Raw genomic sequence first — 57,105 nt, 5'->3', positions numbered from 1 at the left:
CCGATGTCGACGAATGCGCCGAAATCGACGACATTGCGCACCGTACCCTGCAGCTCCATTCCTTCTTTTAAATCCTCCAGTTGGAGCACATCGGTTTTGAGAAGAGGTTTAGGCACTTCATCCCTTGGATCGCGCTCAGGCCTTGTCAGCTGGGCGCAAATGTCTTTCAGCGTGATCTCGCCGATTGCCAATTGTTCCGCGGCTTCGCGAATATCCAGTTCATTTATTTTGCCCTGGAGCTCGGCCGAACCGATTTGCTCTGTTGACAAGCCCAGCTTTTTCAAAAGCTCTCTCGTTTCTTTGTAGCTTTCCGGGTGGATGCCTGTGCGGTCAAGCGGTTCATCGCCGTCAGGCACCCTCAAAAAGCCGATGCACTGCTCATATGTTTTCGCTCCGAGCCGCGGAATATCTTTCAGCTCTTTGCGGGTCGAGAATTTTCCGACTTCCTCCCGTTTTTTGACGATGTTGGATGCCACTGATTTCGATAAACCGGCAACATACTGCAACAGCGCGGCCGATGCTGTGTTGACATTGACGCCGACCTGGTTGACGACGGTTTCCACGACAAAGCGGAGGGAGTCGTTTAATTTTTTCTGGCTGACATCGTGCTGATATTGACCGACGCCGACTGATTTAGGGTCGATTTTGACAAGCTCGGCAAGCGGATCTTGAAGCCGGCGGGCGATCGACACGGCGCTCCGCTCTTCCACCTGCAGGTCGGGGAACTCTTCCCTGGCCAGCTCTGAAGCGGAGTAGACGCTTGCTCCCGCTTCATTGACGATCAGGTAATAAACCTTTCTGTCGATGCCTTTCAAAAGGTCGGCGATAAATTGTTCGGTCTCTCTTGACGCCGTCCCGTTACCAATCGCGATCACTTCAATTTGAAATTCTTCGATGATATGTTTCACTTTATCCATCGCTGCGTTTTTCTTGTTGACAGGCGGGTGCGGGTAGATCACATCGATTTTCAGCACCTTCCCTGTCTCATCGACGACCGCAAGCTTGCAGCCGGTGCGGAAGGCCGGGTCAACGCCGAGGACGAGCTTCCCTTTCATCGGCGGCTGCAGCAAGAGCTTGCGCAGGTTTTCGGCAAAGATGTGAATCGCTTGGTCCTCCGCTTTTTCGGTCAGCTCTTTTCTGATCTCCCTTTCGATGGACGGCTGGATCAGGCGTTTATAGCCGTCTTCAATCGCGTCCTTCAGCAAGTCTTTCGCCGTTGTTTGTTTATGCTTAAGGATTTGTTTTTCTAAATAATCGAGGATGCGGTCGAGTGGCGGCTCGACGGACACTTTTAAAATGTCCTCTTTTTCGCCGCGGTTGACGGCGAGCACGCGATGAGGCACGATTTTTTGGATCGGCTCTTCATATTCATAATACATTTCATAGATTTTCTTTTCGTCCGCTTCAGCGTCTTTGGCCGCAGACTTTAATGTTCCTCGTTTGAAAGTTTCCCGGCGAATCCATCTTCTGAATTCAGGTTCGTCGGAAATCCGTTCGGCAAGAATGTTTTTCGCGCCTTCCAGCGCTTCCTCGGCGCTGAAGACTTCTTTTTCTTCATTTATGTATTTTTGTGCTTCAGCCAGTATGTTTTTGTTCTGCGGCAGGGCGCTGATGAAATCAGCCAAAGGCTCAAGCCCCTTGCTTTTGGCGATGGTCGCTTTTGTTTTTCTTTTCTGTTTATAGGGTCTGTATAAGTCTTCTACTTCCTGAAGCTTGTCCGCCTTTTCGATCTTGAGCTTGAGCACGTCTGTCAGCTTGTCCTGCTCGGCAATCAGACGGATGACTTCTTCCTTCCGCTGATTTAAGTGCTGAATGTATCCCCAGCGTTCGGAGATCGTTTGAATTTGCACTTCATCCATAGAACCCGTCTGTTCCTTGCGGTATCTCGCGATAAAAGGCACGGTGTTTCCATCTTCCAATAATTGAATGACATTGCCGACGTGCTTCGGCGCCAGCTCCGTCTCTTTTGCGATTTGTTTGACGATTAACGCTAAAGTATCCATTGTATCCTCCATAAGAATGTTGTCCTATTAGTGTACCAAAAGATATTGAAAAACACCTATATCAAAAGGACAGCTCCTCTAAAAAAGCTGTCCGATGATGTAGGTCAGATCGTCTTTTCCCATCAGCGTATAAGTTTCAAGCTGATCTGAAATATCTCCGGGAGAGTGGTGCAGTTTCAAATAAGATCGAAGGCCTGGTACGACCAAGCCGTCTGAATGGATGATAAATCTCGATCCTTTTTCATACGTATAGGTGAATGTTTTATAGGTTTGCGGTTTTCCCGACATATATCCGGTCACGGGGAGAGGGTAAATATATTGATCTGAAGGAGCATATAGGATAAAGCGAATATTGCCGATTGAGCTGTAAGCGATGGTCCTCGTTTTAAAATCGGCTTTTAAAATCGAGACGGTCGCACCCCGCTTTTGCTTCAGCGCTTGATTGCACCTCTCCATCAAGCTTGCGACATCTTCATCACCATGCTCTTTGACAACCTCGCTGATCGCCGAAGAGGATTCATGAGCCATTTCACCGCTTCCCAGTCCGTCGGCCAGGGCACAGATCATTCCCTGGTCGGTCGCATTGAAATAAAAGCTGTCTCCGCAGATCGATTTCCCGTCTTTAGGCAGCTGGTAGACAAGTGCGCGAATGTGGTCATTCGATTCGGTCCAGATCATGGCTTTAACTCCATCAAGGGATCTTCTGACAAAGCTTCCCTCAGACGTTTGACGGCTTTCCTCTGCAGCCTCGATACGTGCATTTGCGATATGCCCAGCATTTCCCCTGTTTCTTTTTGGCTTTTGTTTTCGATGTAAGTCAGCTCGATGATTTTTTTCTCACGATCGGACAGGACATGCCATACACTTTCCAGCATCAGCTTTTGGTTGACTCTTTCATAGCCTTCTTCCTGTGAGCCGACGATATCCAGAATCGTCACCGTACTGCCGTCGGCATCGGCTTCAATGCTGTGGTCAACGGAAAGCGCCTGATAGCTTTTCCCCATTTCCATCGTTTCCAGCACTTCTTCTTCCGTCACCCCGAGATATTCGGCGATTTCCTCGACTCTGGGCGACCTCTGGGTCTCCGCCGTCAGCCGGTCAACCGCCATTTTGATCCGGGGTCCGAGTTCCTTGATTCTTCTCGGCACATGGACACTCCAGGTTTTATCCCGGAGAAACCGCTTGATTTCTCCGACGATGGTCGGTATGGCAAAGGCTTCAAACGATTTTCCCACATCAGGATCGTACCGTTTGATCGCCCCCAGCAAACCGAGCATTCCCACCTGGCTCAGATCTTCGTGAAAACTTTGGCCTTTGGAATACTTTTTGGCCAGCGCCTCGACGAGATGTTGATATGTCTGGACAAGGATCGCTTGAGCCTCTTCATCATGGCTTTCCTGATATTTTTTAATCAGCCGGGCGACTTCATCTTTAGTTGGTTTCGTATTTTTGGACGGTTGTGCCATCATCAACTCGCTCCCTGTTTAAGAACTTTGTCATCGACACGGTGACACCAGAGTTAATTTGCACATTCACTTCATCCATGAGCGTTTCCATTAAATATAAGCCGAGCCCTCCTTCTGACAGCTGATCTGCTGTATGCTCAGGAGAGTATGGCCCAAGCGCTTCCTGTTTATCGCAAATATCGAAGCTGTCCCCTTGATCTGCGACAACAATCTCAAGGCGATCTTCAAAAACGCCGAACCTGACGGAGACCTCCCCTTGTTTATCCGCTTGATAAGCGTGCTGCACAGCGTTCGTGCAAGCTTCGCTCACAGCGATTTTCAAATCTTCGATATCGTCATAGGAATATCCCATTTTGCTCGCAATCCCCGACAGGGTCAAACGAACAATTCCCACGTACTCCGGTTTGGCAGGTGATTTCATTTCAATGTAATCAACTGCAGTCTTCATTATAATCCACCCTCTGACTTTCCAGAAATATCAATGATGTCCTTTAAGCCTGTAATATCAAACAAACGAATTAAGCGTTCAGATAGATTTTCAAGCACCAAAGAACCCCCAGTCCTGTTTACCGCTTTATATACGCCTACAAAAACGCCCAGTCCCGTGCTGTCCATATATGACACGTCTTTCAGGCAAACTTTCAGATCCCTTCCTTCCTCTGCGAGCGGCATCAGCTTATCACGCAGTGCAGGTGCAGAGTGGACATCGATTTCTCCCGCTACTTTGATTTCTATTGCATAATCAGTTTTGTTCGTATCGACTGCCAAATTCACAATATCACCTCTGATTCTCTTTAATCGCTACAGTATGATTACCCGGCAACATGAAACATTAAACCTTTCTTCTGAAAACGATGAGAGTGAAATCATCATGGAGCTGAAATTCCTGGAGCTTGAGCAGATGTTCGTAAATCTTCTCAACCATTTGCTGCGCCGGCTCCTTCATATGTACGCTGATCAGGTCTTGAAGATCGCCGCGCTCCAAAAATCCGGACTCTGTTCTGGATTCAGTCACTCCGTCTGAAAAAAGAATAATCATATCGCCGATATCTAGTTTTTGCTCACATTGTTCATAATCATAATCTGAAGAAATGCCGAGAACGAGACCTTTCGCTTTTAAATCATAGAATTTGTTTTCTCCTGAAGAATAATAAAAGCCAGGTTCATGACCGGCGGATGCATACGTGAATAGGTGTTTTTGAAGATGATAGTTTCCGTAAAACATCGTAATAAACATGCTCGGATCGACATTTTGTTCGACCACCCTGTTCAAGCTTTTCAGCACCTGTGAAGGATCAGTGCCCGAATCCGGCAGAGAATCCATCGCATACTTGATCATCGACATGCACAATGCGGCAGGTATGCCTTTCCCGATCACATCTGCAATGGCGATATTCATCGATTCCTGATCGCGGACGAAATGATAATAATCACCGCTCATTTGCTTCGCCGGAACGCTCAGCGCCCCGATTTCGAGGGCTTCGACTTTCGGAATTGTTGTCTCAAGCAGCGTCTGCTGCACATTTGCGGCAATTTCCATTTCCGATTTAATTTCCTGCTGAATGCCTCTTAATGTTTGATGTTCTTGATAGGCCAACCCGTATCCAATCATCACTTCAATTAAAAAGTCGAGCGAATGGAACACATGGTCTGGAAGATCCGGATACAATTCAGACAGAACTTTTCGGTGTATGCTGATAATTTCTTCCGGCGGCACTTGATGTTCGATCGTTTTTCTGCTGAATTTCTGCCCCTGATAAAGGGACGTTTCTGTCAGTTCAGATATATAACGGCTAAGCAGCTGTCGATAGCGCTGCTCAATCACTTCCCTGAAATCCATTTCTCCCCTCCTACCGCAGCCACTTTACGGCTTGTATGTCTGTTCCATTTTCTGCGTCTGAATTCAATTCGAATTGATCCATTAAACGCTTTACCCCCGGGAGTCCGGCTCCAAGACCGCCTGAAGTCGAGAAACCGTCTTCCATCACCTTCCTGATGTCGGCGATTCCCGGCCCTTCATCCACCGCAGTGATTTTCAATCCCTTTTTACCCCTTTCTTGAACCTGTTCGATACAAATTTGACCTTTGCCGGCATATAAATAGATGTTCCGGGCCAGCTCAGAAATGGCCGTCGTAATCCTGGCCTGGTCGACTGTGCCGAATCCCAGTTCTTTCGCGACATTTCGCCCGAGCTGTCTGGCAGCCACGATATCCCACTCTGTCAAAATCTTCACACAGGATTGGTCTTTCATGTCTATTCCCCCAATTCCCGCTGCAATGTCTCGAGCCCTTTTTCGAGATCGAGCGCCGTTTCGATCTCGTCCAGCGAAATGCCGAGTTCAATCAATGTCACGGCAACAGCCGGCTGTATGCCGGTCAGAACGACTTTGGCCCCCATGAGTTTTGACATTGCGATCACATCGCCAAGCACTTTGGCGATGAATGAATCGATGATATCCACTGATGTCAGGTCGATCACCACTCCGTTCGATCCTGTTTCATAAATTTTATTGAGCAAATCCTCCTGAAAGTTCAGAGCGGTTTGGTCATCGAGCTCCACTTGAATGGATACCAGCAAACAATTGTACAGTTTCAATATGGGAATTTTAGGCACTCTCAACGTCTATTCCTCCAGTGAAACAATTTTTCTGTCCGTCATTTCCAATGCCGTTTGAATTCCTTTTTGCAGGGTGTTTTTTGTAATGACCTGGGTGAGGTCAATTCCCAGATTGACAATCGTCTGCGCGATTTCCGGGCGAATTCCGACGAGCAGGCATTTAGCCCCGACCAGTCTGACAGCTTCAGAAGCTTGAATGATGTGGTGCGCCACCATCGTATCGACAACCGGCACTCCCGTAATGTCGATTAAAACCACTTCTGAACGATGCTTGACGACACCGCTCAAAAGATTTTCCATGATTTTTTTGGCGCGCTCCGTATCGATCGTGCCGACGAGAGGCATCACCGTAATGTTGTCAAACACCGGAATGAGCGGAGCGGACAGCTCTTGTAAAGCAACCTTTTGCAGAGCAACGGTTTTTTCCCAGGAAATGGCGTATTGATTCAAAATTTCACTGTTGATCGGTTCGATAAATTGATCGATCTGCCAGATCAGATCGTAGCACTGCTTGTCTTCAGGAACATCCTTGTTCATTTCATAGTAAAGGTGCTTCCAAAACGCCCCCACCCCTGATGAGAGAAGCTTGAGCGGAACACTCATCTGCACAGCCTTTGAAGAAAACTGATAAATCGTGTCGATCACTTTGTCATCATCTGTGTCTGAATGGTTCAGCAAAATATCAATGTATTCATTGCTGATCGTCTGATACATGTGTTCAGTCAGTTTTGCGTTTGATATTTTTTTGTTCAAGTTTTTCAGAATATCGGCCAGATTTTGCGCAAGCTCATCTTGATGTTCTGAAATAAACGATAATACCGCTTGATTCGACATGTTCATCCCCCCAACTACATGCGATAACAATTTTTGGACTAACAGTATTATTATATCGTTTGTTATTTTTGAACACAAAAAAAGTTGCTCTTAAGTATGAGCAACTCTGTGTTCTTATTAAAAATCGATAAGGGCCAAACTGATTTGTAAGGCTTCGTTGACTTTTTCCATCATTTCATCATCGAGATGAGTGATTTTGTCCGTTAATCTTTGCTTATCAATCGTCCGAATCTGTTCGAGCAATATAACGGAATCTCTTTCAAAACCATAGCGTTTCGCATCAATTTCGACGTGGGTAGGTAATTTTGCTTTCTGTATTTGGGCTGTTATGGCTGCAACAATAGCAGTTGGGCTGAAGCGATTGCCGATGTTGTTTTGTATCACTAAAACCGGGCGCACCCCGCCTTGTTCTGAGCCAACAACAGGAGATAGATCAGCAAAATAAACATCGCCGCGTTTAACAATCAAATGATTATCCTCCGCTTACTAAGCGCTCTACTGTGTTTTCAGCCTCATACTCTGCAAATTGTGCCTCGGAAGAGATGTTCAAATTGATTTTTGCCATCTCCATATAACCGCGTCTCATCGATTCCCGAATTTGTCGATTTTTGCGCTCGCGTAAATACATTTTTGTGGCTTGGTAAATCAGTTCATTTCTGCTCCCGTTATCTTGCATGACGACACCATCAAGTTCCGATACTAAAGCTTCTGGCAAGCGAATCATAATTTCAGTTGTTGCGCTGGATTCAGACAAAAACATACACCTCCACCAAACTTACGGATACAATTCCATTCCAATCATAATCATATCACTATTCTCTCCGCAAGCAAAGCTGTTTTTCCGCTTATGATTTATTTTCAAATATGATTAGGCAAGATCGGATTCCTTATTTCCATTATACTCCCATTTTCCAAAAACATACGGGGGACCCGCGAACTTATCATGCACGTAATTTCATAATTAATCGTCTCCAGCCTTTTAGCGATTTCATCGACTGGAATCCATTCGTCGTCTTGTCTGCCGATCAATGTCACTTTTGTGCCGACCGGATATTCTTCGGGAAGGGAAATCATAAACTGATCCATACAGATTCTGCCGGCGATCTTCTGCCTTTTCCCGTCAATCAGCACTTCTGTGCCGGCCAGACGGCGCAGCCATCCATCGGCATAGCCGACCGCTACGGTTCCGATCCATTCGTCGTGCGTGGCCGTATACGTCGCTCCATAGCTGACGCTTTCACCTTTTTTGATTTTTTTCACATGGGTGAGTTCAGTGTGGAGCGAGAACACTTCCCGCAACCGGAACGGAAGCTCGTCCTTTATTTCCGTTGACGGCGACAAGCCGTACATGCTGATGCCGAAACGGACGGCATTAAAAAGCTGTTTTTTGAAACGCAGACCGGCGGCGCTGTTTGATGAATGCACCATAATGCGATCGAGCGGGAGCGGTCTGATCAGCTCTTCGAAACGGTTCAGCTGCATGTTGAAATAATCGGTATCCAATTCATCAGCTGTCGCAAAATGGGTGAAAACCCCTGTGCAATCAAGCTTTTGACTCGATTCGGTGATCTCCATCATCTCTTTTATATCCTCTTCCGTTTTGCAGCCGAGCCGCCCCATCCCCGTGTCGATTTTTAGATGGAATTCAAGAGGAGCCCCGGTGTCATCGAGGCAGCCGAGCACTTCCTTCAGCCATTGCACCGAATAGCCCGTTAAGATAATCCGCTTGTCTGCAGCAATACCGGCATACTCCGGCGGCACCGCGCCGAGGACAAGTATCGGTTCGTCAATCCCTCCCGCTCTCAATGAGAGCGCTTCATCCAATAAAGCCACGGCAAGAATAGACGCCCCTTCGCTAAGAGCCGCCTTCGCCACCTGTACATCTCCATGACCATAGGCATTCGCTTTTACAACGGCCATCAGATGAACATCTTCGCCGATATGCCGCTTCATATTGCGGACATTTTCTTTTAATGCCGTTAAGTCGATCTCCGCCCAGGTCTTTCTATAAAACGGTTTTAAGCTCATCCATTGACACTTCCTGTTCTGTTTCAAATCATCTTCCCCCATCATACTAAAAAAGCCGTTGAAAGGGAAATTTTGTCCTCTGTATTCTCCCAATAAATTGCTGGTTCCATATACATTTTGCGGAAGCAGTCTTTAAAACATACATTGATTGAAAATAAAAACAGCCTGTTCTTCCGTCTATCGAAGAACAAGCTGTTTGGGCTGCAGTTACTTGGACGATTGACCCTGCATGCTTTTGGCAACCATCAGAAGCTCATCCTGGGAGAGGTCCTCTGATGAGATGAAATAATCGACTCCGTCATATGTCCAAGAAACTGATTTGTCTGTTAAAACACCGACTGTAAATCCGAGGTTGACCGGTTCACCGTTCATGGTAACCGCTGTCGAAGTTTTGGCGACGCGGGCTTTTTCCTGGATTAAAGTGAACGATTTTTCTCCGCCGTATGTGATGATGACTCTTTTGCCGTCATCTGTCGTGATTTCCTTTTCTTCAAGTTTTTTTGCGCCCTGCGGTACATCAAGCGGCGTTTTGACGGCGAATGTGTCCGACGGCTCAGCGCTTGTCGCCACATCTATTTGAGAAAGCGTCATATTTTTCTTTTCATCGAAAGAGTCTTTATCAAAAGGTTTATTAAATTCAAAGCTTGTGAATTCAACCTTTACCATTGTTTTTCGGTCTGTATCCATCACCTTCACCGATTGAGGGGCCATGTTTTTCTTATTGAATACGATTTCTTGTGTGGGGAGCATCTGATTATGCTGATAGTTTGTCTTCGTTTCAAAAGTATACTTTGAGTCCTTTGCTGAAAAGGAAGCTTCTCCATCGTTTTTGATGTCTTTTACGAGTGATTCAAACAAATAGACCTGGCTGCTGTTGTTTGGCCAATCGCTATGAAAACGGAAGCTTTTGTTCAAGGATGGCGTCAAGACAAACACGCCGTTTTCATTTCGCAAAATCACCTGGCTTTGGTCTTTTTTCGGGTTTTCCAAGTAGACCCGGTAAAAAGAAGGTTTTTTATGCCAGATCTCCACATTATACTCTTGCGGTTCATTGCCCGTTTCGATCGTCATTTTTGCTTTTGCCTTATAGGACGTGTATTCTTTTGCCTTCTTATCGAGCCCCGTCACAACATCTTCTTGCGATTTTTGGCCGCAGGCAGAAAGCATAAAGACGACAAGCAGCCCCGTTAAAAGCAAAACAAAGCTTTTTCTCACCTTTTTCAACCCCTTTTTAATCATTGATGTAAAAAGGAAGAAACCGCTTGTTCGACTTTAACGGTACGCCTTTAAAACAGGGGCCGGCCAGGATCGGCATGCGTACCATAAAAGCCTGCAACGACTTGTCTCCCTTATTGCACTACCCAATATATGAGGGTGGGTGAGACAATATGCAGACTAGCATGACAACCTTTTGAATTCGTTTCATCGGCATACTTTTCCGGCGCCCGCTCATAAACGTGTTACTATAGATGTACGAGATCATTGTAAAGGGGCTTGGGCATGTTTATCAGAACAGAAAATTTTCAGACGTTTATCAGGCTTTTTCCGGTGACGACCGCTATATTGGCCCTGCAGCTTGCCATCTGGATTCTTTTTATCATCCCTCTTCCCGGTGTGCAAATGTGGTCCGATGCCTTGATCGGATTTAACTGGGGCATTGCCAACGGCGAATGGTGGCGGCTGACAACGCCGATTTTCATTCACGGGGGTTTTGCGCACCTGCTCTTCAACTCGATGTCGCTGTTTTTATTTGCACCCGGACTTGAGCGGATGCTGGGCAAGCTAAGATTCATCATCATTTATCTAGCAGCCGGTGTGGCCGGCAATATCGGCACCTTTTTCATCGAGCCTCTTGAGTATATGCATGTCGGGGCTTCCGGAGCCATCTTCGGCTTGTTCGGCGTTTATTTATACATCGCGCTGTTTAAAAAAGAGCTGATGGGCAGAGAAAATTCGCAAATCATTGTGACCATTCTTGCCGTTTCTGTTTTGATGACGTTTATCAATCAAAACATTAACATCATGGCTCACATTTTTGGCCTGATCGGCGGATTTGCGCTTTCACCGCTGCTCGTCAAAAAAAAGAGTGGCGGCTATTGACCGGTCACTCTTTTTTCATAGGAATACCAAGCAAAAATCTCTTCCGAATCTTTCTGATCCACATCAGCTACAGAAAACTTCTCCATTAAAATGGATGATTTTGTTGATGTATGAATGGAAACAAGCTTTCTTCTGCGCTGAAAAAACGAACGGCTGACCTCAAAAACCTGCATGCGCCGGCGCTTGACGACGGCTGTCGTCCTGCTGATGAAGCGGGAGGACACGATCAGCCTGTCACCGCTGATTTTCCATCCGGCATCACGGTAAGCCAAGTAGCCGATGATCCAAAAAAGAGGGATCAACAGGATGGATAAATACCCCCATGGCGACAGAAATATGCTGAGGGGAATCACCGCGAGAACAGGCCAGGACGCGCGCAGCAAATACCTTCTCATCGACCGCTTCGGCAAACGGTTCAATTCTTCTTCAGGAGCATAATCCGGAAGAAAATCACAAAGATGTTTTTTGATCTGTTTTTTCTTGATGATCGGAAACAAGACGGTTGATTTGTCCTCTTCCATCGCGCTTCCGCCGGCGCTGACGATTGTGACGGTTGCATAGCCGAACGGCTGCCTGATCAGGCTTTCTTTTATTTTAATCGCCTGAATACGCTGCAGCGGAATGGTCGTTTGATGCTTTTCGATCAGCCCCCGGGAAATGATAATGTCTTTGTTTTTTCTCACGATCGTGAAATTCGCATATTTTAAAAGCATCCCGATGACGCTGAGCAGCCAGGCGATGACCAGTCCGATGAAGACGACCAGTCCGATGACGGCGGCCCCGGCGCTGTTCAAAAAAGAAAAACGCTCATACAGCCAGTCCAAATTGAAAACATCGTCGATTTGAGTAATAAAGGCGAAAACCCCTGAAATGATCACGCCGATGCCGCTTGAAGTCGAGGCGGCGACGAGAAGCTCCTGCCCGCTCATTTTATATGTCAGCTCAGGTGCCTGCGGTGCTTCTTCCACTTTCTCGACAGCCTCTTTTTGCAGTCCTGCTTCACCTGTTGCAATACCTGTTATTTCCCGCTTCCTGTCAAACAGAACCTGCTGGATATTGTCAGCTTCTTCCTGTGTGATGGCGACAAGGGACACTTCCGCTTCTTTGCCGTCACCGGCCGTTTCGACCTGAAGCTTGACAAGCTTAAACATTTGCTGGATGAGACCCGCGCTCGTGTTGATCGTTTGAATGCGCTCAATCGGAATGTACCTTTTCTTTCTGGTGATCAGACCTTCCTCGATCCGCAGTTCATCCTCCTCAATCCGATAGGTGAATTTCCGCCATTTGATTATGCTGCTTGCAATCAAAAAAAGGAAAATCAGCACACCCGCAGCGATCGCTATCATTTTGACAAGATGGTTTTGATTTAAGAAAAAGGCCACACCAAAAGGAATGATATAATTCTTAACGGTTTCAACAAGCCCGGTAAAAAAATTGAGAATCATGGCTGCCGGGTGCATACGCTTCGGTTCAGACATCATCTTCTGTCACCCTTGCCAAACGGGAGATGAAATCCCTGAGCTGATCGGCTTCTTCCATATCGAGAGCCGGGATTGAATGGGTTGTCGCCGCTGTTGAAATTTGCACTGAAGCGAGATTGTATTTTCTCAGCAGCGGCCCTTGTGATGTATCAACATGCTGAACCCTGACCATCGGCACGATCACGCGCGTCACGACGAAAATCCCGTGCTGAATATCAATTTCATTCTCATGGACTTCATAGCGCCATATTTTGTGGCGGAGATTCGGGATAATCCATATGGTGAAAATGGAAAGGATCAGCCATACGGCGCCTGCCAAAATCCCGATCCATAAAGGCCACTGAAAAACCACGCAAAGCACGGTCAAACCGGCGGCTGTCAGAAATAAAATGAATGATGTGATGATTGCGGAAATTCTCCATACTTTTACGCCATCACGGCTGATTTGATTTTTCGGTTCATTTCTCAACATTTGACTCCCCCAATCTTTATTCTTATGTACGTTTTTCAAGCGGAAAATGTTTCACTCATTTGCACCTTTTAAAAAAGGCGAATCCGTTAAAAGGATCCGCCTTCTGATTAAGAATGATATGATTTTTTCTGGCGTCTGTCATTAGAAGAACGCTTTTTATCATAGGATGAACGGCTGTTCTTTCCTTTTCCTCTGTATCCGCCGCCGTCTCTGCGCTTAGATGAACGGTGGTGGTTGTTTTTGTTCCGCTTCGTTCTGAGCGGCGCCTCCTCTGTTAAGCGAATAGGCGTATTATCCGGCTCTTTTGTCATCATTTTGATGGCAGCCGCCACGACCGTGACAGAATCATGGTCTTCAAGCAGCTCCGCAGCCGCGGACATATAGAAGTTCAGATTGTTTTCGTCAATAATCGTGCGGATGCGGTCAACAGTCACCTGCTGTTGTCCTTCAATCGCCTCGTCAAGAGTCGGCGCTTTCATCCGGTCCATTTTGCGTTTTGTCGTTTGTTCGATGGCGCGCAGCATATCCTTTTCACGCGGTGTGATGAAGGTCATCGCCATACCCGTTTTACCCGCGCGTCCCGTTCTTCCGATGCGGTGTACATAGCTTTCCGGATCTTGAGGGACATCGAAGTTGTAGACGTGTGTGACACCGGAAATGTCCAAACCGCGGGCGGCGACGTCTGTTGCAACAAGCACTTCAATTGCGCCTTGCTTGAATTTGCGGAGGGCGACCATCCGCTTTGCCTGTGTTAAATCTCCGTGAATTCCTTCAGCCGTATAGCCGCGCAGGTTCAACGCCTCCGTCAGTTCATCAACACGGCGTTTCGTGCGGCCGAATACGATCGCAAGCTCAGGCGACTGAATGTCGAGCAGACGCGTCAGTGTATCAAACTTTTTCCGTTCATGCACTTCAAGGTAGAATTGCTGAATGTTTGATACCGTCATTTCCTTTGCTTTTACTTTAATGTGCTCAGGTTCGTTCATAAAACGCTCGGCAATCCGCTTAATCGGCGCCGGCATTGTTGCGGAAAACAGCAGTGTCTGATGGTCTTCAGGCACATTGGAAAGAATCGATTCGATATCCTCGATGAATCCCATGTTCAGCATTTCATCCGCCTCGTCAAGCACAACGGTGTTGACCGTTTGCAGGCGCATCGTGCGGCGGTTGATATGGTCGATCAGACGGCCCGGAGTTCCGACGATGATGTGAGGATTTTTCTTAAGTGCGCGAATTTGCCGGCCGATATCCTGTCCTCCGTAAATTGGCAGCACTCGTGCACGCTTATCTTTTCCGATTTTGTATAGCTCTTCAGAAACTTGAATGGCTAATTCACGAGTAGGTGCGATAACAATGGCTTGAATGTTAGGAGACTCGGGGTCGATTTTCTCAACAAGGGGGATGCCAAATGCAGCCGTTTTTCCTGTTCCTGTTTGCGCTTGTCCGATGACATCTTTATTTGCAAGGCCAAGCGGAATCGTTTGCGCTTGAATCGGTGTTGCTTCTTCAAATCCCATACGCTCAATCGCTTTAGTGAGATCAGAACTTAATTGGAAATCTTGAAACGTTATAGTCAATGTATTCAAACTCCTTCTGCTTACTGTTTCAGTAATGTCGTGTTTCATCAATAAAAACTGCCCTTTATATAAAGGACAGGTTCATACTTATACAAAGCCCGAATTACTTTACATGTTATATTACCATTCCGTTATATGTTTTTCAACAAGACGAGACGACGGGATGTGCTCTCATGCGGCATTTTTTTCCGGGCCGGCCAAGAGGGCCTGCCGCCTGTCCTAACCCAGCAAAACAGAGCCCCGGCTTAAGAATTTAAGAAATCGCCTTTGGAGCATCTTTTACACATTGTAACACAGGCTTTATATGGTTAGATATTTATTTTTCCCGACCCTACTCTCCACGGGTTATAGTTTTTCCAAAATCTTAAGGAATTATTTATTTTTTTAAATCCATCAGAGCCCATGCTTGAGAAATGTTTCCACGGTTTGAAACAGGGATGCGGGGTTTTCTTCAAGGCAGACATGATGCTTGGAATCCGGCAAAAGGCAAAGTTCTTTTTCCTCGGAAGGAATCGTCTCATACAAATAATAGGCGCTTGATAAAGGGACGATGGCATCGCATTCCCCCTGGACGATGAGCACAGGGATGCGCAGGTTTTTCAAAGCCGGTTTTGTCGCTTTGACCAGCTTGCGAAACTGGAGAGCCGAGGAAACCGGTGTGCTTGTCAGCTTTTCTTTGTACCTTTTGTACAGCAGATTATCCTCAAGCTTGCCTTGGAATGAATCCTTGATCACATTCTTCAGATCCTGAATCAGCTGTCCGGGGCTGATATATTGGGCAGCCGCGCTCAAAAGCACGAGGCGGCTGACAGGGTACTTTCCCGCCAAATAGGCGGCTATCATTCCGCCCATCGAAAAGCCGATTAAACATACGGTTTCACATGTTTTAAGAAGACGGACGAGCTCAACTTCAGCGCAGGCTATCCATTCCTGGTAACTGACGCCTTTTAAAGCCGGCATATCTCCATGTCCCGGCAGAGTGATCAGTTCAACATGCCAGCCGGTCGCTTTTTTTAAGTGGGCAGCCAGCGGTTCAACCTCGTACGGAGCTCCGGTAAAACCATGAATGCATAAACATCCGATCATGACTTTTCACCCGTTTCTTTTTCCTGTTTATCATATCTTCAAACGACTTTCTGACTCCCTTACAAGTCTTTTATCGTTTCCTCAAGCCGCATCCCTCTTGACGCTTTGACAAGAATTAAGTCTCCGGCGTTCGCTTTTGCTTTCAGCGCTTCCTTGAGACTGTCTTTATCCTCTTTTCCAAAATGGAAGACGCGGTGCTCAGGAAAATGCTTCATTGCTCCTTTGGCAATATATGCCCCGAGGTCTCCGTATGCAAATACAAAGTCGACCGCTTCCGGGTGAATCGCTTTCCCGATTTCTTCGTGAAAAACTTTTTCCCCTTCGCCAAGCTCAAGCATATCGCCAAGAACGAGCATTTTTTTGCCGTAGCCCTTCATTTGCTCCACCAGCTCAATCGCTGCTTTCATCGATGTCGGGCTTGCATTGTAGGCATCATTAATGACGGCAACGCCGGCCTTCGTTTTCACGAGCTCAAGCCGCATCCCCGTGACCTTCAGCTTTGTCAGCCCTTCGGCAATGTGCGGGCGGCTGACTTTCAACAAGTCCCCTGCCGCAATGGCCGCCAGCGCGTTTTTGACATTGTGCTTGCCGAGAACAGGTATAAAAAAGCGGGTTTCAATGCCTCTGACGCGGAAAGCAGTTCCTTCTTCCGACTGGTTGACATCCTCCAGCTGATAATCCAAAGCCGCACCCTCGCCAAACGTCTTTGTATGGTACGGAGTCTGATTAAGCTGATTGGACAGAAGCGGCTCATCACCGATATAAATCAATGTGCCTTCATTTGAAAGACCGTTGACGATCTCAAGCTTTGCTTCGGCGATCGCTTCCCTTGATCCGAGTTCAAGGAGATGCGATTCACCGATGTTGGTGATGACGGCAATATCCGGTCGCGCCAGGCGGGTCAGAAAATCGATTTCTCCTTTGGCGCTCATCCCCATCTCGAGAACGGCGATTTCCGTATCTTCCGGCATCGCCAGTATCGTAAGCGGCAAACCGATATGATTGTTATAATTTCCTTCTGTTTTATGCACTTTATACTCCGTTCCCAAAACGGCATGAATCATATCCTTCGTTGTCGTTTTCCCGTTTGAGCCGGTTACGCCGACCACTTTGACATCAAGCTGATGGCGATACGCTTTGGCGAGGTTTTGCAGTGCTTCGAGCGTATCATCGACGATGATGACCGCTTTTCCTTCCGGCGGATTCGGTTCGCTTCGGTTCCACAAAACCGCGGCAACACCCTCGCGAAAGGCCTGTTCTACAAAAGCGTGGCCGTTGAATCGCTCACCTGTCAGCGGAATAAACAACTGGTCTGTCGCCAGCTTTCTTGAATCTGTTGAGACGCCTTTGACGAGCCTTCCGCCGAAATTTTCATCGAGCAGGCGGCCTCCCGCCATTTCAGCCATTTCTTTTACCGTTCTTTTTATCATCTTCTTCCCTCTCTTTCTCCAGCAAGGAAAAGAGACACTATCAGAACAGATAGTGTCTAAAGATTTCAGGAAGCGAAACCGCGGTCCGCACCTTTCTAACCCCATGCCGGATTTTGGTCTTGGAGCTGCCGGATTGCCGGCTGCACCCGTTTAAAAAGTATGTTTAATCTGCTGTTTTTCTTCATGGCGCTCGATCGCCAAAGCGACGAGCTTTTCGATCAATTCAGCATAGTCGACTCCTGCTTGCTTCCATAAGAGCGGAAACATGCTGAACGGTGTAAATCCGGGCATCGTATTGACCTCATTGATCAGCACCTTCCCTTCATTTGTCAAGAAGAAGTCGGCTCTGACAAGGCCTGAACCATCAATCGCCTGAAAAGCTTTAACCGCCATGGCGCTGATTGTTTCATATTCATCTTCTGTTAAAGAAGCCGGGATGATCAAATCGGTGTCACCGTCTTCATATTTTGCTTTGTAGTCGTAAAAGTCTTTCTTCGGAGCGATTTCGCCCGCGACTGAACAAGCCGGATCATCATTTCCGAGAACGCCGATTTCAATTTCGCGGCCGATCACACCTTCCTCAACAACGATTTTCCGGTCATATTGAAAAGCAAGCTCAAAAGCTTTATCAAGCTCGTCACGGTTCCGGCATTTGCTGATGCCGACGCTTGACCCGAGGTTTGCCGGTTTGACAAAGCACGGATAGCCCAGCTTCTCTTCAACCTGATCATAGCTCTCTTCCTTCGCTTCATTCCAGCTTTTTTTCACAAAGGAAGCGTATTTCGCCTGATCAAGCCCCGCTTGTGCAAACAGGTGCTTCATGACCACTTTATCCATACCAGCAGAAGAAGCCAAAACCCCATTTCCGACGTAAGGAACATTCAGCAGTTCCAGCATGCCTTGAATGGTGCCGTCTTCTCCATTCGGTCCGTGCAAAAGCGGAAACACAACATCGACAGATTCTTCTTTGGCATCAGACTGCCCCGGAAACATGTCGCGGTTTAAAAGGGCAGGCGAGAACGTCCGGCCCGTCTGCTCGAACTGCAGCATTTTAACGTTTGACACAGGCTCTGTCAGCTGCGGCCCCCTGACCCATTCGCCTTGTTCAGTTATATAAATCGGATGTATATCAAATTTTTCAGTATCCAACGCTTTCGTGACGGCTAGTGCGGTTTGCAGGGAAACGTTATGCTCCGCTGATTTCCCGCCGTATACCAATCCTAATCTTGTCTTCAATTCGTACTCCCCCCACTGGATTCATCTTTACTATCTTATCACTTTCCGGGGAAAATGATCTAATAATTTTAGACATACATGAGCAGCCTAAGAAAAAAGCTTTTATATGTAAATCCTTTTCATTTTATATTACAATGGCATTGAAAAGGAGAGGTTGCAATTGAAAAAAATCACAACTGAAGCACAATTTAATGAACTGATCCAATCCGATAAAGAAATCATCGTGAAGTTTTTCGCCGACTGGTGTCCTGACTGCACCCGCATGAACATGTTCATCGGCGACATCCTTGACGCTTATCAGGACAATGACTGGTATGAACTGAACAAAGATGATCTTCCGGAGCTTGCCGACAAATATCAAGTCATGGGCATTCCGAGCCTTTTAATCTTCAAAAACGGAGAAAAAACAGGCCACCTTCACAGCGCAAACGCCAAGACGCCTGAAGAAGTGAACGAATTTTTATCAGAACACATAAGCTAATTCGTATGATATCCGCATTTTATGTCTTGTGGACATGGGAAAGCCCATGTCCTTTCCCTTTAAAAAAGACGGAAGAGATGCCAAAATTGTTTCAACAGATTCGGCCCGACTCCCAATTCGACATCTAGTATTTCCCGGGAAACGCACTTTGTCGAAATGTCGCAAAAAATTCTTGATTCGCTTTTTATATTCGGGTAGAATGATTTTTGTTCCTATTTTGCAATTATTTTTTCTAGTTGTGAAGCCCATGTCGGCTTCTTTTTTTTGCCTTCTAATTGGATAATCATTCATATTTTGCAACCTTCTTCAATATTCTTTAACGGATGTCCCTTTACAGAAGGCGATCTTGTTTTGTATAATGTTAATTGATAATGATTATCAATATCGATTAAGAATATGAGGTGAATATGTATGGCCCCTCAATTAGCAGAAGCAGTGGAATCAAGAAAAAAACAGTTAATACAGCGGTTAATCCAGCTTGGTATATACAAAAAAGAAGAACGCCATCTTTATGAATTGACTTTAAGCGAGCTTGAAAGCGAATACCGATCATTAAAGAAAGGCGGATAATCATGACAAAGCGAAAAATAAAACCTTATCATCAGCTTGTCGAAGAATACAAGAAGGAAATCATCCACAGTCCTAAACAAATGGATATGATTTATGAAAAAATCGACCGCAGACATGAAAACAGCATCCTTTCTGTTTCCAAAGACAAGCAAGCATAAAAGAGCCGGACTTTTTAAGTCCGGCTTTTTTAAAGCAAACCCTTATTCACTAAATGCGAGTCCGGCAAGCCTGCTGATTGTCGCATCATCCATCGGCGGGTTGTGAAGGCCGGCCCGAACGTCGCGGTAGTATCTTTGAAGCGGGTTTGTTCTTGCAAGGCTTTTCGCTCCGACAACCCGCATCGCCTTGTCTACGACAGCAATCGCCGTGTTTGTCGCCGCGTGTTTGACAGCTCCAAGTTCCCCCGTCAATAAGCCTCGGCGTTTAGGGTCATCGTAAAGTTCTGCGACATGATACAAAAAATGGCGCGCCTTCATCAGTTCCAGATCCATTTCACCGATATGCCGCTGAACTGCGGGCACTTCTTTAATCGGTCCTTTTAGACTGTTTGGCGTATAATCCTCCGCAAATTGGACGGCATAGTCTCTCGCTGCTTGCGCGATGCCAAGGTAGACGGCCGGTATGTGCAAAAGCCAGCCGTTGAGTTTATCCGTTCTTTTGTTCGTCTGCAGTTCCACAAGCATGGAATCGTCCAAAAAGACATCAGTCAGGACGAGATCATGGCTCCCGGTTCCTCTCATCGCGATCATATCCCATGTTTCTTCGATCGTTACGCCTTCTGTGTCCTTATGAATCAAAAAGACGCCGACCGTTTGTTTTTCTTCAATCCAGGCGGTGACAAGAAAATAATCAAGAACAGGAGACATTGTCGTAAAGGTTTTCCTGCCGCTGACAACCCAGCCGCTTTCTTTTCTGACCGCATTCGTTCCCGGACGGCCGCCTCTTGTCGGACTGCCTGTCTGCGCTTCGCTGGCCGCTCTGTTGACAAGCGCACCCTTCAGCGCTTCTTCAGAAACCATTGTGAACACTTCACGACCCCAGCTGTTTCCTTCCGCCAGCTCACCCATGACGCTCAAGTGCCAGCCGATGCTGAGAGCCGTCGGTCCGTCCCCTTTTGCCAGCCTTTCCTGAAACAGCAGCATATCATAAAGCGAAATGCCTTCTCCTCCGTAGTCTTTGCCGACAGTCAAAGCCGTATAGCCTGAATCACGGAGCTTTTGAATATGTTCTGTCGGAAACAGAGCATGTTCATCATAATAGGCCGACGTTTTCGCAAATTCATCGGCAAGCTTTCCGATTTTACTAAGCCATTCCTGCTGTTTTTCATTTTTTACAAATACTGAGCCCACACGGCACCCTCCTGACATAATTCCGATAAGTTTAATAAGTATTATAGATTGATAAAACTGGATGTGCAACCAATAACCATTATCATACAAAAAAAGCACGCACTCAAATGAGTGTGTACTTTTTCCTTTAAACGGTCTGGCCGTCCCGTCCGTCTTCCTTCATGCTGAGATAAATCAACATGTATGTTAAATAACCCATCGTCATCACCAGGCCGCCGAAGAAGAAGTTGGAAAAAAGCGGTTCTTCATAAGCGGCGATGCCGGCCAGTGCGATCCAGCTAGCATACAGATAGGCCATGAACAGCAAAACGCGTTTTTTTAATTTATACAACATCAACAAACCTGCAAGCGAAAACAACCCAAGTGCAAGTCTAAAATAGACAAGATGACTGAAATGAAATGCAAAAGATACGAATGAAAATGACAACAATAAGATAATCGGCAGCACCGTTATCAATTTTCTCATAGATGTCTCATCCCCCATTCCCTTATCGTTCAAATTATAAAGGAAAATAGGAAATTTAGTCGGTAAATGCAACATCTTTCACAAAAATGTCATTCCTTTCGTCACACTTTTGACAAATAACTTTTACACCTTCATGTCCCGCCTGCAAAAACTCCACCATGCCGCACCGAGAAAAAATGCGAAGTGAACGAGGATGATGCCGATCGAAAAAAAGGGTGTCATCCCGCTGAAAAGCGGTTTGGCGTGTTCCGCGTATTGGGTAAAATCAGTGTTGGCAAACAGCAAAAATTTCCCCAGCGGATTTTCCAAATAGGACATGATCGTCACGAGCGCTTTCGCTCCGTACAGAACGACGATCGAAACCATGATGCTGAGCGCGCTGCTTCTAAACAATGCCGAACAGAAAAACGCGAACGAGACCATTAATAATACTTCCAGCCACTCTGATCCGATCAGCTGGAGCGTATTCAAAAACAGTGTTCCAGCTTTTTCATCAAGCTTCACACCAAAAAAGATCAGGCCGAACAGCAAGGAAAATCCGTAGTAGATGATATAAAGCCAAATGCTTGCCATCACGCTCGTCAAAAATTTGGAAATCAATATTTTCTCCCTGCTGACAGGGCGGATCAGCAAAAATTTGATCGTTTTTTTATCGTATTCAAAAGAGATGATCGAAGCGGCCACGGCAATTGAGAGTACCTGCAGCAGAATATTGAGGTTTGGGGCAAATGAGAAATAGCCGATGAAATGGTCATCGGTTCCCGCGCCCATCAGTATCCTTTTGGTCACCAGTGCAAGCAGGAACTGCAGCGCCACAGTCAGCGCCAGCGCAACGAATGTCACCTTTCTCTTCAGCAGTTTGACATGCTCATTTTGAATCAGTTTAAACATCGGTATTCCCCTCTTCCATTCCATTCGTCAGCGCCATATATTCATCCTCAAGGGAGTGCTTAAACGGAGCGATCGAATAGACGTCGATCCCGTTTTCGACAAGCTTTTGATTCACAGCCGGTATTTGCGCTTTCGCGACTTTGACGGCCAGCCGTCCTTTTTCGGAACGCGCTTCAAACCCATGTTCTGTCAGCCATTGCAGCGCTTTTTGCTGAGGCTCAACTTCGAAAAGCGCTTTTTCCTGCTTTTCGTCGGTATTCCTCAAGCCGACTTCCGATTTGATCTTTCCTTTTTGCAGGATGACAACCCGGGCGCAGAGATCTTCAACTTCTTTGAGCAGGTGAGTGGCAAACAGGATAGCCGTTCCCTCCGCCTGTGCAAGCTCCCGCAAATGTTCGCGAAAATCCTTCATTCCCGCCGGATCCAATCCGTTTGTCGGTTCATCCAAAATCAACAGCTTCGGCCTGTGGAGAATCGCCTGGGCAATTCCGAGGCGCTGCTTCATTCCGAGCGAGTAGGTTCTCACTTTATCATCAATCGCAGCTTCAAGCCCGACCCTGGCGGCGACTTCCGCCAACCTTTCCCGAGTGATGCCGGCATGCATGTTGGCATAATGTTTCAGATTTTCATAGCCTGATAGGTACGGATAAAATTCGGGGTTTTCCACGATCGCCCCGACGGCTTGAATCGCTTTTTCAAATTGGCGGTCAATCGGAAAACCGTTGATGATAATTGAGCCGCTCTTTTTTTTGATCAAACCGGTGATCAATTTGATGAGCGTCGTTTTTCCCGAGCCGTTCGGACCGAGCAAACCGATGATTTCCCCGGCATACGCTTTTAAGTGGATATCATGCAGTATCTTTCGGCCGTCCATATTTTTGCTGACGCTTTCTATATGTAAAACAGGATGCTTTGTCATGGCTTCCTCCTCTTTTTCCCCCAAAAAATAAACAGTGCCTAAAAACAGGCACTGTTTGATTATAGCATGTTTGATTTACATGGACACTTCTGTATGAGGCGCCTCGATTTTGCCGTGTTTTTTCTCCGTCTCGGTGACAATGACAGCGCAGGCCGCATCCCCTGTTGTATTGACAGCAGTCCGAATCATGTCCAACAATCTGTCAATTCCCAATATTAGGGCAATTCCTTCAACAGGAAGACCAACCGTTTGCAGAACCATCGCCAGAAGGATCAATCCGACGCCGGGAACCCCCGCCGTACCAATGCTTGCAAGCACCGCTGTCAGAACAACTGTCAACAGCTGGGTCAAAGTCAGATCCACACCGTACACTTGAGCGATAAAGACTGTCGCCACCCCTTGCATGATCGCCGTTCCATCCATGTTGATCGTAGCGCCGAGCGGCTGAACAAAGCTCGAGATCGGCTCAGGAACCTTCAGCTTTCTTTGGGCGACGTCCATGGAAACAGGCAGTGTCGCGTTACTGCTTGACGTACTGAATGCCACAATCATGACTTCTGAAAAATCTTTAAAGAATGTAATCGGATTTCGTTTTGCGATTAAAGCAACCGTTGATCCGTATGTGACGATCGCATGAATGAACAGGGCAAGCACAACGACAATCATATAAAGCCCCATCGCTTTGATCGCATCCCAACCTTGGCTTCCGATTGCACCCGCGATCAAGCCGAACGTTCCGTAAGGCGCGAACTTCATGACAAAGTTGACAAGGAACATCATCAAGTCATTCCCCTGTTCGACCACTTTCAGAAGGGCGTCCGCTTTTTTTCCAAGCATCGTAATCCCGAGCCCGACTAAAATGGAGAATGCGATAATTTGCAGCATATTCCCTTCAGCCATTGCCTGAACAGGGTTTGTCGGAATGATATTCAAGAGCGTTTCAGCAACGCTCGGCGCTTTCTCTGCCGAATATTCCGCACCGCTTGTGTCGTAAGTTCCAATTTTACCAGGCTGAATGACCAATGCCAAAATAAGTCCGATGATGATGGCGACCGCAGTCGTCGTCAAAAAGTACCCAATCGTCTTCGCTCCGATTCTCCCCAGTTTTTTCGGATCTCCGAGTCCTGCTACCCCTAAAGTGAGAGAGAAGAAAACAATCGGAACGACAAGCATTTTAATCAGATTTAAAAAGATCGTGCCAAGCGGCCCGAATAAAAATGTATTAAGCTTGCTGAACAAATCCGGTGACGTGACATTCAACAAAATGCCGACCGCCGCACCGAGCAACAAACCGATGATAATCTTTGTAGCTAACTTCATATTGATGCCTCCCCTTTCTAAAAAAAGCCCATGAGAGATCTCCCACGGGCTTTTACCATTTCAATTGGTTCCACATGACTCTCTTCACGTTGATGAGGTTAGCTGACGGGTTCGGACGAAGAGATGTCCGTCTTTCAGTTCCTTTGAACTAAAAAATTCACCCCAAATGATCGGGTCCCCCACTCCTACAAAAGGATTAAACGTGTGGCTTTATATCGTTATATAACAGTTATACCTGAAAATTCGAAATATGTAAACCACCTTTTCGAATTTACAAATATATGCTATTTCGCGGTTCGGTTTTCTTCCTTATTTGTAACATCAAGTATATCCAGTAAAAAGACAAATATCGGAATCCCAATGATCAGACCCCAAATCCCAATAAAATGTTCGGAGAAAATCAGCACGATAAACGTAAAGAAAATGGGCAGCTCTGTCTTTGCAGACATCAATTTCGGATTCAAAAAATAAGTTTCGATCGCGTGGACAATCATAATGACCAGCACCAGTGAGACGATATAGGCGATCCCTCCAATGCTGTATGCAATGATGCTCAGCGGAATGAGGGAAATCACAACACCGGCGACAGGAACCAGTCCGAGGAAAAACACCATGACCGCCAGGCCGAAAAGCTGGGGAAACCCCATAATCCCGAGAGCGATTGTCGTCAGCGCACAATTAATCGTCGCAATGATGAATTGCGCTTCCAGCACTTTGCCGAACGTTCTCGTGAATTTTTTTCCAAAAAACGCGATTTCCTCATAAAAAACGGCGACCTTGCTCGTTTTAAATTTATTCATCAAGCTCATCACTTTATCTTTTTCAATCAGGAAGAACATACTGAGAATTAACGACATCAGCACTTGCAAGCCGAAGGTGCCGATATCCGTAATGTATGTATAGATAAAGTTCAGTCCTTTTTCCATATAGTGTGTCAGGTTGAAATCGCCGAAGATATTTGTGAACATATCAAGAAAAGGAATACTGTCAGGGTGTGACGCGATATATTTTCCTTGTTTAATAAGCTGCTGAATCTGTATGACGATCACGGGATAATACATGACCCCGCCAATTGAAAGCCCGATGGCAAGAGCCGCATATAAACAGGATACGATCAGTTTCTGGCTGACCTTTATAAAACGATTTAAAAAGCTGCTGATCACACTTTCCAAACGGTTCATTAAAAACGTAAAAATAAATGTGAGCAAAATCAGATTCATCATGCTTCGGAACATATATAAAACGCCCGCCAAAACAACAAAAACAAAAAAACGCCTGACCCCAGGGTGCTGAAAAAATTTAAACAACGCTGCCATTCGAGTACACTCCCACCAGTACTTTAGTCCTTAACTTTTTTAGCATATTCAAAGTTTCATAATTACAATTAGAGTATCATTTGAAATTATATAACAAAACAACGCGGAAATCTCTTTTCCGGATCAATAATTTATCATATTTTAATTTAGACAATGAAGGACACTGTATGGTGAAGCATAATAAAAGAGAGGAGCTTCTGTAAAGCCCTCCCTTTTCTTGATTAGGATTATCCGCTTCTTCTTTGGCGTCCGCCTTTTTCGCCAATTTCCCGGTAGAACTCCTTGTCATGATTTTGACTCGTTTTTTCTCCGCCTTTTTCACCGATTTCTTGATAGAATTCTTTGTCATGGTTGCGTTTTGTCGCCTCTCCGCCTTTTTGACCGATCTCCTGGTAGAATTCCTGATCATGGTTTTCGCTTGTCGCCTCTCCGCCTTTTTGACCGATCTCCTGGTAGAATTCCTGATCATGGTTTTCGCTTGTCGCCTCTCCGCCTTTTTGGCCGATCTCCTGGTAGAATTCTTTATCGTGATTTTCGCTTGTCGCCTCTCCGCCTTTTTGGCCGATCTCCTGGTAGAATTCTTTATCGTGATTTTCGCTTGTCGCCTCTCCGCCTTTTTGGCCGATCTCCTGGTAAAATTCCTGATCGTGGTTTTGGCTAGTCGTCTTTCCGCCTTTTCTGCCTGCTTCTTCCCTGCTCATTTTGTTGTTTTCGTTATTGTTTGCCATTTTGTTTTCCTCCTTTATAAAGTGTTATGGTTTTTACATTCCACACCTTAAAAAGAATAAACAAAAACAGCACATTCCCGAAAATCTGCGGCCGCTCGTCCTAGACCCTCGTGCCGTTGACCGTCCATTCCGGTTCAAAGACAAGCTCCGCGCTATACTTTTCGAGCGCGCGGCTTATCTCACCCGGATCTTCAAGAAGGCGAATAACACTTGATGCAAACGTGTCTTGCTGATTCGTGTTTTCATAGATCAGATCGTGATCGTTCCTCATAAAATCCAAATAATCCCGTTTTGTTTTCCAAAGCGCCATCACGACGGCTTCCGGGCCGGATTCAGACTCCCGCCATCCGCCCCATTGTCTGATCAGGCCATTGATGTCCTTAACCGGGGTCCATTTCGCCTGAGCCTCACTGAACGGGCGTTTATCCTGTCCGGCCGGTTTGCACCGGATGAGCTTTAACACATTGCCTTCATTCAACATGACGGTTTCCGCGTTTGTTTTTTCGATGCAAAGATTAACCGTTCTTTTTTCAGCTCGCGTCCTGTGAATCACGCCTCGCGGTATAAGAAGAGAATCGTTCGGCTTCAGCACTTCTGTGCCGCGGTCCTTGAAGTCGATTAAAAGCTCGCCCTCGATCACCATAAACAGTTCATCCGAATCCGGGTGGAATTGCCATATGTAGTCTCCCTCCAGGACTGCGGCCCGCAGGCAATGATCGTTCACTTCAGAGACGATGAAATTAGCGTGTTTTTCCCCGATTTCCTTTGTCATTTCAGCCATATTCATTTTCGATCCCATTCGAAAGTCCATTTGACTTCCCCCTCTTTTTGATTCATTTTCTCCCGAACTAATTTTACCATTTGACTTTTGGCCTTTCGCCTTTTAAAGTGTTGAATATTGGTGAAAAAACGGTTATAGCAATAGAAGAGGTGTACGTGATATGCAAAAACAAAACGCAAAAGCTTCCGGGCTTTTGCCGCTATTTTTATTTGTCTGCTTATTTGTCGGCTCAGGGCTTGTCACGGGCGACTTTTACAGCCTGCCGATTTTGGTAGCCGCTCTTGCCGCGGCGGTTGTTTCGCTCGCCATGAACCGAAAGGAGCCGCTCAGCCGCAAGACCGAGTGGTTCGCAACAGGAGCGGGACATCCCGATATCATGATTATGGTGATGATTTTTATTTTGGCGGGGGCGTTTTCTTCTGTCGCAAAAGCGATGGGGGCTGTAGAGTCAACGGTGAATCTGGCTCTTTCCCTTGTGCCCGGGCAGTTTTTGGTTGCCGGCTTATTTATCATTGCCGCTTTCATCTCCGTTTCAATGGGTACATCAACCGGCACGATAGCGGCGCTCGCTCCGATCAGCGCCGGGATCAGCGCTGAAATCGGGGTTTCCCCGGCATTTTCGGTTGCTGCCGTTGTCGGCGGCGCCATGTTTGGAGATAACTTGTCATTTATTTCTGATACAACGATTGCCGCCGTCCGCACACAAAAAACAAAAATGTCGGACAAATTCAAAACGAATTTCTTGATCGTGCTACCCGCAGCGATTGTAACGATCATTCTGCTGATGATTTTCTCATCGGGAGGACACCCTGTATCACAGGCAGGGACTTACAGCTTGATCAAGGTACTGCCGTATCTCGGCGTTTTAATTTTTGCGCTTCTCGGTTTTAATGTGATGGCCGTCATCCTTGGCGGAATCGTCTTATCCGGTGTAATCGGCATTTCCGACGGCAGCCTGACTCTTCACTCCTACCTGCAGGCGATAACGGAAGGAATCGGCGGGATGTCCGAATTGATCATTCTGTCTCTTCTGATCGGCGGAATGGCGGAAATGATGAAACGAAACGGCGGCATCGCCTTCCTGCTTGAGTTTGTTTCCCGCAGAGTCCGTTCGAAAAAAGGAGCTGAAGCCGGAATTGCGGGGCTCGTCAGCACCGCCAACCTGGCCACGGCCAATAATACGATTGCGATCATCACGGCCGGTCCGCTCGCTAAGGATTTATCAGACCAATACGGAATTGACAGCCGGAAATCAGCGAGCATCCTTGATATCTTTTCATGCGTCATCCAAGGGCTGATTCCATACGGCGCGCAAATGCTGTCAGCGGCGCAAATCGCCAAAATATCGCCGATCAGTATTCTCCCTTACTCCTTCTATCCGATTTTGATCGGCATTTGCGGGATTGCCGCGATTTTGTTCGGTTTTCCAAGGTTTACAGAACGTCAGAAAAAGGAAATCTAAACCCGCATCCTGGGCCCTCATTAAGAGGGCCCAGTTTTATTTTGCTCAACTTTAAAAAATGCCGCAGACGTCGAGCCCTCACTTATACTTGACCTCTGCAAACACCTAAGCGCTTTGTACGAATCTCTGTTTCACTGATTTCACCATTTGCACATTTGACTTTGTATGACTTTGCATTTGCCCTGGAACTGACAGAAGCAGCCAGTGTTTCATTGATAAAGTGCACAGCCGCACCGTCATCGACTGCATAGCCTTCTTTTATTTTTCCTTCCAAGATGAACTTGTGATATGAAGGCTTCCTTTTGCTCTCTCCATCATAATGAGGACAATGGCTTCCCTTCAGAAAGCCTAGACCATCGAGCTTATATAAAGGCGCATTCAACGGGTCAGTTATCCCTTCTTCAAACCAGCAAATTGAACCCGCACTCAATCCAGCAAGTACAACCCCTTTTTCATATGCCTTTTGCAAAACGTCATCTAATCCCCATTCCTTCCACAAAACAAGCATATTCCTCGTACTTCCCCCGCCGACATATATCACATCTTTTTCAACAACATATTTCTCCAATTCTTTAAATTGCGGTTCAAATAAAGATAAGTGTGACGGCTCGCAAGGCAGCGTGTGAAACGCCTTATAAAACCTTTCAATATCATTTGTTTGGTCACCGCTGGCTGTTGGAACAAAACATACCTTTGGTAAATCGTTTTTGACTTGAGCTAAAATATATTGATCTAATAAAAGGTTTTCCGGCTCCATAGAAAAACCGCCGCCGCCCATCGCAATAATCTGCCTCATTCCCTCATTCCTTCCAGTCTGTTCATTCGCAAATGAACTGGATGCATTTTTTAAATCTTGCAAAAAAGAGCACCGCATATATAGCGATGCACGTTTGCCAAAGGAATATATTTATTTTCAGATGACCGGAACCTCTATTGTTTCAGCGCCTCAACTATTCCCCCAATCTTTCCGGTTCTTTCTCGATATCCTCCAGCCGCTCCAATATTCTCCGTTTTTTATACATCATCATGCCTGTTTCCGCCACACCGTTCATCATCGAACGGTTCGTGATCGCGCCAAATAGAATACCGGCGATGGGCACCATTTGAAAAAGCTTTTTCCAGCCGAAGGAATCGCGGTATGTATAGACAACTTCCCGCCAGCCTTGAATTTGCGAGATCATGTTTTGGCGTTCATCCGGGCTGCGATGATATTGGCTGAGTTCTTGAATGATCGCTTTTTTTCCGACGATATCGGCAGAACTCAGCTGCAGGCATTTGATGATAAACATCCGCTCTGTCTTTTCTTTCGGATCATAGCCGTAAGACACCGCGATATCCTGCAAGGTTTTCAAAGAAAGGCCGAGGATGGCGGGAATATCGATCGCTAGTGTGAAAAGGCCGCCCACACCAGTTGTCGCCCCTTGCACGGCCGCGGTGTTCGCTCTGTTTTTGCCAAGCTCTTCGCAAATTTGGTCCATCACCGCTAAAGGCGCCTTTTGCACATCAGCGATCGTTTCCATCGTTTCGTTCGGAAGCTCTTTTTGAAACTTGCGGATCAGATGTTTTTCAGACGTCAAATACTGACCGCCGTTTTGAATAAAACCGCCGATTTCATCCAGCAAAAGGCCGATTTTGTCTTGAATAAAAGCCGGTGTCAGCTTATCCAGCACTTTAAACGGAAGCCGGCCGATTCTTTCCCAAAACCATACTTTCTGCTGTTCTTTTTCCCATTTTTCTATGATTTTCAACTGTTCTTCCAGCTCTGTCTTCTCCAAGAGAATTCTGTCCTCCTTGTTGTTTTGTTTTAGTATACAATGATTCGCCTCAGGAATCCTCGTTTTTGGCAAAACCGCCTGAACAAATAACATCGGAGAATTGGTGGAATCAAAATGATGATGACATCACTGAACAATCAATGTGTAAAGGTATCGGGGTAGAGAAGCATCTTCAAGGATGGGAAAAGGAAAATTGGTTGAGACGCCTGAATGGGCTTGGATTGGAAGGTTGGCAGACTGCGCCGGATTGAAAGCCGGGATGCCGTGATGAACACAATGCCCCATGCAGGAAACCCAACAGTCTGCAAAACGAAAAAAAGGAAAAGGGAAGTTTTATCCCTTTTCCACTGTTTCATGCACCAGTTCAAAAATAGCATCAGCAGCCCTTTTGTAGCCCCCGGCGCTTCGGAGCGATTTGCCGATGTCGGCGGCGCTGTCAGCATAGGAGCGGTTTTCAAGCACTTCTTTCACCTTTTCCCGCAAAACCTCTGATGTGAGCTCTGTTTTGTCCAGTTTAACGCCGGCGCCTGCTCTTTCCACCTGGCTGGCGACGAAGAACTGATCACCTCCCATCGGGATGACAATAAGCGGTGTATCAAAGTAAAGCCCTTCATTTGTGCTGTTCATTCCGCCGTGTGTAACGAACAAATCAGCGGTTTTCAAAAGCTCCAGCTGCGGAATATAAGGCTTGACGATAAAATGGTCTGGGATGTCGTTCAGCTCATCCGGATTCGTATGTCTGCCGATTGACATAACCACTTTTCCGTCAAAGTCTTGCAAGGCATCAATGCACATATTGTAAATCTCTTTTTGCCGATTGAAGATCGTCCCCATTGAGATGACGATGACGGTCTCGCCCTCGAGTTCATGCATCGGGAAGCTGCCCGGGTCGTGGCGGCTCGTGACAGACGGGCCGACGAACAAGTAGTCCTCTCCAAACCTTTCAGCATGAGGCTGAAATTCCCTTGAAGTGAAAACGATTGTGATGTCTCCGGGGCATGAAAAGACATCAAACGGCTGGCTCAGGCTGACAGGATACCGGTCACTTAATTCCAAGAGAAACTGCTGAAGTTGTTCTAAGCAAGGCGAGTTTTCAAGACCGGTTTGATGCGTTTTGCCAAAGGAATGGATCAGTTCTTCATCCATGGCAAACGTCGTGCACAATGAAATGCAAGGCAGCCCCATCATTTCGGCAATGATTTTTCCTGCCAAAAAGTGATGATCGAAAATGACATAATCATATTGCTCATCTTTGACTTCCCGGTATATGAGCTGAACGATTTCATCCGCCTTTTTTGCCATGTTTAAACCGATTTCGGCAAAGTCCATTTTCTCATCACCGGTTCTGCTTCTCCCGAAGGATAAATCATCTCTAAAATCGGGATATAAACGAACTTCGGCCCCTGTTTTTTTTATTTTTTCCGCGTATTCTTCGACTGCATAATAGACGACCTTTTCACCACGGCTTTGCAATTCTTTCGTTACACCTATAGAGGGGTTGATATGACCTTCCCCTGGAAAATTAATCATCAGTACATTTCCCATCACAGTACTTCCTTTCCTGCTTCCAAAATTTATTATGAACTTTACTACAAAAACGCTTAACCGTAAAGAAATTTAATGAAGTGAATAATACACAAACATAACCATATGACCATTTGTCTGTTTTTGTATATCTTTCCTTGAAAATTTTTCGTCATACAAATGATCGGATTCGATTATTGAAAACAGGCTTTTTATTACTTGACAACCTGCTTTAGGGAGCCGAATTTACTTTTTTTACTGAAAATAAAAATGCGGCGGATCGTGACACACTACATGATAAGAAACAACACACGGAGGGGCTTATCCATGGAAACGAAAACAACCCGGATTGAAAAAGACTTTCTAGGAGAAAAAGAAGTTCCGGCTGATGCTTATTACGGGGTACAGACGATGAGAGCCGTTGAAAATTTTCCGATCACCGGCTATCAGATCGATGAAGAGCTGATTAAAGCTTTGGCTATGGTCAAAAAAGCGGCCGCTCTCTCCAACATGGAAATCAAGCGGCTGTATAAAGATCTCGGCGAGGTCATCATCAAGGCGGCCGGTGAAATCATGGACGGCCTCTGGCACGATCATTTTATCGTCGATCCCATTCAAGGCGGAGCCGGGACCTCAATGAACATGAACACCAACGAGGTGATCGCGAATAGAGGATTGGAGCTTTTAGGAAGAGACAAAGGCGACTATTTTCATTTAAGTCCAAACACACATGTCAACATGGCGCAGTCAACGAATGACGTTTTTCCGACGGCGATTCACCTGGCGACATTGAATCATATCAAAAAGCTTTTAGGGACGATGGAGGATATGCTTGACGCATTCCGACAAAAAGCGGCTGAATTTGATTCCGTCATCAAAATGGGACGGACCCATCTTCAAGACGCGGTTCCGATCCGGCTCGGACAGGAGTTTGAAGCCTATTCGCGCGTGATTGAAAGAGACATCGAGCGAATTAAACAGTCCCGGCACCATTTGTATGAAGTCAATATGGGAGCGACCGCAGTCGGCACAGGCTTAAACGCCGACCCAAGATATATCAAAAGCGTCGTCGAGCACCTGTCAGAAATCAGCGGCTATCAGCTGAAAGGAGCGGACCATCTTGTTGACGCCACCCAGAACACCGATGCCTACACAGAAGTGTCCGCCGCCCTTAAAGTCGGGATGATGAACATGTCCAAAATCGCCAACGATATCCGCTTAATGGCTTCAGGTCCGAGAGCGGGTCTTGCGGAAATCCGGCTGCCGCCGCGCCAGCCCGGCTCTTCGATCATGCCGGGTAAAGTGAACCCTGTCATGCCTGAGGTGATGAACCAGATCGCATTCCAGGTCATCGGCAATGATCATACGATCTGCCTTGCTTCAGAAGCGGGACAGCTTGAATTAAACGTGATGGAACCCGTCCTTGTTTTCAACCTGCTGCAGTCGATCAAAATCATGAACAACGGCTTCCGCGTCTTTACCGATTACTGTATCAAAGGAATCGAAGCAAATGAAATCAGGCTGAAGGAATTCGTGGAAAAAAGCGTCGGCGTCATTACCGCCGTCAACCCCCATCTCGGATATGAAGCAGCGGCAAGAATCGCAAAAGAAGCGATTGCGACAGGACAATCGGTTCGCGAACTTTGTTTGCTGCATGATGTGCTGACAGAAGAGGAGCTTGATCTGATTCTCGATCCTTACGAGATGACACATCCCGGCATAGCCGGCGCCTCGCTGCTCGAGGAGTAGCCATTCGTTTCACCCGATATGTTTTTACGTGTTTAGCAGTGCTTCAGGAAGGCTAAACATTCAATATAAAACAATTGAAAGAGGGTGGAATGACAATGTTGGGATTTCTCGTTTCTTTAATTGTTGCAATTGTCATCGGTTTGATCGGAGGTGCAATCGGAGGCAGCGGCGCTCCCGGCGGATGGATCGGCTCCATGGTTGTCGGCTTTGTCGGAGCCTGGATCGGTCACGGGCTGTTCGGAACGTGGGGGCCTGACATTGCTGGATTCGCCATTTTTCCGGCTATCATCGGAGCCGCAATCCTCGTCTTTATTTTGAATCTTCTGTTCCGGGGAAGAACAGGTTCGCGGTCTGAAGCATAGGACAGAGGCAGCCAGCATCGCAGGGAGCGGTGCTGGTTTTTGTTTGGCTTGTATAAACTACGCATCTTATGGTTGACAATTCATAATGTCAGGGCATATGATGAATATGGAATTTGCATTAAGGAAACTTTTATGTACAAGGAAAAAACAACGAGAATCTAGGTGAATCATATGGTCAGTCAAGATATGTCCAGACACGCACAAATATCAAAAGAAGCTCAAGACGCACTAGATGGAAAAAGCAAAGGTTTCAAAAGGCTCCTTCCTTTTCTGGGGCCGGCTTTTATAGCTGCCATCGCCTATATCGATCCCGGCAACTTTGCCACAAACATTGCTGCAGGTTCCAAGTACGGATATTTGCTTTTATGGGTTATTCTTTTTTCGAATATTATGGCGCTGCTTATACAGTCGCTGTCCGCCAAGCTCGGCATTGCAACGGGCAAAAATCTTCCCGAGGTTGCAAGGGAGGAATTCCCAAAACCGGTGTCGGTCGGTCTTTGGATTCAGGGAGAGCTCGTCGTCATCGCGACAGACCTTGCCGAATTTATCGGAGCGGCTCTCGGCCTTTATCTATTGTTCGGCATTCCGCTTCTTGAAGCATCGCTCATTGCAGCGGCTGGATCATTCGCGATCCTGGAGCTGCAACGGCGCGGCGTCCGCCCGCTCGAAGCGGCGATTACAGGAATGCTGTTTATCGTCGTGATCGCCTTTGCCTTTCAGACTTTTTTTGCAAAGCCTGACATTGGATCGGTTTTGGAGGGCATGTTTGTCCCTCGCTTTGACGGAACCGACAGCATTCTTCTGGCGGCGGGGATCCTCGGAGCAACGGTTATGCCGCACGCCATTTACTTGCACTCCGCTCTCACCCAAAGAAGGGTGGTTGGAAAAACGGATGCTGAAAAGAAAAAAATATTCCGGTTTGAATTTATCGATATTTTGATCGCCATGCTGATTGCCGGAGCGATCAATGCGAGCATGCTGATCGTTGCCGCCGCATTGTTTTTCAAAAACGGGATTTTTGTCGAGGATCTGGATGTCGCCTTCAGCCATTTCAGCACAATGGTCAGTCCGCTGTCAGCCGTGTTGTTCGGCATCGGACTTTTGACGGCAGGCTTATCCAGTTCATCTGTCGGAACACTTTCGGGAGATATTATTATGCAAGGATTCATCAATTTTCGAATTCCGCTTTATTTAAGACGATTTATCACGATTTTGCCGCCGATTGCCATCATTGCTTCAGGCGTCAACCCGACAACCGCCCTCGTGTTAAGCCAGGTCGTCCTGTCGTTCGGAATCGCCTTCGCTCTCATTCCGCTTATTCTATTTACAAGCAATAAGCGGATCATGGGAAGCCTTAAAAACGCCGCATGGGTGACAGCCGTATCATGGATCATTGCTGTTCTGATCGTCGGACTTAACGTGTTTCTCATTTTTGATACATTTACCGGTTAAAAAAGCTGACTTCGGTCGGGCTTTTTTCTTTATACTGGAGAAAAGGAGGATTCTGGATGTTCACACTGAAGATTGATCATGATCTGTATTTAAAAATGCTTGAACCAAAGGATGCACCCGCCGTCTACAAACAGATCCAGCAATCCAAACAGCATTTAAGAAAATGGCTGTACTGGGTCGACGGAACGAAGAAGCTTGAAGACACCGAAGCTTTTATCGAGGATGCCATGAAGCAGGCTGCCGCGAATAACGGCTTTCAGGCAGGGATCTGGCATCAACAGCAATTCGCCGGCATGATCGGCCTGCACTATATCAATTGGACCAACCGAACGACATCGATCGGCTACTGGCTCGGTGAATCTCATCAGGGAAAAGGAATCATGACGAGCGCATGCCGCGCGCTGATTGATATGATGTTTAACGAATATGAACTCAACCGGGTTGAAATCAGGGCGGCGGTTAAAAACAGCAGAAGCCGGGCGATACCCGAAAGGCTCGGATTTGTGAAAGAAGGCTGCCTCAGACAATGCGAATGGCTTCATGATCATTTTGCCGATCATTTCGTCTACGGACTCCTGAGGAAAGAATACGCCGAGCGCGGCAAATAAGTTCGAAACTTGTCACACCCTTTTTTACCGTTTATCTGGTATGATAGATAAAAAAATATGAGGTTTTCGCAATGAAAATATTTGTCCTATTCTACTTATGGCTTGTCCCGCTTGTTATCGGACTGATCTTTTTCCGGATCACCCAAAGGATGAGCTTTCAAAAAAGATTCTTTCCGGCCTATGTGATGATCGGACTGGCGACTCTCGTGTTTGCCGTGTGCTATCTGATCGGACAGCCTTATCTCGGCAACTTCTTCGGAGGCACGATGCTGTTTGGAACGGTTCTTCCGTTTATGGCTGCGGCGATGAAGAAAAACAAATAACCTGTAATGAAAGCTTGTCAAAGACAGGCTTTTTTTATATTTGCACCAAAACCCACTCTGCCAGAATCCTGATCGGACGCTTATGGGCTCACAAGCTGAACATCAATCGCTTGATAGAAAGCGTTTTCAGTATCAGCCACATCCCAAACGGCCAAAATCACATGGTATCCTTGGCGATCTTGTGGCACTTCTATTTGATGGGATAGATGATTGGATGCAGGAGACCCGTCATGTTCTATTGTGCCGATCGCTTCAAAGTCGGCTCTTTTCAGCGGCTGATTGGGGTCCCAGTCTTTTTTGGTGATATAGTAGTGCCATTGGCTCGTTTTGTGGGGAGCGGTATATGTCCAAGTAAATGTATGGACGCCTCCGGTCATGATGTGTTTAAACCAGCGATTCTCAGACTGCTGATCAAGAATGCCGCCGAACAGTCCGCCCGCAGATGCAATTTGCCCATCAGCAGGTCCGTCCTGCGGAAACCCCTTTTTCGCCTCCAGGCTTTGCGGTTCATACATGACGCTGCCGCAATTCAAATTGAGCAGTCCATAGGACTCGCTGCACAAAGCCGCCCTGCTTTCGGGCTTTTCAACAAAACCATGGGCAAACGCCTGCTGAGGAATGAACAACAATCCCGACCATAATGCCGCCGCTATCACCGCGGCGCTTCGCTTTTGAAAAAGCTGCATTTTGATAACCCCTCCCTTTTCATTGTGAGATGGGTTTTGGTGCGCTGTCGGCCGGCTGTTTTACACGCCCCGCCTTCTTTTATTTTCCATATAAACAGCCGATAAATCAACGGAATCGGAAAAAAATCGCCAAGGAAGCTGCTGCCCCTTGGCAAAATCATTAAAATAACCTTTTTATACTTTTCTTTAGCGGAGGCAAGTCCAGTTCTTTTTTTCCAAAGAATTTCTTCACCATATATTTGCTGTAGTTCGCCGCTTGTGTATAGGATATCTTTCCGGGAAGCGGCGGCTCGTCTTCGATCGTCACATCAATAATGGCCGGTTTTTGTGAGGCAAAAGCGCTTTTCAACGCCGGGATGAGCTCTTCATGCTTGACCACACTGAAGCCTTTCCCGCCGCAGGCTTCGGCAAATTTGGCGAAATCGATGTTTTCGAGATCTGTCGCATATTCAAGATGCCCCTTTTCCTGCTGTTCATATTGAATCATCCCCAAGTTTTGATTATTGAATATGACGACGACAAGCGGAAGGTCGTATTTGACAGCGGTCGGAAAATCGTGCATCGACATGCTGAAGCCGCCATCTCCGCAAACGGCCACCACCTGGCGCCCGGGGTGCGACAGCTTGGCGGAAATCGCGCCGGGTAAACCGCAGCCCATCGTACCGAGCCAGCTTGAAATCAGAAACTCCTGACCCGTCATTTGAAAATGGCGGGCCATCCATACCGTCACATTCCCGACGTCAACCGACAGCACCGCATCATCTGCGACTGCATCTTCAAGCCTTGCGATCACCTGCTGCGGCTTCAGCGGTGATGTCGCCACTTGTTCGTCTTTTTCTAATTGCTGCCGCCATTTGTTCATATGTTCTGTACAGCTTTCTAAGAATGAACGGTTCGTTTTTCGTTCGATTGTTCTCGTCAGTTCAGCGAGCCCAAGCTTGGCATCACAGACAAGGGCCGCTTTTACCGGATACCGCTTGCCGATTTTTGCAGGATTGTTGTCGAGCTGAACAGCCGCTGCACCCTCCGGCAGATAATCGCGGTAAGGAAACGAAGTCCCCAGCATGATCAAGAGGTCGCATTCCTCCATCGCTTCATATGCGGGCTTTGTCCCGATGTGCCCGAGATTTCCGAGCATATGCGGATGCCGGTCGGGAACAATCCCTTTTGCCGGAAGCGTGATGATGATTGGAGCGGCCGCTTTATCTGCAAACGCCAGCAGTTCCTCCCTCGCCGCTTTCATTCCTCTTCCGGCCAAAATCACCGGCTTTTTCGCCTCATTGATCAATTGGGCGCATTGCAGTAGCTGACTTTGCTTCGGGCGAAGGTCGCCGTCGATATAGAGCGCTGATGTATACACCGGCTTTCGCTCGACTCTTTCGGCAAACACATCATCGGAGACGGATAGAACGGCGGGCCCTTTTTGGCTGTATGCGGTGCGGATCGCCTGATTGAGAAGATCCGGAAGCGCCTCTGCCGAATGGACCTGCTGATTGAAGACAGATACATCCTCAAACAGTCTCTCAAGACCGATCTCCTGAAAATAATCCCTGCCAATCTGATTCGAAGACACCTGTCCCGTAATCGCCAGCACAGGTGCGCCATCGGCTTTCGCATCGTACAGCCCGTTCAGCAAATGAACGGCGCCCGGCCCTGCAATCGACAGGCAGACACCGATTTTGCCGGTTAATTTCGCCTCAGCCGCAGCAGCGAGAGCCGCGGTTTCCTCATGGCGCACTTGAATAAAGCGAATATTGCTTTCTTCATGCCGCAAATCATCGATCCATACATTGATGCTGTCTCCCGGCATGCCGTATACATGATGGATATTCCATTCTTTCAACAGCTCTGCTGCTATTTTTCCTGCGGTTTTGTTTGCCATACTACGTCCTCCTTTGTTTCTTTCCTTACCACCTCCCATTTTTGCTGAAACGTTTTGCGGCGTACCCGCTAGAAAAAAAGCTTGCAGAGGCAGGCTCTGCAAGCTTTGTTATTGATCAAGCTTCAGCTTCTTCAGCTGTTCGGCGAGCGCGTTGTTGACCGGCTCATCCTTGTTTTGCTTTTTCATGTAGGCATGTACGTCGCGTTTGGACGCTTTTGAGTTTTTGTCTTTTGCTCTGCGCTTTTCAAAAACAGAGAGCTTTTCTCTGTGGCCGCAGACGCAGGCGAAGGTCTGGCCTTCTCCGTGGCCGCGCAGCTCCATCCGTTTATGGCAGACCGGACAGCGGGCGTTCGTTTGTTTGGCGACCGTTTTGCGGTGGCCGCATTCCCTGTCCTGACAGACGAGCATTGTGCCGCGCTTGCCGTTTACTTTCAGCATCAGTTTTCCGCATTCTGGGCAGTGCGTGCCTGTGATGTTATCATGCTTGAATGTTTGATTGCTGCTTTTGATTTCCTTGATCGTCTGCTTCGTATACTCCTTCATTTCCTTGATGAAGGCGGCCGATTTCAGCTTGCCTTTTGCTATGCCTGACAGCTTCTGCTCCCACTCCGCGGTCAGCGCCGGCGATTTTAAATCGCTTGGGACAAGTTCAAGGAGCTGTTTGCCTTTTGAAGTGATATAAATATCTTTTCCTTTTTTCTCGATCAAAAATGTGTTGAACAGCTTTTCGATAATGTCGGCGCGGGTCGCGACCGTCCCGAGTCCGCCCGTCTCGCCAAGCGTTTTCACAAGGTTCTTTTCTTCCCCTTGCATAAATGCGGACGGATTTTCCATCGCCGACAGCAATGTTCCTTCATTAAAGCGCGCAGGCGGCTTCGTTTCCCCTTTGGTTTCTGTCAGAGCACGGACGGGCAGCTTGTCGCCTTTTGCAAGCTTGGGAAGGGTTTGATCCTTTTCTTCCTCATCGTCCTCATCATCGGCATAGTCATACACCGCTTTCCAGCCTTGGGACTGAACGGTTTTTCCTTTTGCCGTAAAGGTTTCGCCGCCGATTTCGGCAAACACCTTTGTTTCTTCATATTCAAACGGAGGCAGCAAAACGGACAGAAAACGCTTGGCAATCAAGTCGTACAGCTTTCTCTCCTTATCGCTTAAAGCGCCGAGCGAAAGCGGCTCTTCCGTTGGAATAATCGCGTGGTGGTCGGATACTTTCGCATCATTGACAAAGTTTTTGCCCGCTTTGATCCCGCGCTGCAAAATCCGGTTGACATGCTGGGCATAAGGCTTGACCTGCATCCCTTCCAACCGGTCTTTCAGCGTCGGAACGATGTCGTTTGAAAGAAATCGTGAATCCGTCCGCGGGTATGTGACAAGCTTGTGCTGCTCATAGAGCTTTTGTAAGACGGACAGTGTTTCTTTCGCGGAGAAGCCGAAGCGTTTATGGGCGTCCCTTTGCAATTCTGTTAAATCATAGAGACCGGGTGCAAAGCTTTTTTTCGCCGTTTTCTTCAAATCAGAAATGACCGCCGGTTTGCCTTGCAGAGCTTTTGCAAGCTGAGAGGTCACAGATGCATTGAAGGTGCGGGTCTGCTTTGTTTTTTTGTCCTGCCATGTCAGCGTCATGCCGTCAACTGCGGCGCGCAGGCCATAGTAAGGAACAGGCTTAAAGTTTTTAATGTCTTCCTCACGTTTGGCGATCATTGCCAGTGTCGGCGTCTGCACGCGGCCGCAGGAAAGCTGGGCATTGAATTTCGTCGTCAGCGCCCTTGTCGCGTTGATGCCGACGATCCAGTCAGCTTCGGCTCTTGCCACGGCGGAATGATACAAGTTTTCAAATTCTTTGCCGTTCTTTAAGTTTTTAAATCCGTCTTTGATCGCTTTGTCTGTGACAGATGAAATCCACAAGCGTTTCAAGGGCTTGGTGACCTTTGCCTTGTCGATGATCCAGCGGGCGACAAGCTCGCCTTCCCGTCCTGCATCTGTGGCGATGACGATGTCTTTGACATCTTTTCTGATCAGCTGTGATTTGACCGCCTGAAATTGCTTCCCTGTCTTTTTGATGACGACGAGCTTTAATGGCTCAGGAATAATCGGCAGGTCTTCAAGGCGCCATGACTGATACTCTTTTCCATAGCCTTCCGGGTCCGCCAATGTGACCAAGTGGCCGAGCGCCCATGTCACGATGTAGCGGTCTCCTTCAAGATATCCATTTCCCTTTTTATGACACTTCAGCACGCGGGCCAAATCCCGGCCGACTGAAGGTTTTTCTGCTAAAACGACTGTTTTTGCCAAGTCCATCACATCTCTTTCTTATTCATCCATCCTTTTATTATAACAGATGGAAAGGATTCATCTCTAACGTTCAAAGTCTTTCGTTTTGATTTCTGAAAAAATGACATGTGTCACCGTCTGAGCGTAAGGGGACGTTTGATTGATAAACGCTTCGATTTGCGCCAGGCTTTCGGCGTTTATTTTCAGCATATAGCAGGCCGCTCCCGCGATCCGGTAGCAAAATTCGATGTTCGGCAGACGTTCGATGTAGGTTTTAAACCTTTCATACTCCCCGTTTTTAACCGTCGCTTCAATGATGCAGGAGACCGGAAGTCCGACTTTCTGATAATCGATAGCCAATGTGTACTTTTTAATGATGCCGAATGCTTCAAGACGTCTGACCCTTTCCGTTACCGCCGGAGCGGAAAGATTGATCTTCCTCCCGAGCTCCCTCATCGACGAGCGGCTGTCTTTTTTCAATTCTTCGATGATTTTGTAATCGATCTCATCCATTTGCAAAGTCATGTCCCCCTTTTTCGTATCATTTATAAAACATTGATCGATATATCTTTACGAATGAAATTCCTATTGAAGGGTGAGTTAGATACTATTATGGAGAGGTGATCAAGATATGACAAGAATTATTCCTTCATCAAGGGGAGAGACTCCGTTTCAAAGACTTTTAGGGCATTCCGAATCGGTTCTTTCAGCCTGGACGGCATTGGCGGACGAACTTTCCGGAGACGGTTTGTTATCAAAGGAGCTGAAGGAACAGGTACGCCGAGTGCTGGCACAGGGCAACGGCTGTGAATATTGCAAGGCTAAGGGCAAGCCTGAAGCTTCCAATCTTGAAAAAACCAGCCTTGCCATGGGCTTTGCGGAAGTGTTTCTGTCAGAAAGAGACCGAATCGGCGACAGGCAGTTTGACGTGCTGAAAGAGATGTTCTCTGATGAAGAAATCGCAGAGCTTACAGCATTTATTTGCTTTACGACGGCACAGCAATATTTCGGGGCTTTAATGAAAATTCCGGCACAAAAATAAACGCGGGGCCTGTTCTAATTGTATACATTTAGTCTATATTATAGAGGTAAGATTAGAACAGGGAGGGTATCTCATGCTGCAAACACCGATTGGCCGCCTTCGAACGATGGGGTTTATTGAAGGCATGTCACTCTTAATCCTGCTTTTTGTCGCCATGCCTCTGAAATACTGGGCGGGTTATCCGATGGCCGTCACAATCGTCGGATCGCTTCACGGCGGATTGTTTATCATCTATCTGCTCGTTCTGTTATATGTGACATTCGCCTTGAGGTGGTCGCTGAAATGGCCTGCCGCGGGTCTGCTCGTCGCTTTTGTTCCGTTCGGAAACTTTCTTTATGACCGGGGTTTGAAAAAATATGCTCAAAAATAAGATCCGCCGTGTTATTCGGCGGATCCCTCGTCAAGAAATTGTTGCAGTGCTTCTTTATTTTTTTCCAGATCCAAATCCAACACATCTCCGTATTTTGGATCTCTTAGATTTGTATATGAGCCGTCAACAGGCAGCCTGAAGCTTTTCGTTTCTTTTGTTTCTCCTAAAAAGAAGTCTTTACCGACTGAAAATATGACGCCGTTCGGAAGGTTTGTCTCGACATACGGGTCGACGAGGCCCAACACCTTCGGAAGCCGCGCGACATTTCCGATATTCACCGCTTCTTTCTCCAGCTTTCCAAAGACCTCCTGTTGCCTTCTTACCCGTCCAAAGTCGCTTTCTCTGTCATGTCTAAACCGGACATATCCGAGCAGTTTGTCACCGTGAAGAACCTGCTTTCCCGGTTCCAATGTCATGCCGATTCCGTAAGACATCCTTTTCGGCACATTGACTTCAATGCCATCGGGGGCAATCGCATCGACGACTTTGGCAAACCCTTTAAAATCGAGTACGGCATAGTAATTGATGTTCAAACCGAAATTTTCCTTCAGTGTTTGACGGACAAGCTCAGGGCCGCCGAAAGCATATGCTGCATTGATTTTTTGCTTTTCATGCCCCGGTATATCGACATAGCTGTCCCTCATGATCGAGATCAATTTAGGCTGCTTTTGTTTTTTATCGTAATGAATGACCATCATCGAATCCGATCTTGAATGCTCTTCCCCCCTGGAATCGATTCCGAGTACGAGGACGTTCACTTCATCCAAATCCGAGCCTTCCCCGTTGAACTCGAACTGACCATCGTTTTTAAAGCTTCCGTCTGACTCTGATAAACCTTGTCGGTATTCGTAGATGCTGTATCCTGTAACAGCAATGATAAGCAGTACGATGAATAGCAACAGCCGTTTGATGATTTTCCGCCGTTTTTTCTTCTTCTTTTTTACCTTTACTCTTACTCTTTTCACATTATCCACTATTATCACCGCCCCAAATAGACTACCACAGGATGACATAGTCGACAATTAATAAAAGAAAGCTGTAAAGGTATTCACCATCCGTAAAATTATACTTCATTCTTCTTTATCTTACAAAACGAAATAATATCATTCGCTTTTTGATCATTTCGTCAAATAACACCTACATCCATTTGGTCATCCATGCGATATAGTAAGATGCCGGTATAAACAAAATTTGCGCAAGAACCGTGCCGGTTACCCTGGATACGGCCATTGTGACAGAGGCCCATTTCAAATAAACATAGCTCCGCTTCCCTTTGGCCACATCATCGGCCAGCACGGAAACCTTCGGATCGACAAACAGCGCCAACAGCATCGTTGCGATTCCATTGACAAGTCCTGATGCCATCACTGCCGTTGTGTGCCGTTCCGGAACGAGAACACCGGCGTATAAGGCGGCCAGCACACCGATCGTGTAAATGGCCGTGATCACCATGTTTAAAACGAACAGCCGTTTTGGGATGAAGCGAAACTGAAAGCCTTTTGCATATTGTATAGTCGGCCTTTTCAAATAGCGCCTCATATTTTTCAGGCTGCTTTTCGAAAACGCCTTGCGAAACACGTGCAAAACAGAACCGTCCTTACCGGCCAAATGAATGATCGCCCGCGAAAAAACGGCGATGAATGTCGGCAAGAGGAGCATTCCGCAGATGGTCCCGACGGTTGAGCCGAAGATTAAAAACCGAAACTGCTTTCCCACGAGTGAGAGTGCATCCGCGCCTGCCATATCAACGAGCTTCCCCGTCACAGGCTGCTGAATCATATTGGACATTCTCGAGACGATCACCATCACATTAAACAAGGACAGAGCCGAAGCGATAAACCCGACTCTGGCGCCGGACAGCCGGGCCGCATAAGCCAATGTTTCAATAGAGTGTATGAGCAATAAAAAACAAAAAATCAAGAGTACTTTTGAAGTTAAAACATCCATATTCCTGTCCTCCAGTCTATTGATTAGACTTCTTACTGCGAGGAAAGGTTTCGGAAATTTAAAAAACCGCTTCAGCATGCGCCAAAGCGGTTTTCCATTTCATTTAGTCTTTTTATTCGAGCAAATATTTATATTCAAAAGTCCGCTAAAACTGCGGAAGATCAGCATCTATCGTTCCGAGTGAAAGTAAACACCATGGAATTTCTGAAACCAAGACAACGAAAGCCCTACCTCTCAATCGTCCTTGCGGCTCCGAAGCCGCGCCAGTGTGAATTGTGAAACAAAAAGTCTTTTTTCCCTCTAGCCTGTGTTAGGGGCGGTCAGAGGAAGAAAACAAGCATCTTCTAAGAAAGAAAAAAGAAGTTTACTTTCCATTATTTGCTCTTAGCGTGTTCCTGTGTTGTATTATACTACAGAATGATCCAAATGACAAACTGTGCTATAAATCAAGGGTCACCGGAGTGCTTTCCCCTCCGTTCATCAGCCTGATTTCCGAAGGATGGATTTCAAGCACGGTCAGGTTTGGATCGTCTTTTCCGTCAAACCAGCGCTCAAGTCGTTCATCCCAGATTTGATCCTTTAATTCTTTTGAGTGGTTCAGCTCGGCCGTCCCCTTGATTTCCAGATAAGCGTCGCCGAAGCCTTCTCCGTCATAGCCTAAAAGCACATGGACATTCGGATTGTTGTCGATCTCTTCGGCTTTGTGTGTTTCATCGCTTGTCGGCGTGTAGAGTGTCATTCCGTCGTGGAAGAACGTCATATAGCGGGAATTGGGCTTCCCCTGTTCAACCGTGGCAAGCGTACCGATCTTATGATGATCGAGAATATCGAGCACCTTTTGTTTGATCTGCTGCTGATCCATTTTAAGTTCCTCCTTTTCATCGAGTCCACTGTTACTTTTCCACAATGTCCGGTATATTAAACAATGGAATGAGGTGGTGTCATGATGAATATTTTAATTGCATTTGATGCTGAAGCTGATATGGGCTATATTTCCCTGACGGAAAAGCAGACCGCCCCCGTCACAACTGAAGATATCGGAGATTCGCCATTGATGGCTGATCTTGATCGCGACAACCGGATCATCGGCATTGAATTTACGGGAAAAGCCGCACCTGATGTCGCCCGGCTTGGAAGCTTAACCGGTAGGAAGCGCAAGCTTGAAGTCGCATCCTTGGCAGACAGATCCATCTATCGCTTTCGGGCGAACGGTTTAAAGGCAGTAAACATGCTGCAAATGAACGGGATTCGTTTTTATTTTGCTGATGACGAATTTCGGCATTTCATCGGTTTTGATATTGAAAGAGAAAAAAGCGAATGAGAGCTGCTCCCATTCGCTAAATTCTTGGATCCGTAAACATATCGTGGTCATCTGTGCTTGTAGAAGAAAACTCACTCATCACCGCGCCCTCACAGCCGGCTTTGAACCAATGCTTTGTGTTTGGCGGAATGGTGTATTGTTCGCCGGGAGACAGTCGGATTTCACGCCAGACGGTGAAATGCTCCCGATCCTCAATGGGCGGCAGGACGGCGGGTATGTCTGTTGTTTCTCCTTCCACATACAAATAGACCTTTCCATACCGGCATCTCAATGTTTCTTCTTTTCCCTTTTCTCCATTGACAGGAGGATGACGGTGTTCAGGGCAAGTCTGGCCGGGGAACAAAACAAGCTCTTTGGCACAATAGCGGTCTGTATTGACGTAAACGATGAGCTGAAGGCCGAGCTTGTTCAGTTTATTTAAGCCGTAGTCCATGATTTGAATGCTGTTTTTTTCATCCTCGGACAGCATGATCCCCGCTTTTTGATAGTATTGTACGACATCTTCCTTCATCACCTTCACTGCGCTGTTTCCTCCTCTTACGTCGTAATAAAGTCTCCGCCATTGACATGAAGGGTCTGTCCAGTCATATAAGATGATTCGTCTGATGCGAGAAGCACTTAGCAGCCGACAAGTTCGGCCGGCTGTCCCGGACGGCCCATTGGCGTGTCTGTTCCGAATGCAGCGACTTTATCGGCGGAGAACGTTGATGGAATCAGCGGCGTCCAAATCGGTCCCGGCGCTACCGCATTGACGCGGATCCCGTCTCCGACAAGCGCCTGGGACATCGACCGTGTGAAGGCATTGATCGCTCCTTTTGTCGCTGTATAATCAATCAGTTCTGGATTGCCCCGGTAAGGATTGATTGAGGTGGTATTAATGATCACACTGCCAGGTTCCAAATAATCGATCGCTTTTTTTGTGAAGTAGAAATAGGAAAAGAAATTGGTTTTAAATGTTCTCTCAAGCTGCTCGCTGGAAATGTCTTTAATTCCGTCTTTAGGATGCTGTTCTGCGGCATTGTTGACCAGAATGTCAAGCCTTCCTAATTTCTTGACAGTCTGTTCAACGGCATCAATGCAGAACGCTTCATCCCCGGCATCACCGGGAAGCAAGAGACATTTGGCGCCCTCTTTTTCAACAAGGGCTTTCGTTTCCTGTGCGTCTTCATGTTCGTTCAGGTAAACGATTGAGATATCTGCGCCTTCTTTGGCATAAGCAACGGCGACGGCTCTGCCGATTCCGCTGTCACCGCCTGTGATAAGCGCGACTTTCCCTTTCAGCTTATCCGTGCCTTTATGGTTTTCAACCTCATAGATCGGACGCGGATCCATGACGCTTTCCACACCGGGCTGGCGGTCTTGCGTTTGTGCCGGCTGTCCGTTTGTTTGCCGATGGCGTAGATCCATTTTAATTCCTCCCTTTTGTTATATTACTTTCCTTTTAGCCGCCGATTGGTCTGTTTAAACACGCAAAGCCCCGGAGGATGCTCCGGGGCCTTTTCACCATTCTTTGTTTTGGATGAATTTGTGAAATAACATGTTCAGCCTGCTGTAAAGCTCATCTGCGTCACCCGTCTGGTATGCACGCAGGCTTTCATCGCTTTCAATAATCGATGAGCTGATCAGACTTAACAGTTCGGCTCCTTCTGGAGAAATTCCGGCCGGGGCCAGCATGATCAGCATTCGCGACATCTGCATGACGCTTCCGTCCATTCCTCTGATCTCATGCGGTGCCGAGAGGTCAACGGTTTTGAATAGCGGCACGGCGGCCGCTTCGCTTTTTAAATGAAACAGTGCGAAGGATGTACCCGGTATTCCCAGACCTCCTTGTGCTTCACGTTTTAAAAGCCCTTCAGCCACTTGCCGGCTGTCGGTGATCAATCCTTGCTCTTCCAGCATCCCGCAGATGCGTCTCACCGTCTGTTCGTGACTTGTATCATTCTTGTACACGTCAACCGTAAAATGGGATAAAACATCTTGAATCACCGCTGCATAACGGCTGATTTTCCGAGCGATATCAAGCATATCGGGAAACGGTTCGGACTGTTTTGTTTCCGATCTTTTTTTCTTTAAAATCAGCGGAATTTTTCGGGTTAATTGGTGTTTGATTTGTTTGACGTCCTCTTCATTAAGCAGCGGGCTGACGGTGACATAATCGACCCCTTCATACGGAATCGGCACAGTTGAGACAATGATGTCGTACGCTTCGGCATTCTTTGTTTTCAGTTCCATCAGCGAAGAAATGTCAAATGACGCGATTTCAGGAAGCTCTTTTTTCAATCTTGAAGCCAGCATCTTGGATGAGCCGATCCCGCTTGAACAGATGACAAGCGCGCTGATATCTACTTTTTGTTTGCTCATTTCAAGGGCTGACCCAAAATGAAGGACAATAAAAGCAATTTCTTCCTCAGGAAAACGAATCTCCGGAAAAAATGTTTCGACACCCTCTTCAATCGCCATATACAAGAGAAAATAATCTTTTTTCACCTGCTCTGTTAAAGGGTTGTGCACCGACATTTTTTCTTTAATGCGGATGATCGCAGGCTCGAGATGGGCGATTAATCCTTCATACAGCGAATGGTTGCCGGTTAAATTCATCCCCGTTTTTTGCGAGATGAAATCAATCAGCCTTTTCGTCCTGAGAGCGGTGTCAAGCTCGATATCTTCCGCCCTGTAGTCCGTTTTAAAGCTCTTGTTGGCGCTTCGCAAATGCATCGTGATATACCCGGCTTCAGCTTCCGGGATCTTCACGTGAAACGCTTCTTCGAGCGCGTCTGCCATCGCAAGGGCAAGCTCAAATTCTTTTGTATTTTTCAGCTCCGCCAATTCTTTGTCATTGATATTGATCACTTCGCCAAGCTGAATTCGTTCAATCGCAAACGTCAAGTGTACGACAAGGGCGATATAGGCGCTGTCGGAAAGAGAAAGCCCATGCTTTTCTTTCATCTCAAACAGCACCTTTTCCGCTTTCAGCAATTTCCCCCTGCTGACGACCCCAAATATTTTTTCCGGCGCTTCGTTCTTGCCTTTAATATTCATTTCGATCGTCTCCAGAAACTGCTGAACGTCAAGTTTGTCCGCCATAAGATTTCCGACGATTTTCCGTTTTGCGTCTTCAGGTCCTCTCAGCTCAATGCCATAGCCTCTTTTTCTGATCAGCGAAAGTCCGAACGGGGCGATCCAATTCTCCAGCTCATCAAGGTCATTGCTGATGGTCGCTGTCGTCACCTGCAAATCATTGGCGATTGTATAAAGCTTGATCGGCTCACCCGCTTCAAGCATCGCGCACAAAATCAACAGCTTTCGTTCATCAGAGCTGTATTCGACATGGTTATCCCTGGACAGATCGCCGAGAAGCCGCTGTTTATTCCGGTAAGCTCCCACCAGCTTCAAGCCTTTTCCAGGCTGTTTATCAAGCTGGAGCTGATACTCGCTCAGAGCGGATTTGACCGCTTTGAGCTCGCGATGAACCGTCCTTGTGCTGACTTCAATATAGTCGGCAATTTCATTGACTTTGACATAACGATTTTGGTGTAAAAGATATTTAATCAGTTTTTGTTCCCTTGCTGTCATATACATAAAGCGCCGCCTCCGGTGTTGTCGTTTTTGCGGGGTGATTAGGGGGGTGCCGACGGTTGAAAATGGTATCCCTATCATAAAACGCTTACAAGAAATCTTCAATTCAAACTAATTAATTTTTTACTAAAATATAAGTGGAAATTTTTTCAGAAGTGAAGAAACATCAGCTGACAGCTGATGCTTCTACTAGGTTATGTCCCGAGCCACCCTATCATTCGTTCCGTTTGTGGCAGGCCCCCGCCAGGCTCCCGCGGTTTTATCGGAAACTATTGTTTCAAATGCTTCATCACCAGCGCGAACAAAGATTCATTCTTGTCGAGCCCGCATACGTCCTGAAGCACTTCTTCATAGCCTTTTTCAGCGATCATGCTTTGAAGCTGAACGGCTTCCTGATCATCAGCAAAATCGAACTGCAGCGCCAAGGCGATCCCTTCCGCTAGGCGGACAGGTTCAACCCCCGATTTGCTCAGCTTTTGGGCCGGACCGACAAGCCGGTCATGCGGGCCAAGCTTACGAAGCGGCGATCTGGCCACACGTGTGACATCGTCTGAGAGGCTTTCATTTTCAAACCGGCTGAAAATTTTCTTAATATAGCGCTCGTGCTCCTCCTCTGTAAAATCATATGTCTCAACAAGGTAGCGCCCCGTTTCTTCCAGCGCGCCTGCGACCGTTTGGCGCACCTCCGGATGATCGACGGCCTCTTTTATCGTCTTGAGTCCTTTTTGATAGCCGGCATATGCGGCCATGGCATGTCCGGTATTGACGGTAAAAAGCTTTCTTTCAATGAAAGGCGCAAGATCGGATACATAGGTCACCCCTTGAATATCGGGGATATCGCTGATAAACGCAGTTTTGTCGACCGCCCATTCGAAGAACGGCTCAACGCTCACCTTCAGCGGGTCTTCGTGATGCTGGATCGGCACAATCCGGTCTACCGCGGAATTCGGAAAGGCAACGACTCCGTCAAGCGCTTTGCGCTCTTCTTCGTTTAAGTGGCTGAAAACCTCCTCCTGCAGATGACTGCTTCCGCCGATCATATTTTCACAGGCGATGATGTGAAGGGGTTTGCCGTTTGTTTTGAGCCGCTTTTTCAGCCCTTCTGCGATCGGCTTGGCAATCAGTTTCAGCACTGATGGGCCGACGGCTGTTGTCACGAGATCGGCTTGTTCAAGTGTTTCATACAACACTTCAAGCTCTGTGCCGCTGTTGATCGCCCGGACGGGGCCGATCGTTTCCGTCTTCCGGGCTGTGTCAGCCAATTCGACGGTATAGCGCCGCTTTTCGTTCAGTTCTTGGATGACGGTTTCATTCACATCGGCAAAGACAACTTCATATCCCGATTTGCAGAGCAGGGCGCCGATGAATCCGCGGCCGATATTGCCCGCGCCAAAGTGCAAGGCGATCATAGCTCTGCACCTTCTTCAAAAACCGTCATCAATTCAGCTTCGTCTTCAGCGTTGATCAATCGTTCAACATTTTCGGTTTCAGAGCAGACGATGGCAATCTTCGAAAGGATTTCAAGGTGTTCATCGTTTTTCCCGGCGATGCCAAAAACCACTTTCGCAATATTTCCATCACCGTATTCAACACCTTCAGGTATTTGAATGACGGAGATGCCTGAGTGAAGAACGTTTTGTTTGCTGTCTTCTGTACCGTGCGGAATGGCGATCGCGTTGCCCATGTAAGTGGATGTTATGCTTTCCCTCTCAAGCATCTTCTCGATATAGTCCGCCGTGACATACCCGGAATCAACAAGAGCCTTTCCTGCAAGCCTGATCGCTTCTTCCTGTGTTGCGGCAGATTGATTGAGATGAATGTTTTCTTTTGCAAGTACTGGTTTCATTGGGAAATCACTCTCTTTCATACATGTTGTGTGAGCCTGAATGAACAGGCTCACGGGTTGCAAAATATTATTTTTTCAGCTGATTGATCAGTTCGTCGTATTTTGGACTGTTAAGAAAATTTTCTACTGAAATGTGTTTGGCGGTTGGAAGCTTCGCTTTCGCGCGCTCCGTCAAATCTTTATGCGTAATGACGATATCCGCGTCATCCGGCAGATTGTTAATCGATGTATTGGAAACATCGATATCGAGTTCAGCCTTTTTGACTTTGTTTTTCAAAATGGACGCTCCCATCGCACTGGAGCCCATTCCGGCATCACAAGCGAAGATGATTTTGCCGACATTTTCGTATGCTGATTCCTCAGCTTGTTCAGCTGAAGTCAAGGCAGAAACGGCCTGGCTTTTCTTGCCTTTCATTTGCTGCATTTTTTCCGTCGCTGCTGTTAAATCTTCATCAGCTGCTTTAGATGTTTTGAGAATGAGCGCCGCCACAATAAATGAGACCGCCGCCGCGACAAGAACACCAAGGATAATGCCGATGTGGTTGCCTTTCGGTGTCATCGCCAAAACTGCGATAATGCTTCCCGGAGACGGAACGGCCGCAAGCCCCGCATTAAAGATGGAGAATGTCAGCACACCGCTTGCACCCCCTGCGATTGCAGCTAAAATGAGCAGCGGTTTCATCAAGATGTAAGGGAAATAGATTTCATGAATTCCCCCAAGGAAGTGAATGACCGCAGCCCCAGGCGCGGTTTGCTTTGATGTTCCTCTTCCGAATACCATATAAGCCAGCAGAATGCCGAGGCCCGGTCCAGGATTCGCTTCGAGCAGGAACAAAATCGATTTTCCTGTATTGGCCGCTTCTTCAATCCCAATCGGACTCAAAATCCCGTGGTTGATGGCATTGTTCAGGAAAAGAACTTTCGCCGGTTCTACAAAAATGCTGGCCAGCGGCAGCAGGTTCGCATTGACGATCACTTCCACACCGGCCGCCAATGTTTTATTCAAGCCGAGCACAACCGGACCGATCGCCAAGAAACCGAGCACGGTCAGGATAAATCCGAGGATGCCGGCCGTGAAGTTGTTGATCAGCATTTCAAATCCTGAACGGACCTTATCTTTGAAAAGCCTGTCGGTCAATTTGATCAAATAGCCGCCCAGCGGCCCCGTGATCATCGCGCCGAGGAACATCGGAATGTCTGCGCCGACAATGACGCCGATAGCAGCTGTCGCCCCGACGACGCCTCCGCGGTGGTCGTACACCATCTTACCGCCCGTGTAGCCGATCAATAGCGGCAGCAAGTATTTAATCATCGGATCAACCAATGAAGCGAGCGCTTCATTCGGCATCCACCCCGTCGGAATAAATAAGGCGGTAATGATGCCCCATGCGATAAATGCGCCGATGTTCGGCATAATCATTCCGCTTAAATAGCTGCCGAAACGTTGAATCTTTACTTTGAAACCTTTATTTTGTTTGTCTTCCATTTCATAACCTCCTTTGTTGTCTTTAAAAGCAACAGATCAAAAAATGATGTCGAATAATGTCGGCCTCTTGTTTTTATATTAAAACGCTTACAGACGCGTCTCAATTGAAAGAAAACGCCACTTTGGCATTAGCGGTGTGACAAAATTTAATAGTGAATGTTTGATTGTGTCTTTGCCTGCGGCAAATAAACCGGGCAGAGCCTTCCAAGGCATAAAAAAAAGACCTTCTTTTATCAGAAGGATCTTTCGTTTAACGATTTAGATTTCATTGTCAAGCGGCCCATAGCCCGCCTCCCTCAGCTTTTCCGCCATGGCTTCATATCCCCTGCTGTTCGGATGAACCCGATCAAATGACAGCAGTTCTTTTTCGCGTCCTTTAAAAACGGCATACGTGTCGATGACCTTGACATGCGGCGGTGATTCCAGCTGTTTTAAGTGCCGGTTAAAGCCGGTAATCCACTTGTCGGCCAATTCGATGTGCGGAAACGGATTGTATAAGTTGAGGAGCCGGATGACATAACAGCCGTCTTTTTCGCCCTTGATCTCATTTATTTTTTCCAACATGTTTGAGTAGTTTTTCTGGCAATGGGAAGAGGCTTCCAAAAAAACATGCTCATCCTTTTCTTTCTCGTATATGTCCAAGGATCGAAGCAGATCGTTCCCACATCCCGTGATCGTGATGACATCCGCTTTTTTAACCTGTTCTTTGACGAACGGCATATTGAGCATGTCGAGAATTTCCGCCGTCTCAAGTCCCGATTTTGCGAATTTCACTAATGAGACATCCTGCTTCAAGTCTTCCTCCACTTTTTTCTTATAGCGCTGGACAAATCCCGGCTCAAACAAGCCGGAGCCGACTCCGACGGTCAAAGAGTCGCCGAGAGCGACATATTGAAGCGTCATATCCTTTCCCCCTTCTGTTTTGTGACAGATACCATATATGTACTCGACAGAAGTGAAAAAGGATACTCTCCTTCATTTAAAAACCTAGTTTTTTGGAAATGTCGAGCGCTGCTTTTTTGACCCGTTCCGTCAAATAGGGAAGGCGGTCTTTTTGAAAGCGCGCTTCAAATCCGGCAATGCTGATACCGGCGACAACCTCGCGTTTATGGTTGAAAATCGGCGCGGCGATGGCGGATGTATAATCTTCAAGCTCTGAATGGCTGACGGTGCAGCCATTTCGGTATGATTCCTCAAGCACGCGTAGAAGCTCCTCCTTGCCGCGGATCGTTCCTGAAGCCATCGGCTTCAACTCGATTTTTTCGACATAGGAATCCCGCTCTTTTTTGGGCAAAAAGGTCAAAATGCTCCGCGCACAGGCTCCGGCATACAGCGGCGAGCGCCTGCCGATCGCCGTGTAAAGGCGAACCGTCTGTGTTCCCTCTATTTTTTCTATGTACATCGCTTCATTCCCCCGCCTCACAATCAAATGGACGGCTTCATCCACTTCATCGCGAAGCGCTTCCATAATGGGCAAGGCGATTTTCCGGATATCAAGCCTTTCTGAAACGAGCTGGCCGTATTGGAGAAATAACAGCCCTAAAGCGTACATCCCATTTTCATCGCGATCGAGAAACCCCATTTCTTCGAGAGAGCAAACCATGCGGTACACAGATGTTTTCGGCATGCCCGTAAGCTCAATCATGTCATTGAGAGAGAGCCTTTCTCTCGTCAAAAACAGATTGAGCAGAGTCATGGCTTTGACAACCGTTTTATTCCTGTTTTCCATCCCTTCCCCCTCCTGATACACATCACACTATATCATAACATGTATTCAAGCTTTAAGCGGGCCGAAAGTTCGCTGATTTTTGTCTCCCTTTCAATATACATTCGTTCTGCATCATAGAGGCTGACTAGCTCAAACTTCACCTGTTCCCCCGGCATCATCTGGGCCACAGTGGATAAGTCGGTCGAAATGATATGGGCAATTCGCGGATACCCCCCTGCCGTCTGCCTGTCCGCAAGCAGCACGATCGGATTGCCGTCAGGCGGAACCTGGATCGTTCCGAAAGATACCGCTTCAGAAATCATTTCCAGCGGTTTTTTCAGTTCAAGCACTTCTCCTTGAAGACGGTAGCCCATCCGGTCGGATTTGGCCGTCACCCGAAAAGCCTCTTGGAAAAATCTTTCCTGTGAAGCTTCGGTAAAAGCGGTCAATTGCTCTCCTTTGATGACACGGATCACCGGGTTTTTCTTCAGGGGAAGAAAATACTTTTGATCGACGGCCCATTTTGGAGCCGCGAATCCTCTCTGATTCAATTGATCTTTCAACTTCTCCATCATTCTTTCCGATAAAGGCGTCAGTTCTCCGGCCGCCAGCAGGTCGCTTTTTTGCAAAGGTCTTCCCTTGTAGCCGCCGATTCCGGCCCTGACATATGTGCTTTTGCTGTCCATCACGGAAGGGACGGCGATTCCCCCGGCAACGGCCATATACGCGCGGCTTCCCCGTTTGCACATTCCGAATGTCAGGACGCTTCCTTCCTCAACCAAGACCGGTCTCCACAGCGGTACTTCTTCATCATTTACAGTCAGTGAAAAGTCCGCTCCCGTAACCGCGATCAGGGCTCTTTTCTGAAAGCGGAGGGACGGCCCCGGGCCCATCAGCGTCACTTCAAGCGCCGCTTCATTCTCACTGTTTCCTGCAAGCATATTGGCAAGGCGCAAAGAGTCGGCATCCATTGCTCCGCTGACAAGGACGCCGTATTTTTGATAGCCGGTGCGCCCTAAATCTTGAACCGTCGTCATCAGGCCCGGCTTTAAAACTTCGATGCTCAAGCTTCTCCCTCCTTCAACCTGTTGTACTCCTCTTCAGTCACACTGACAAATTTGACAACATCTCCCGCTCTTAAATAACTTGGAGGCTGCTCATAAGGCCTGAATAACTCAAGAGGTGTGTTGCCGATCAGCTGCCAGCCGCCAGGTGTAGATAATGGATAGACACCTGTCTGCATGCCGGCGATTCCCACTGAACCTGCCGGAATCGCTGTGCGCGGAGAAGACCGCCGCGGTGCGGCGATTTTTTCAGACATTCCGCCGAGATAAGGGAATCCCGGTGCGAAGCCGATCATATAAACGAGGTATTCACCCGCGGTGTGAATGTCAATCACTTCTTCAGGAGTCAGACCGTTGATCTTGGCCACTTCCTCCAAATCAGGGCCGAAACTGCCCCCATAGCATACAGGGATTTCAACCGTGCGTTTTTCTGCGTTTTCTTCTAGCGTCAGCTCTTGGAGGTTTTTTTTGATGAGGGCTTTTACTTTTTCAAATGGAGAATCAAAAGCCGGATCGTTCTTGATCAGTTGATATACTGCAAATGGACGATAGAAAACGGTCACGCTCGTAAATGCCGGCACACATTCAATGAAGCCTGGAAACGGATCGCTTTCAATCTGTTTTGTTAAAGCGCTTGCCAACCGCTGGATCTGTTCATCAATATCGGTTCCAAGCTGAATGATCACCGCAGAATCTCCGAGCGGCTCTATTTTTACATCTGATAAACTGTTCAATTCTACACCACCTTGCCTTTATCCCCAAAATCAATACAGAGCAAATGGCTCTGTATTGATCGCTATAAAACACCAAACTGTTCATCACGCACATCCGTGATCAGCATGTGACCCGGCGCATGTGTGATCATCAGCTCCGGCTTCACATGCATTGCGACCGCTTGAGGCGTAACACCGCAAGCCCAGAACACCGGAACTTCCCCTTTATTTATTGTCACCGCATCACCGAAATCGGGAGTTGCGATGTCTTGAATACCGATAGCTTCAGGATTGCCAATATGCACCGGGGCTCCGTGAACGGCGGGAAACCTTGATGTCACCTGAACGGCCCGCACGACCTGCTCCTCCGGAATCGGACGCATACTGACGACCATTGGCCCTTTGAACCGGCCCGCCTCAACACAAGGGATATTCGTTTGATACATCGGAACATTTCGCTTTTCTTCAATGTGTCTGACGGGAATTCCATTATTCAGTAAGGCTTGCTCAAATGTGAAGCTGCAGCCGATTAAAAAACCGACCATATCCTCCTCCCACAATGGCGAGATATCCGTGACTTCGTCCGTTAATTCACCGTTTTTGTAGACGCGGTACTTCGGAAAATCGGTGCGGATATCTGCGCTCGGCGCTACGATTGCCGGAATGGGAGAGCCCGGTTCTGTGACATCGAGAATCGGGCACGGCTTTTGATTCCGCTGGCAAAACAGCAGAAAGTCAAAAGCAAGCTCCTTTTTTAAAATAACCAAGTTTGCCTGAGTGTAGCCCC

At 47.1% G+C, this 57,105-nt stretch carries 59 protein-coding genes, 5 pseudogenes and 1 riboswitch (2 of these 65 cut by a window edge); of the genes and pseudogenes, 14 read left to right on the top strand and 50 right to left on the bottom strand.

From position 1 onward, the window contains the following. The 13 genes from P3X63_RS03125 to P3X63_RS03065 all read right to left on the bottom strand — a co-directional run. Positions 1-2,003, bottom strand: partial view of a Tex family protein gene (locus P3X63_RS03125; protein ID WP_077735674.1) — the 5' portion only. 160 nt of this gene lie to the left of the window's left edge; only the first 2,003 of its 2,163 coding nucleotides appear in the window; the start codon lies at positions 2,001-2,003; its stop codon lies off the left edge, out of view. Between the two features lie 78 nt (positions 2,004-2,081). Continuing rightward, positions 2,082-2,681 carry a PP2C family serine/threonine-protein phosphatase gene (locus tag P3X63_RS03120; protein WP_026586001.1) on the bottom strand — a complete coding sequence of 200 codons (600 nt, stop codon included), beginning with the start codon at positions 2,679-2,681 and terminating at the stop codon, positions 2,082-2,084. Further along, a complete protein-coding gene (gene sigB / locus P3X63_RS03115; protein WP_026586000.1) occupies positions 2,678-3,469 on the bottom strand; it encodes an RNA polymerase sigma factor SigB in 792 nt (263 codons plus the stop codon). Before sigB ends, P3X63_RS03120 begins: the two co-directional genes overlap by 4 nt. Continuing rightward, positions 3,435-3,917: an anti-sigma B factor RsbW gene (gene rsbW, locus P3X63_RS03110; RefSeq protein WP_026585999.1), complete on the bottom strand. Its 483-nt coding sequence runs from the start codon at positions 3,915-3,917 to the stop codon at positions 3,435-3,437. The genes sigB and rsbW overlap by 35 nt, the downstream gene beginning before the upstream one ends. Continuing rightward, entirely contained in the window at positions 3,917-4,243 is a 327-nt protein-coding gene (locus P3X63_RS03105; protein ID WP_026585998.1) for an anti-sigma factor antagonist, read from the bottom strand. The genes rsbW and P3X63_RS03105 overlap by 1 nt, the downstream gene beginning before the upstream one ends. Before the next feature lie 58 nt (positions 4,244-4,301). After that, positions 4,302-5,309 carry a PP2C family protein-serine/threonine phosphatase gene (locus tag P3X63_RS03100; RefSeq protein WP_026585997.1) on the bottom strand — a complete coding sequence of 336 codons (1,008 nt, stop codon included), beginning with the start codon at positions 5,307-5,309 and terminating at the stop codon, positions 4,302-4,304. Between the two features lie 10 nt (positions 5,310-5,319). Further along, positions 5,320-5,721 carry an anti-sigma regulatory factor gene (locus P3X63_RS03095; protein ID WP_026585996.1) on the bottom strand — a complete coding sequence of 134 codons (402 nt, stop codon included), beginning with the start codon at positions 5,719-5,721 and terminating at the stop codon, positions 5,320-5,322. A 2-nt stretch (positions 5,722-5,723) separates the two neighbouring features. After that, positions 5,724-6,089, bottom strand: coding sequence for an STAS domain-containing protein (locus P3X63_RS03090; RefSeq protein WP_026585995.1), 366 nt, complete (start codon positions 6,087-6,089; stop codon positions 5,724-5,726). A gap of 3 nt (positions 6,090-6,092) precedes the next feature. Then, entirely contained in the window at positions 6,093-6,920 is an 828-nt protein-coding gene (locus P3X63_RS03085; protein WP_077735675.1) for an RsbT co-antagonist protein RsbRA, read from the bottom strand. 117 nt (positions 6,921-7,037) lie between these two features. Next, on the bottom strand, positions 7,038-7,388 hold the full coding sequence (gene ndoA / locus P3X63_RS03080) for a type II toxin-antitoxin system endoribonuclease NdoA (protein ID WP_003179128.1): 351 nt from the start codon (positions 7,386-7,388) through the stop codon (positions 7,038-7,040). A gap of 4 nt (positions 7,389-7,392) precedes the next feature. After that, on the bottom strand, positions 7,393-7,674 hold the full coding sequence (locus P3X63_RS03075) for a CopG family ribbon-helix-helix protein (protein WP_026585993.1): 282 nt from the start codon (positions 7,672-7,674) through the stop codon (positions 7,393-7,395). Positions 7,675-7,778: 104 nt separating this feature from the next. Beyond that, a complete protein-coding gene (gene alr, locus P3X63_RS03070) occupies positions 7,779-8,948 on the bottom strand; it encodes an alanine racemase (RefSeq protein ID WP_026585992.1) in 1,170 nt (389 codons plus the stop codon). A 207-nt stretch (positions 8,949-9,155) separates the two neighbouring features. Further along, a complete protein-coding gene (locus P3X63_RS03065; RefSeq protein ID WP_142246052.1) occupies positions 9,156-10,172 on the bottom strand; it encodes a LolA family protein in 1,017 nt (338 codons plus the stop codon). Positions 10,173-10,448: 276 nt separating this feature from the next. Between P3X63_RS03065 and P3X63_RS03060 the strand changes: the two genes are divergently transcribed. Then, positions 10,449-11,048 carry a rhomboid family intramembrane serine protease gene (locus P3X63_RS03060; protein WP_077735676.1) on the top strand — a complete coding sequence of 200 codons (600 nt, stop codon included), beginning with the start codon at positions 10,449-10,451 and terminating at the stop codon, positions 11,046-11,048. Here the strand turns inward: P3X63_RS03060 and P3X63_RS03055 are convergent. The 6 genes from P3X63_RS03055 to P3X63_RS03030 form a co-directional block, all read right to left on the bottom strand. Continuing rightward, the gene (locus tag P3X63_RS03055; RefSeq protein ID WP_026585989.1) at positions 11,042-12,529 is read right to left on the bottom strand and encodes a PH domain-containing protein; all 1,488 of its coding nucleotides are present in this window, start codon (positions 12,527-12,529) and stop codon (positions 11,042-11,044) included. The genes P3X63_RS03060 and P3X63_RS03055 overlap by 7 nt on opposite strands. Further along, entirely contained in the window at positions 12,519-12,998 is a 480-nt protein-coding gene (locus P3X63_RS03050) for a PH domain-containing protein (RefSeq protein WP_026585988.1), read from the bottom strand. The genes P3X63_RS03055 and P3X63_RS03050 overlap by 11 nt, the downstream gene beginning before the upstream one ends. Positions 12,999-13,108: 110 nt before the next feature. Further along, positions 13,109-14,578, bottom strand: coding sequence for a degradosome RNA helicase CshA (gene cshA / locus P3X63_RS03045; RefSeq protein WP_026585987.1), 1,470 nt, complete (start codon positions 14,576-14,578; stop codon positions 13,109-13,111). Positions 14,579-14,971: 393 nt separating this feature from the next. Continuing rightward, on the bottom strand, positions 14,972-15,664 hold the full coding sequence (locus P3X63_RS03040; protein ID WP_077735678.1) for an alpha/beta hydrolase: 693 nt from the start codon (positions 15,662-15,664) through the stop codon (positions 14,972-14,974). 59 nt (positions 15,665-15,723) lie between these two features. Then, entirely contained in the window at positions 15,724-17,094 is a 1,371-nt protein-coding gene (locus P3X63_RS03035; RefSeq protein ID WP_077735679.1) for a UDP-N-acetylmuramoyl-tripeptide--D-alanyl-D-alanine ligase, read from the bottom strand. A gap of 150 nt (positions 17,095-17,244) precedes the next feature. After that, the gene (locus P3X63_RS03030) at positions 17,245-18,330 is read right to left on the bottom strand and encodes a D-alanine--D-alanine ligase (protein ID WP_026585984.1); all 1,086 of its coding nucleotides are present in this window, start codon (positions 18,328-18,330) and stop codon (positions 17,245-17,247) included. Between the two features lie 160 nt (positions 18,331-18,490). Between P3X63_RS03030 and P3X63_RS03025 the strand changes: the two genes are divergently transcribed. The 3 genes from P3X63_RS03025 (at position 18,491) to fbpB (ending at position 19,539) form a co-directional block, all read left to right on the top strand. Further along, positions 18,491-18,811, top strand: coding sequence for a thioredoxin family protein (locus P3X63_RS03025; RefSeq protein WP_026585983.1), 321 nt, complete (start codon positions 18,491-18,493; stop codon positions 18,809-18,811). Between the two features lie 411 nt (positions 18,812-19,222). After that, on the top strand, positions 19,223-19,381 hold the full coding sequence (locus P3X63_RS03020) for a Fur-regulated basic protein FbpA (RefSeq protein ID WP_035427860.1): 159 nt from the start codon (positions 19,223-19,225) through the stop codon (positions 19,379-19,381). A gap of 2 nt (positions 19,382-19,383) precedes the next feature. Then, on the top strand, positions 19,384-19,539 hold the full coding sequence (gene fbpB / locus P3X63_RS03015) for a Fur-regulated basic protein FbpB (RefSeq protein WP_026585981.1): 156 nt from the start codon (positions 19,384-19,386) through the stop codon (positions 19,537-19,539). Between the two features lie 42 nt (positions 19,540-19,581). Here the strand turns inward: fbpB and P3X63_RS03010 are convergent, their stop codons facing one another. The 10 genes and pseudogenes from P3X63_RS03010 to P3X63_RS22725 all read right to left on the bottom strand — a co-directional run. Further along, a complete protein-coding gene (locus P3X63_RS03010) occupies positions 19,582-20,748 on the bottom strand; it encodes an acyl-CoA dehydrogenase family protein (RefSeq protein WP_256860216.1) in 1,167 nt (388 codons plus the stop codon). A 109-nt stretch (positions 20,749-20,857) separates the two neighbouring features. Further along, positions 20,858-21,196: a hypothetical protein gene (locus tag P3X63_RS03005; protein ID WP_077735681.1), complete on the bottom strand. Its 339-nt coding sequence runs from the start codon at positions 21,194-21,196 to the stop codon at positions 20,858-20,860. Positions 21,197-21,319: 123 nt separating this feature from the next. Further along, positions 21,320-22,087 (bottom strand): ABC transporter permease, encoded by a 768-nt coding sequence (locus P3X63_RS03000; RefSeq protein WP_026585978.1) that lies wholly within the window; start codon positions 22,085-22,087, stop codon positions 21,320-21,322. Further along, complete coding sequence (locus P3X63_RS02995; protein WP_077735682.1) at positions 22,080-23,006, bottom strand: ABC transporter ATP-binding protein; 927 nt, start codon at positions 23,004-23,006, stop codon at positions 22,080-22,082. Before P3X63_RS02995 ends, P3X63_RS03000 begins: the two co-directional genes overlap by 8 nt. 75 nt (positions 23,007-23,081) lie before the next feature. Beyond that, positions 23,082-24,326 carry a dicarboxylate/amino acid:cation symporter gene (locus P3X63_RS02990; protein WP_026585976.1) on the bottom strand — a complete coding sequence of 415 codons (1,245 nt, stop codon included), beginning with the start codon at positions 24,324-24,326 and terminating at the stop codon, positions 23,082-23,084. A 73-nt stretch (positions 24,327-24,399) separates the two neighbouring features. After that, positions 24,400-24,539, bottom strand: a riboswitch (cyclic di-AMP (ydaO/yuaA leader). A 71-nt stretch (positions 24,540-24,610) separates the two neighbouring features. Further along, complete coding sequence (locus P3X63_RS02985) at positions 24,611-25,642, bottom strand: AI-2E family transporter (RefSeq protein ID WP_026585975.1); 1,032 nt, start codon at positions 25,640-25,642, stop codon at positions 24,611-24,613. 227 nt (positions 25,643-25,869) lie between these two features. Beyond that, the gene (locus P3X63_RS02980; protein ID WP_277692883.1) at positions 25,870-25,968 is read right to left on the bottom strand and encodes a KGG domain-containing protein; all 99 of its coding nucleotides are present in this window, start codon (positions 25,966-25,968) and stop codon (positions 25,870-25,872) included. Continuing rightward, positions 25,942-26,370, bottom strand: a pseudogene (locus P3X63_RS02975) (KGG domain-containing protein); the annotation flags it as partial. The gene P3X63_RS02980 and the pseudogene P3X63_RS02975, both read right to left, overlap by 27 nt. A gap of 100 nt (positions 26,371-26,470) precedes the next feature. Next, positions 26,471-26,818: pseudogene (locus P3X63_RS22730) on the bottom strand (DUF4937 domain-containing protein); the annotation flags it as partial. Between the two features lie 21 nt (positions 26,819-26,839). Further along, positions 26,840-27,169, bottom strand: a pseudogene (locus P3X63_RS22725) (cupin domain-containing protein); the annotation flags it as partial. A 142-nt stretch (positions 27,170-27,311) separates the two neighbouring features. Here P3X63_RS22725 and P3X63_RS02965 point away from each other — a divergent pair. After that, positions 27,312-28,613, top strand: a complete 1,302-nt coding sequence (locus P3X63_RS02965; protein WP_026585972.1) for a Na+/H+ antiporter NhaC family protein — start codon at positions 27,312-27,314, stop codon at positions 28,611-28,613. Between the two features lie 82 nt (positions 28,614-28,695). On the opposite strand, the gene P3X63_RS02960 is transcribed toward P3X63_RS02965, so the two are convergent. Continuing rightward, positions 28,696-29,409, bottom strand: a complete 714-nt coding sequence (locus tag P3X63_RS02960) for a Type 1 glutamine amidotransferase-like domain-containing protein (protein ID WP_026585971.1) — start codon at positions 29,407-29,409, stop codon at positions 28,696-28,698. 154 nt (positions 29,410-29,563) lie between these two features. Continuing rightward, positions 29,564-30,388, bottom strand: a complete 825-nt coding sequence (locus P3X63_RS02955; protein ID WP_372708726.1) for an EcsC family protein — start codon at positions 30,386-30,388, stop codon at positions 29,564-29,566. A 65-nt stretch (positions 30,389-30,453) separates the two neighbouring features. Between P3X63_RS02955 and P3X63_RS02950 the strand changes: the two genes are divergently transcribed. Continuing rightward, the gene (locus P3X63_RS02950; RefSeq protein WP_142246053.1) at positions 30,454-30,639 is read left to right on the top strand and encodes a hypothetical protein; all 186 of its coding nucleotides are present in this window, start codon (positions 30,454-30,456) and stop codon (positions 30,637-30,639) included. An 82-nt stretch (positions 30,640-30,721) separates the two neighbouring features. On the opposite strand, the gene P3X63_RS02945 is transcribed toward P3X63_RS02950, so the two are convergent. Continuing rightward, positions 30,722-31,933, bottom strand: coding sequence for a macrolide family glycosyltransferase (locus tag P3X63_RS02945; RefSeq protein WP_026585969.1), 1,212 nt, complete (start codon positions 31,931-31,933; stop codon positions 30,722-30,724). Between the two features lie 306 nt (positions 31,934-32,239). Between P3X63_RS02945 and aspA the strand changes: the two genes are divergently transcribed. From aspA to P3X63_RS02920, 5 genes are all read left to right on the top strand, one after another. Continuing rightward, positions 32,240-33,661, top strand: a complete 1,422-nt coding sequence (gene aspA / locus P3X63_RS02940; RefSeq protein WP_026585968.1) for an aspartate ammonia-lyase — start codon at positions 32,240-32,242, stop codon at positions 33,659-33,661. Between the two features lie 95 nt (positions 33,662-33,756). Continuing rightward, positions 33,757-34,023 (top strand): GlsB/YeaQ/YmgE family stress response membrane protein, encoded by a 267-nt coding sequence (locus tag P3X63_RS02935; protein ID WP_026585967.1) that lies wholly within the window; start codon positions 33,757-33,759, stop codon positions 34,021-34,023. 171 nt (positions 34,024-34,194) lie between these two features. After that, the gene (locus P3X63_RS02930) at positions 34,195-35,475 is read left to right on the top strand and encodes an Nramp family divalent metal transporter (RefSeq protein ID WP_026585966.1); all 1,281 of its coding nucleotides are present in this window, start codon (positions 34,195-34,197) and stop codon (positions 35,473-35,475) included. Between the two features lie 56 nt (positions 35,476-35,531). Beyond that, positions 35,532-36,083 (top strand): GNAT family N-acetyltransferase, encoded by a 552-nt coding sequence (locus P3X63_RS02925; RefSeq protein WP_026585965.1) that lies wholly within the window; start codon positions 35,532-35,534, stop codon positions 36,081-36,083. A gap of 71 nt (positions 36,084-36,154) precedes the next feature. Then, positions 36,155-36,406 (top strand): hypothetical protein, encoded by a 252-nt coding sequence (locus P3X63_RS02920; RefSeq protein ID WP_277692449.1) that lies wholly within the window; start codon positions 36,155-36,157, stop codon positions 36,404-36,406. A gap of 86 nt (positions 36,407-36,492) precedes the next feature. On the opposite strand, the pseudogene P3X63_RS02915 reads toward P3X63_RS02920, so the two are convergent. The 4 genes and pseudogenes from P3X63_RS02915 to lrpC all read right to left on the bottom strand — a co-directional run. Further along, positions 36,493-37,092 (bottom strand): annotated as a pseudogene (locus tag P3X63_RS02915) (lytic polysaccharide monooxygenase); the annotation flags it as partial. 160 nt (positions 37,093-37,252) lie between these two features. Beyond that, positions 37,253-38,974 (bottom strand): pyruvate oxidase, encoded by a 1,722-nt coding sequence (locus P3X63_RS02910; RefSeq protein ID WP_277692448.1) that lies wholly within the window; start codon positions 38,972-38,974, stop codon positions 37,253-37,255. A gap of 108 nt (positions 38,975-39,082) precedes the next feature. Next, complete coding sequence (locus P3X63_RS02905; RefSeq protein ID WP_277692882.1) at positions 39,083-41,266, bottom strand: DNA topoisomerase III; 2,184 nt, start codon at positions 41,264-41,266, stop codon at positions 39,083-39,085. 63 nt (positions 41,267-41,329) lie between these two features. Beyond that, complete coding sequence (gene lrpC / locus P3X63_RS02900) at positions 41,330-41,764, bottom strand: transcriptional regulator LrpC (protein WP_026585959.1); 435 nt, start codon at positions 41,762-41,764, stop codon at positions 41,330-41,332. Positions 41,765-41,876: 112 nt separating this feature from the next. On the opposite strand from lrpC, the gene P3X63_RS02895 reads away from it, so the two are divergent. Both P3X63_RS02895 and P3X63_RS02890 read left to right on the top strand, forming a co-directional pair. Then, complete coding sequence (locus tag P3X63_RS02895) at positions 41,877-42,287, top strand: carboxymuconolactone decarboxylase family protein (RefSeq protein WP_026585958.1); 411 nt, start codon at positions 41,877-41,879, stop codon at positions 42,285-42,287. A 73-nt stretch (positions 42,288-42,360) separates the two neighbouring features. Continuing rightward, a complete protein-coding gene (locus P3X63_RS02890) occupies positions 42,361-42,657 on the top strand; it encodes a DUF3817 domain-containing protein (RefSeq protein WP_026585957.1) in 297 nt (98 codons plus the stop codon). A gap of 11 nt (positions 42,658-42,668) precedes the next feature. Here P3X63_RS02890 and P3X63_RS02885 read toward each other — a convergent pair whose 3' ends face one another. From P3X63_RS02885 to P3X63_RS02875, 3 genes are all read right to left on the bottom strand, one after another. Beyond that, complete coding sequence (locus P3X63_RS02885) at positions 42,669-43,622, bottom strand: LCP family protein (RefSeq protein ID WP_026585956.1); 954 nt, start codon at positions 43,620-43,622, stop codon at positions 42,669-42,671. 172 nt (positions 43,623-43,794) lie between these two features. Continuing rightward, positions 43,795-44,604, bottom strand: coding sequence for a lipid II flippase Amj (locus tag P3X63_RS02880; protein ID WP_026585955.1), 810 nt, complete (start codon positions 44,602-44,604; stop codon positions 43,795-43,797). A gap of 439 nt (positions 44,605-45,043) precedes the next feature. Beyond that, positions 45,044-45,466, bottom strand: a complete 423-nt coding sequence (locus P3X63_RS02875; protein WP_026585954.1) for a pyridoxamine 5'-phosphate oxidase family protein — start codon at positions 45,464-45,466, stop codon at positions 45,044-45,046. Positions 45,467-45,547: 81 nt separating this feature from the next. Between P3X63_RS02875 and P3X63_RS02870 the strand changes: the two genes are divergently transcribed. Next, a complete protein-coding gene (locus P3X63_RS02870; RefSeq protein WP_277692447.1) occupies positions 45,548-45,925 on the top strand; it encodes a DUF2283 domain-containing protein in 378 nt (125 codons plus the stop codon). A 16-nt stretch (positions 45,926-45,941) separates the two neighbouring features. Here P3X63_RS02870 and P3X63_RS02865 read toward each other — a convergent pair whose 3' ends face one another. From P3X63_RS02865 to P3X63_RS02815, 11 genes and pseudogenes are all read right to left on the bottom strand, one after another. Further along, positions 45,942-46,436: a D-lyxose/D-mannose family sugar isomerase gene (locus P3X63_RS02865; protein WP_372708731.1), complete on the bottom strand. Its 495-nt coding sequence runs from the start codon at positions 46,434-46,436 to the stop codon at positions 45,942-45,944. Between the two features lie 26 nt (positions 46,437-46,462). Beyond that, positions 46,463-47,332: pseudogene (locus P3X63_RS02860) on the bottom strand (SDR family oxidoreductase). 93 nt (positions 47,333-47,425) lie between these two features. Continuing rightward, positions 47,426-49,504, bottom strand: coding sequence for a BglG family transcription antiterminator (locus tag P3X63_RS02855; protein WP_026585950.1), 2,079 nt, complete (start codon positions 49,502-49,504; stop codon positions 47,426-47,428). 266 nt (positions 49,505-49,770) lie between these two features. Continuing rightward, positions 49,771-50,910: a mannitol-1-phosphate 5-dehydrogenase gene (locus tag P3X63_RS02850; protein ID WP_026585949.1), complete on the bottom strand. Its 1,140-nt coding sequence runs from the start codon at positions 50,908-50,910 to the stop codon at positions 49,771-49,773. Next, complete coding sequence (locus P3X63_RS02845; RefSeq protein WP_026585948.1) at positions 50,907-51,347, bottom strand: PTS mannitol transporter subunit IIA; 441 nt, start codon at positions 51,345-51,347, stop codon at positions 50,907-50,909. The genes P3X63_RS02850 and P3X63_RS02845 overlap by 4 nt, the downstream gene beginning before the upstream one ends. Before the next feature lie 67 nt (positions 51,348-51,414). After that, on the bottom strand, positions 51,415-52,833 hold the full coding sequence (locus tag P3X63_RS02840) for a PTS mannitol transporter subunit IIBC (protein ID WP_277692446.1): 1,419 nt from the start codon (positions 52,831-52,833) through the stop codon (positions 51,415-51,417). Between the two features lie 258 nt (positions 52,834-53,091). Then, positions 53,092-53,736, bottom strand: coding sequence for a GDSL-type esterase/lipase family protein (locus P3X63_RS02835; RefSeq protein WP_277692445.1), 645 nt, complete (start codon positions 53,734-53,736; stop codon positions 53,092-53,094). 76 nt (positions 53,737-53,812) lie between these two features. Further along, on the bottom strand, positions 53,813-54,562 hold the full coding sequence (locus P3X63_RS02830; protein ID WP_077735695.1) for an IclR family transcriptional regulator: 750 nt from the start codon (positions 54,560-54,562) through the stop codon (positions 53,813-53,815). Between the two features lie 32 nt (positions 54,563-54,594). Further along, positions 54,595-55,608: a 5-oxoprolinase subunit C family protein gene (locus tag P3X63_RS02825; protein ID WP_026585944.1), complete on the bottom strand. Its 1,014-nt coding sequence runs from the start codon at positions 55,606-55,608 to the stop codon at positions 54,595-54,597. Next, positions 55,605-56,339: a 5-oxoprolinase subunit PxpB gene (gene pxpB / locus P3X63_RS02820; protein ID WP_026585943.1), complete on the bottom strand. Its 735-nt coding sequence runs from the start codon at positions 56,337-56,339 to the stop codon at positions 55,605-55,607. The genes P3X63_RS02825 and pxpB overlap by 4 nt, the downstream gene beginning before the upstream one ends. 62 nt (positions 56,340-56,401) lie before the next feature. Further along, a protein-coding gene (locus P3X63_RS02815) for a putative hydro-lyase (protein ID WP_277692444.1) crosses the window boundary here: on the bottom strand, positions 56,402-57,105 show its 3' portion. The gene runs 103 nt beyond the window's last position; 704 of the gene's 807 nt are visible here — the last part of the coding sequence; its start codon lies beyond the right edge, outside the window — the gene reads right to left on this strand; it ends in the stop codon at positions 56,402-56,404.

Origin of the sequence: Bacillus sp. HSf4 (genome assembly GCF_029537375.1) — a bacterium.
GTDB lineage: Bacteria > Bacillota > Bacilli > Bacillales > Bacillaceae > Bacillus > Bacillus sonorensis_A.
This window is presented reverse-complemented; position numbering and strand designations above follow the sequence as displayed.

Excerpts from the sequence above, each read along its gene's own strand:
- P3X63_RS03120 (WP_026586001.1), bottom strand. The coding sequence starts at position 2,681 with ATGATCTGGACCGAATCGAATGACCACATTCGCGCACTTGTCTACCAG.
- sigB (WP_026586000.1), bottom strand. The coding sequence starts at position 3,469 with ATGGCACAACCGTCCAAAAATACGAAACCAACTAAAGATGAAGTCGCC.
- rsbW (WP_026585999.1), bottom strand. The coding sequence starts at position 3,917 with ATGAAGACTGCAGTTGATTACATTGAAATGAAATCACCTGCCAAACCG.
- P3X63_RS03100 (WP_026585997.1), bottom strand. The coding sequence starts at position 5,309 with ATGGATTTCAGGGAAGTGATTGAGCAGCGCTATCGACAGCTGCTTAGC.
- P3X63_RS03095 (WP_026585996.1), bottom strand. The coding sequence starts at position 5,721 with ATGAAAGACCAATCCTGTGTGAAGATTTTGACAGAGTGGGATATCGTG.
- P3X63_RS03085 (WP_077735675.1), bottom strand. The coding sequence starts at position 6,920 with ATGTCGAATCAAGCGGTATTATCGTTTATTTCAGAACATCAAGATGAG.
- alr (WP_026585992.1), bottom strand. The coding sequence starts at position 8,948 with ATGAGCTTAAAACCGTTTTATAGAAAGACCTGGGCGGAGATCGACTTA.
- P3X63_RS03060 (WP_077735676.1), top strand. The coding sequence starts at position 10,449 with ATGTTTATCAGAACAGAAAATTTTCAGACGTTTATCAGGCTTTTTCCG.
- P3X63_RS03055 (WP_026585989.1), bottom strand. The coding sequence starts at position 12,529 with ATGATGTCTGAACCGAAGCGTATGCACCCGGCAGCCATGATTCTCAAT.
- P3X63_RS03040 (WP_077735678.1), bottom strand. The coding sequence starts at position 15,664 with ATGATCGGATGTTTATGCATTCATGGTTTTACCGGAGCTCCGTACGAG.
- P3X63_RS03035 (WP_077735679.1), bottom strand. The coding sequence starts at position 17,094 with ATGATAAAAAGAACGGTAAAAGAAATGGCTGAAATGGCGGGAGGCCGC.
- P3X63_RS03020 (WP_035427860.1), top strand. The coding sequence starts at position 19,223 with ATGGCCCCTCAATTAGCAGAAGCAGTGGAATCAAGAAAAAAACAGTTA.
- fbpB (WP_026585981.1), top strand. The coding sequence starts at position 19,384 with ATGACAAAGCGAAAAATAAAACCTTATCATCAGCTTGTCGAAGAATAC.
- P3X63_RS03010 (WP_256860216.1), bottom strand. The coding sequence starts at position 20,748 with ATGTCAGGAGGGTGCCGTGTGGGCTCAGTATTTGTAAAAAATGAAAAA.
- P3X63_RS03005 (WP_077735681.1), bottom strand. The coding sequence starts at position 21,196 with ATGAGAAAATTGATAACGGTGCTGCCGATTATCTTATTGTTGTCATTT.
- P3X63_RS03000 (WP_026585978.1), bottom strand. The coding sequence starts at position 22,087 with ATGTTTAAACTGATTCAAAATGAGCATGTCAAACTGCTGAAGAGAAAG.
- P3X63_RS02995 (WP_077735682.1), bottom strand. The coding sequence starts at position 23,006 with ATGACAAAGCATCCTGTTTTACATATAGAAAGCGTCAGCAAAAATATG.
- P3X63_RS02990 (WP_026585976.1), bottom strand. The coding sequence starts at position 24,326 with ATGAAGTTAGCTACAAAGATTATCATCGGTTTGTTGCTCGGTGCGGCG.
- P3X63_RS02985 (WP_026585975.1), bottom strand. The coding sequence starts at position 25,642 with ATGGCAGCGTTGTTTAAATTTTTTCAGCACCCTGGGGTCAGGCGTTTT.
- P3X63_RS02965 (WP_026585972.1), top strand. The coding sequence starts at position 27,312 with ATGCAAAAACAAAACGCAAAAGCTTCCGGGCTTTTGCCGCTATTTTTA.
- P3X63_RS02960 (WP_026585971.1), bottom strand. The coding sequence starts at position 29,409 with ATGAGGCAGATTATTGCGATGGGCGGCGGCGGTTTTTCTATGGAGCCG.
- P3X63_RS02945 (WP_026585969.1), bottom strand. The coding sequence starts at position 31,933 with ATGGGAAATGTACTGATGATTAATTTTCCAGGGGAAGGTCATATCAAC.
- aspA (WP_026585968.1), top strand. The coding sequence starts at position 32,240 with ATGGAAACGAAAACAACCCGGATTGAAAAAGACTTTCTAGGAGAAAAA.
- P3X63_RS02935 (WP_026585967.1), top strand. The coding sequence starts at position 33,757 with ATGTTGGGATTTCTCGTTTCTTTAATTGTTGCAATTGTCATCGGTTTG.
- P3X63_RS02930 (WP_026585966.1), top strand. The coding sequence starts at position 34,195 with ATGGTCAGTCAAGATATGTCCAGACACGCACAAATATCAAAAGAAGCT.
- P3X63_RS02925 (WP_026585965.1), top strand. The coding sequence starts at position 35,532 with ATGTTCACACTGAAGATTGATCATGATCTGTATTTAAAAATGCTTGAA.
- P3X63_RS02920 (WP_277692449.1), top strand. The coding sequence starts at position 36,155 with ATGAAAATATTTGTCCTATTCTACTTATGGCTTGTCCCGCTTGTTATC.
- P3X63_RS02910 (WP_277692448.1), bottom strand. The coding sequence starts at position 38,974 with ATGGCAAACAAAACCGCAGGAAAAATAGCAGCAGAGCTGTTGAAAGAA.
- P3X63_RS02895 (WP_026585958.1), top strand. The coding sequence starts at position 41,877 with ATGACAAGAATTATTCCTTCATCAAGGGGAGAGACTCCGTTTCAAAGA.
- P3X63_RS02890 (WP_026585957.1), top strand. The coding sequence starts at position 42,361 with ATGCTGCAAACACCGATTGGCCGCCTTCGAACGATGGGGTTTATTGAA.
- P3X63_RS02880 (WP_026585955.1), bottom strand. The coding sequence starts at position 44,604 with ATGGATGTTTTAACTTCAAAAGTACTCTTGATTTTTTGTTTTTTATTG.
- P3X63_RS02875 (WP_026585954.1), bottom strand. The coding sequence starts at position 45,466 with ATGGATCAGCAGCAGATCAAACAAAAGGTGCTCGATATTCTCGATCAT.
- P3X63_RS02870 (WP_277692447.1), top strand. The coding sequence starts at position 45,548 with ATGATGAATATTTTAATTGCATTTGATGCTGAAGCTGATATGGGCTAT.
- P3X63_RS02865 (WP_372708731.1), bottom strand. The coding sequence starts at position 46,436 with ATGAAGGAAGATGTCGTACAATACTATCAAAAAGCGGGGATCATGCTG.
- P3X63_RS02855 (WP_026585950.1), bottom strand. The coding sequence starts at position 49,504 with ATGTATATGACAGCAAGGGAACAAAAACTGATTAAATATCTTTTACAC.
- P3X63_RS02850 (WP_026585949.1), bottom strand. The coding sequence starts at position 50,910 with ATGATCGCCTTGCACTTTGGCGCGGGCAATATCGGCCGCGGATTCATC.
- P3X63_RS02845 (WP_026585948.1), bottom strand. The coding sequence starts at position 51,347 with ATGAAACCAGTACTTGCAAAAGAAAACATTCATCTCAATCAATCTGCC.
- P3X63_RS02840 (WP_277692446.1), bottom strand. The coding sequence starts at position 52,833 with ATGGAAGACAAACAAAATAAAGGTTTCAAAGTAAAGATTCAACGTTTC.
- P3X63_RS02835 (WP_277692445.1), bottom strand. The coding sequence starts at position 53,736 with ATGACGCTTCAATATGTCGCTCTCGGCGACTCTTTGACCGTCGGAGTC.
- P3X63_RS02830 (WP_077735695.1), bottom strand. The coding sequence starts at position 54,562 with ATGGAAAACAGGAATAAAACGGTTGTCAAAGCCATGACTCTGCTCAAT.